Genomic DNA, 57671 nt, shown 5'->3' with positions numbered 1-57671 from the left:
CAAAAAATAAACTTGATCGTTTGAGGTGGGGGCGATCGCCTCCAACAAATTCATTAGCCCTTCGTAGTGCCCATGCACATCCCCAATGACAATTCGACGGAGGCTAGTTTCGCTCATTGTTTCGTAGCTTATAATAACTTTGACTAATACTTTTGCTACACCTTAAACCATTTGATTTCCGCAAAGCAAAAAGCAGAAATATCGGAGAGATTTTATTTTAATTTAAGTATATTTTTATATCTTAACAAGAAATTTTTAGTTAGCAAATGTTCATTAATTTTGTACTGTGTATCAAAAAGTGCAAGTAAGTTAATTTGGGAAATTATGCTCGTTTGACTTGTTTAGGAATTAGTAATAGGCTTAAAATTTAGTCAATTACTGTATTATTTAAAGTCAGTATCGTCATGTATGAAATTTTCTCTGCTGAAATTAGCTCACGTATTTGCAAACATATGAATGAAGATCATGCTGATGCTGTGGTTTTATATGCTAAAGCTTTTGGTGGTATGGCAGATGCGATCGCAGCTCAAATGGAATCAATTGATGCTGAAGGGATGAATTTAACAGCACAGTTAAATAGCGAAACTGTGCCGATTCGCATTCCATTTGATCATGTTTTAGCAGATGCCGAAGATGCTCACCAAACTCTAATTGCAATGGTGAAGCAAGCACGGGTTAAATAAATAGGCGTTGCAGAACAGTAGGATAAATGTTGCAAGGTTGTATCCGAAAGTTGGCTACCCAACCATTTGGTAAAGATTGAGTTATTTTACTTTCAATGTAGTTTTTAATTTCTTGCTCAGTTGCAAATTGCATCAAGCATTCTCCGTTTACTTTTGCCTTATTTGGTCAAATATTACTTTCTTAATCTTCTGCTTGCAACAACCAAAAGCCGCTGTAAGTCATACCAGAATCATCGGGTTGCACTAACAAAAAGTGTAATCCTTGACTTAGTTGTTTACGCTGTTGATAAACTTGAGCTGCGGCTGCAACTTCTGGATCTGCAAATGTGGCTACAATCCATCTATCTACCAAACCAGCTGCTAAAATCAAGCCATCTGGTGTGCCAGCGATATAATTTAACGCTACAGGATTAACTCGCTGTAACCATCGTGCTAATTGCATCGATTGTTTGCCACCATAGATAACTACGCCAGGGACAGATACTGTTGAAGCCAAACCCAGATTAATTGGTTTGAGGAACTCTGGGATGTGCAAAATAGGAATAGGGCGATCGCTAAATGCTGTTTCCACATCACCAGCAGTTAAAGTTGCAAATCGCCATTGTTCTCCCCATAAATTTTCTGGCAATGGTACAGGCGGTGGCTGATCTAAAATTAGAGGATATTGCTTTTCCTGCAACCACTGCTTTAATGCCAAAGTGCGGCGAGTGGGTTCGACATTAATTCCCAAACTGCGACAAGCTAAATCAATCAAACTCAATGATTGAGGACGAAATACCTGAATCACATCTGGTAACTTTTCCCCAGCAGCTAACTCAAATTGAGCAGCAACCCAACTCGAATTCGCTGCCGACTGAGGACAAGTAGCTACATATTTAAAACTGCGAGTTGCGTCACAAATCAACAACTCCCAGACAACTTGCTCATTAATATTTGCTTGGGGACGCTTGTAAAAATCAGCCTGCCATACCAGACTCATATTTTTCCTCGTCCTTCGCATCTTTGCGGTTATAGTAACCAACTCTTATCACAATATCATCACCAGGGAATGAAAATATTTCTTCCCCACTCCCCACTCCCTACTCCCTACTCCCTACTCCCTACTCCCCATTTTCATCAAGGCGGGTGCGGGAATTGAACCCGCTAGTCCCCAGAGATGGTGGAGACGTTAACCGATAATCCTAAATTCTTCGTCCCTAAAAGGCAAGTTGCGAATCAGGATAACCCGCCAAAAAGTTTTTAATTCACATTAGGCGTAATTCGTAATTTAGAGACGCACCATAGTGCGTCTCTAAATAGCGTGTTTACAAATCACCTGTAGCCAGCATCTGAATAACGCGAGGTATTCCAGGATCAAACCCAGCCAAATCCCAAGACAGCAGATCTTGAGGATCTACCAAGGTAATTTGATAAGGTGTCAAGGTGACATACACAGCTTTCGCATTGGGATTCACCTTTTTGCGATACTCCGCTAGTGCTTGAGCAGGATGTTTATATCCAGCCCAACTCTCAGAGTCAGTCCAAAAGCAAACCACATCTGCCTTAAACTTGTTCTTGATCATCCAGTCATAAGCTACAGATGCATCCGTGCCACCGAAGTTTTGGTTACTAGCTTTGCGAACCGCAGAACTGAAACTATCTTTGGCAGTAATATTTAACTCCCGGAATTCGCTAGCAAAACCGCGAATCATATAGTTTTTCTCTGCCTTGGCTGTGACTAATGCCATCGTGGTGGCAATTTCACAGCAACTCAGTTCCATATCTGCAACCAGGCTGCCCATAGAACCAGAAACATCGACGGCGTGCATGAACACCTTACCTGTGGGTTCCACCACATCAAAAGACAATTCAACCGCCTTTTCTAAGATGTCTACAATTCGAGGAACTGGGTTCCAAGTCTTCTTACTACGTCCTAATCTACCTCCAGATTGATAAGTTTTGAGTGCTTTCAAAACATCAATCGGATGGATACGACCTTTACGCAGATGTTCCTTGTTGTTGAGAACCGCTTCAACTCGCATCAGGTTAGCAAGTTCGTCAGCACGCAACACACCCAATTCGGTTAGTGACCCCAGGTTACGCAGCATTGCCCCTATCGGCATTTCACCAAATAGCAACTGCCAAGCTTGCTTGTCCATCTTGCCTACAGGGGCAGCCATTTCGTGAGTTAGGCGTGCTTGAGCAATGGCTTGATGGGTTTGGGTGGGATTTCGCTTCAGCCATTCATACCACCAAATCTGTGTCAACGCTTCTGAGGGGATTTGTGTTGGTAGTTCTTCCCAACCTTTTACTACCCACTCATACAGTTGACGATGATTTTCTGTAGGTGGTTTGACGTGAAATAATCGCAAAGCATCTCTGTGAGAGAAACCTTGACGTTGTTGATATTTCAACAGTTGATAAGCCAAACCCTTGACATCTTCCCGCGATAGCCAACTTTTGCCAGCTTCCCGCACTACTTTGCCAAATCCTCGCAAGGATTTAGTATAGTTAAGCCATTCGTAGAAGTGGCTACCAGTGCGGATAACTTGCGGAAAGATTTCGCCAAAAGCTGTTTTGGCTGCTTTTGCTTCACCCATTGATAGCAGCACCAAAGCGAGAATCGGCGCACTGTTGTTGATGGCGCGTCCATCGCTAGCATAGAGAATTTCTTCAGCAACACGGCTCGGATCTTCAGCAATAGCTTGTCTAACAACTGCTACAAAATCCTCTGTTAATTCCTGTTTGCCAGCATAGTAAGTACTTTTGGCTGTGCCAACCAATAGGCAACGGCGCAGCATTTTCCAAATACCAGCATCAAACATCCAACCACCGGAACGCCCTTTGATCATTTCTGCTTCTCGTCCGGGGATGGGTTGAGTTTGTGGTGTAGTTGTTTTGTTTTTAGTAAAAAAATTATAATTCATGACTTCATCTCCCGGCCCTTTCGGGCAAAAATGGAAGGTGGCAGGGCAGGATTTGAACCTGCGACAACCCGCTTAAGAGGCGATAACCCTAATTCTGCGGCCTTTTCAGGCAAGGGGTGAACAAGGATGTTTTAGGCGTTCTACCACTGAACTACCTGCCACATGAAAAAATTTCAAATTGAGATTTCGTTGGACTAATTTTGGTGTAGCGGGGCGGGACTTGAACCCGCGACCTCTCGAACCCTATTCGATAACCCTTATTCTTCGGCCTTTGCAGGCAAGGAGCGAACAAGGATATAAGCGCTCTACCACTGAGCTACCCGCCACATGTATAATTTTGGACTTTGTATTTAAGTTTTGCCTCAAGTATTTTTACTGAATATCTGCATTCAGTCTTAACTAAGCTAACCGCGATAACCCTTAATTCCTCGGCCTTTTCAGGCAAAAGATGAACAAAGGATACTTTAAACTTAAAACTTAGTAATTTTATTGGGAGTAGCGAAGCAGGATTTGCACCTGCATCTCCAGAAGTTAATCAAGGATGGTTGATTTGCATTCGATAACCCTCGATATGTCGGCCCTTACAGGCAAAGTGGGCACTCTGTTATTTGAGCTATCCGCTACTAGTGAAAGGTGACTCCTGGGGGGAAATCAGCTTGTATTATTAATGTAGTATCTGTATTATCTAATGTCAAGTGGGTAATGAAAAGTTCTTGCTTGAGTTTTAAACTCTTCGATGATTAAGCCAAGTAGTTAGGTCGCAGACTCTTGGCAATAAGCTAAAACATATCTAAAGGGCAATCTAGTTTTCCCTATTCGCTTTCATGGTGAGGCAAAAGTATTTTTTGTATTTTTAAATACATTATGTTTTTAAGGCTACTAGTGGCTTAGGATTAAAAACCCTATTTTTACTGGTAAAAAATCTGATAGCAAATTTTTAAATACTATCACTTAGATAAAATATGTAATATAAATAACTTAAAAAATAATCATTGTTTCCAGATATTTTGCCGCAACTTTGCCAAAAGATACAAAAAATGTCACAATTTTTGCCAAGATGATATTATCATTTTCCTAAAATTCACTTGGCAAAAATCAGCATGAGTGAAAAACAACTAGAAGGTAACGGCAAAGCTTTTCTCGTTCTGCTTTTGCCTATATCGTTTTTGATTATTTTCCTAATTTCCACCTGGAGATTTTTGTTAGCACTAGTTCTGTTGCTTATTGCCTTCAATGTTTGGCAGGTGTATCAGTGGCAGAAATGGTGTCAGCAGGTTAACCCGATTTTTAATCAGTTAGTGCAGCAAAATCAGGGCAGACTAACGCCAATGGACTTGGCAATTCAGGGCAATTTTCCTGGAGCAAAGGCAAAACGCTACTTAGATAGTAAAGCTGCGGAATTTGGAGCTAGTGTACTCAACTCAGAAGATGGGAATCAGTCTTACTACTTCATAACTGCTAGTATTCTGGGCAATATTCTAGACAGTAGCGAGCCTGTTAGAGAACTTCCTGCTCAGCGAGTTACTAAAACGGCGCGATCGCTTTTAGCTCCACCACCAGTCTTACAGGAGGAACAACCAGAAACCGAATCATCACCAATAACTCACGTAGAAGCAAAACATCCACTACTGGAAAAACAACTCATTTTTGGCTCTCTGATTCAATCAGAACTTGCTAAACGGCTGAATGTTTATTCCAGTACAGTTTATAAACGGCGAAATGATCCAGAATTTCCTGAGTGGAGTCGTAGCCGTGACCCCGATGGTATTGCTTGGTCATATTCGGAAAAAACTAGGGAATTTTTTCCCATAGAAGAAAAACAAGGCTAATGGAGAATTTTCGCTTGTAAGCCCACAGCTTCAGAGATGGTAGTTAATCCGCTTTGTTCTAGGTGAGAAAGTAAACCAGCCAGAATCCGGCGTACCATTAGTGGGCCTTCATAAATCCAGCCTGTGTAGACCTGGATGAGACTAGCACCAGCGGTAATTTTTTCCCAAGCATCTTCAGGGGAAAAGATGCCACCAACGCCAATGATTGGCATTTGTCCCTGAGTTTGCTGCCAAATAAACCGAATGATTTCTGTGGAACGATCGCGCAATGGCGCACCGCTAATTCCACCAGCTTCTAATTCAGGTGATTTACCAGTTTGGTTGATCACCTGTGTTTTCAATCCTTGCCTGCTAATAGTAGTGTTAGTAGCGATGATTCCTGCTAGTTGGTAGGTTTGAGCTAATGCAATAATGTCGGCGATCGCTTCCCATGTTAAATCTGGTGCTATCTTGACAAAAACAGGCTTTTGTGTAGTGTTTTCTTGCTGTAATACATTCAAGATGCCGCTGAGCATAGTAGCATCTTGGAGCGATCGCAATCCAGGTGTATTGGGAGAGGAGACATTGACGACAAAATAGTCTCCCAAATCCTTGAGTAAGCGAAAACTATCAAGATAATCCTGTGCGGCTGCTTCTAGAGGAGTTACCTTAGATTTACCCAAATTTATCCCTATGGGTATTGATAAGGTCAACTCTTGCTTAGTTTTGGCTAAACCTGATGCCATTGCTGCTGCACCACAATTATTAAAACCCATGCGATTGAGTGCAGCTTGATCCATGGGTAGGCGAAACAATCGGGGGCGGGGATTTCCTGGCTGGGCGTGAAAAGTTACAGTCCCTAATTCCGCAAAGCCAAAACCCAGACTAGACCAAATGCTAGCAGCAATTCCATCTTTATCAAAACCGGCTGCTAACCCTACAGGATTAGAAAAGTTTAACCCAAACAAAGTTTGTGTCAAACGTTGGTCATCAAAACATAGAGATTCCTTGAGGCGTTGGTTTACCAAACTACCAGGGGGGCGGTTGCTTGTTTGGGATAACCAGCTAAAACTACGAATCGTCTGTTGTTGTAACCACTCTGGATCTACTTTTACTAGATTGAATAACAGTGGACGAATGGCAAATTGATAAATATCCATTTGTTAGTTGTCAGTTGTTAGTTGTCATTATGCCCTGAGTCCTACAAAGGACTGCTACTATGAAACTAGCGAACTTGGTGGTGCTTATGACACTAGCAATTGTGACTGAGCCTACTCCTCTGAAGCTGAATGAAGATGGCGTGGTTCTTGTCGGAAAAACTCGCGTTACATTGGATACTGTGGTTGCTGCCTTCTCGGAAGGTGCCACAGCAGAAGAGATTGTCGAGCAATATCCATCTCTTCAACTTGCGGATGTGTACTCGGTGATTGGTTACTACCTTCGGCGAAAGACCGAAGTTGATACTTATCTAAAAATTCGACAAGAGCGTGCCGCTCAAGTTCGTCAAGAAAATGAGCATCGTTTCAACCCAATTGGGATACGCGAACGGCTGATGGCGAGACTTAACCATCAAAGACAGAGTTGAAATGCTGCGTCTTTTAGCGGACGAGAACTTTAACAACCAAATTGTTCGGGGTATTCTTCGACGAAGACCTGGGATTGATATGTCAAAGTTCAAGATGTAGGTCTGTCCAGAACTGATGATAGAGTCATTCTGGAATGGGCAGCACAACAGGGTCGGGTTCTGTTGACTCATGATGTAGAAACAATGACCCGTTATGCTTATGAGCGTGTACAGGCAGGGTTAGAAATGCCAGGAGTATTTGAGATTAGTCGCAGCGTTCCAGTTGGGGTAGCTAGCGAAGAGATCTTGTTGCTCACGGAGGGAAGCTTTGAGGGCGAATGGGAAGGACAAGTGCAATATCTTCCTCTTCGTTAAGGCCCCAGCGCGGTCTAACAATTCAAATGCAGCGTACGGTTGAGGTTTCTCAATTCGTCGTGCTGATGGCAGAATCTTTACGCAAGATGCGATCGCTTATTAGTCAGGATGCTTTTCTGGGCATCTTAGATATTACAAGTTATGTTACCAATAATCAGATGAGGCAGCCGCAAAAACTCATAGCCGCCGACGAACAGCAGATCATTTCCTTGGGGCGCGTCCTTCAGAGTCTCAGGGAAGAGGATAATGTTGAGGTTCTGATTGAGACTACTATTGCTTATATTAAAGAGCAGTTTAACTATAAATTAATTTGGATTTCTTTATACGATCGCCTAGATCACATCTTGTTTGGTAAAGGAGGCGTTACACCTGATAGTGACAAGAATTTTTTAAGAAAACGCTTTGTTCTCAATCCTGGGGATTTATTAGAACAGGTAGTAGTCGAACAGCGTCCCTTGGGTGTTGCCGACTTGCGAGTGGAAATGCGTGCTGCCCAATGGCAAAAAGTTGCTGAAAAAAACCAAATTCAAGGGGCAATTATCTTACCAATTCGGCATCGAGACCGCTTGTTAGGTTTACTGTTGCTGGGTTCAGAACGTTGGGGCTACTTGCTGCCAGCGGATACTAGAGCTTGTCTGATGATGGTTTTGGGTGAATTGGCAGCAGTGCTTTACCAGCAGGAAATTGATTTGCAACACAAGCAAATCAAACGATCCGATGGGCCATTGCTGGGATTATTGGAAAATTTACGCACCCTCAATAATTTAGAACAAAAACTCAAAGCAGTTGTAGAAGCAACTCATCAATTTATCTCTCCCAATCGCACAAATATCTACTGGTTTGAGCGGGAAGGGCGCTACTTTTGGTGTCGGATGAGCAATCAACTGATCAAAATGGGTCGTGACTATAGCACTGAACCAGCAGCTGCGGGAATGACTGTACAGGATTTGAGTGAGTTTTACTATGCTTTGTCAGTCAACCAAATTGTGGTGATTGGTGAGGCACGTAGTTCCTTAAAAAGCCATTTTACAGCCAAATTACTGCAACGCTTGCGAGTGCGATCGCTCTTAGCTGCTCCGATTATCTGTCAAAAGAATCTGCTGGGATTTTTGGCGGTGGAAAGTAATGAACCTCGAATTTGGGCTGAGGTAGAAAAAAGTTTTGTTCAAGGTGCTGCTGGCTTAGTTTCTTTAGTAGCCCCCATCGAAAGCACAGAAAATACTATCAAACAGATTCAAGAAGATGCTCAATTAACTAGCCAAATTGCTCAAGGTATCTATAGTGAGCATGACTTGAACCAAGCCTTATATAACTGTGCGAAAAAAGTTTTAGCTCGACTAGGAGCAACTCGCTTTTTGCTATTGCAATATGACCCTGAGCAAAACAATTATCAATTTACTTACCAAAGTCAACCTCAAAATCGTCGGTCTTTAACATTTACCCTCAATCCTCTACGAGAAATGGATCAGCAGTTGTTACAGTCTGCAACAATTGCAGTAGAGGTAGAGAACTTAGACGAAGATTTGCGCTTTTTTAATTGGCGTCCTTTCTTATTAGAAAATGGAGTGCGATCGCTATTAATTTGTAAATGCGCTCAAGGTCAAACAACAGCAGCATTGTTGATTATTACTCACGAAACCCATCGTTCTTGGACAACTTTAGAAAAAGAATTACTTTGGGTTGTTAGTCAACAGGTTGGTGTGATTGTTCGTCAATGGCAACTGCACAATCTTACCCAGCAGCAGCAAACAATTTCTCAAACATTCGAGCAATGTCTACACATGTTGGTCAAAGCTCAAAATAGCAAATCCAAGACAGAAGAAGAATATCTAGAACACACTGCGCTAGAACAAATATCAACTGTTTTGGGCTGTCCTTTAGCAGTTATGTTATCTTGGTCGCCTGGTGAGCGTTGGGCAAAAATTATTCCAGGGGTAATTGCCAATAGTCAGTTTGAGATTGTTGTAGAAGCATCTGTTCCCATCCAGGCTGAGGCTTTAATTCAGTGGGCGTTGGCTACAGAGGGTTATTTAATTTTGAAGGCAGAGGATTTACCTCTAGAAACAAGAAAATGGTTGAAGGGTTCTGCAACTGGTCAAATTTTGGTGATGGCTTTACATGCTGCTACTGATTATCAACCTACGGGTATAGTTGTGTTGGCAGACTCTCGGGAACATCGTTGGTTAGAAGCAAACCTCAATGCTACAGCAACTCTGATTTCTCAATTAGCCTGGTGGCGTCGTCAAAAGCAAATCACTCAACTTTTAGATTCTACAACAGAAGAACTACGCCAACTCAACTGGTACAAAAATCGCCGCTTAGAGGAAATTCAAAGAATCATGGCGTTGTCACTTAGCCAAATACATGATTTGGGTATTCCTGCTAATGAACTTACGCAGATGCGCTACCAGCTATTACTACGACAGTTAGATCAAATAACTACTTCCATGAGTGGGTTGTTAAAACTTGAGCAGTGGCAATTACATATGAGCTGGGAAACGATGCCCATAGCTAGTTTGCTGAAGCGATCGCTCGAAAGAGTGGAAAATTTACTTAAACAGCATAAATTGTGGATTGGTGTGCATGGCTTAGGGCAAGGGATTGATGAGCAAGAATCCCCAAAGGGCGCTGCTTTGCTCAAAGGAGTTGCTAATGCCAGTTCTCAATCCGCAATGGCGATCGCGGGTGATATAGTCAAAATTGAATTAGTTCTCCACGAATTGTTGGTTGCTGCGTGTCAACGCTCTCAAGATGGGGGTAGAATCGACGTCTGGTGTCGCCGCTTGGATGAGCGATCGCTGGAACTATCGATCACAGACAGTGGTCAAATTGAATCACAGCTATTAGCACAGTTGCACCATGATGCACCCAAGGATGTGCTTGCTCCCTCTATACTTGACCATCCCCCAGCTTCACATATGGTGATTTGCCAAAATCTGATGCAGGAATTAGGCGGAGAGCTGGATTTTTATCAGTTACCTGACAATCGGGTAGTTAGCCGCCTGTTGTTACCTTTAGCTGGCGGTAATTAATAGCTGTGTGTATGAGTAGCAACTAAATTTACAACTTCGCTATGATCAAGCGGCATACGTATGTAAGTTTGACAACCCATTTCTAAAAATCTTATAGGATTAGCACTTCTGCTCGTATCCACTAAAGCAACCGTCAAAATTTCTTTTCCTGTTGCGAAAGCTTGATGTTTTACTTTTGCTAAGAGTTGAGAGTCTTCTAGCATATTAGTGCTAGCAAGTATAGTATCTGGAGGTTGAAGTGATAAAGCCTCCATGGCTTCTTCAATAGAATTGACCAGAATCACAAAAGCACCGTCTGCTTCTAGGATAAAAGTAAGTAACTCTTGATGATTTAGGTCGTTTTCTGCAACAAGTATCTGCAAACCTTGCAATAGCAGTCCTTCTCTAAGTTGTTTTTCTACATACATAGATCTGAGCTAGCCTTTTTCAAATAGAAACTGTTTTATTCCTTTTCTTATTAGATACTTAAGGCTAGTCAACAACAGATCTACCGCAAGATAGAAACTGTTTTGACTCTAATAATTTAAATCTATCAAAGATTAATTACTGCTACTGTTACCAAATCATTTGACGAAAAGTGTTCAATTTTTAAATAAAGTTTAATTTTGTATATTTACTCACATTTGTATTGTATTTTACAGTATTAACAAAGTTTCTAGTGTAACCGATTTTCCTTATAAAATTGCCTTGGAAGTAGCGATCGCATCTTCAGCATTCTCTACAACATAAACATTTTCTGGTGATAGCTTTTTAAAGAAAACTTTGCTTTGAGCATCATCATTAAGCAGGATTACTTTCTTATTTCCTTTCAAAGCTAGGGCAATTTCTGAAGCAGTTCCTGCACCCATACCACAGGCAATGACTAAATCGCTGGTAAGAATATTAATATTATTCCGAGCATTGCCCATATCTGTGAAAATGGCGATATCGATTGCCTCAGAAATATCGTTGATATTTTGTTTAGGGAGAATACCAATCGTGAGACCATTACTAGATTTTGCACCTTTACTCGCTGCATCCATTACCCCCACATTCCTACCACCAGTGAGCAACATCCAGCCTTGTGCAGCGATGAGTTTTCCTAAATTGTAGGCATGTTGCAAATCTGCTACTGTCGCTTTTTCTCCAGGCCCCATCACACCAATAATAATCTTTCTCATTCTGAATCAGAATTTTTATCTACTTTATAAGCTTGTAATAAATACTCACCATTAAAATGGATGAGGTGAGTAACATCTTCAGCAATCCAAACATCTGTTTCCCAGGATACTTCATGTAAAAACTCAACCATAGCTTTACGGCTTAGAAACGCAGTTACCATCACAAGAGGAATTTTAGTACCAGTAAAGAGGATTTCAAGTTCTTTCTTGTGTTTAGGATTAATTGGCCCATGAGAAGTTACAGCTTCAATCAAAACTAGCCAATCCTTTTTTAGATGGTGGATAATTACATCAGGCATTTTACCGTGAAAATTAATGATAACACCTAGATCTCTCAATGCACTTTCATTAAAATAAGCAAATTTTTCATCAGTATCACCAACATAAATTAGTTTCCCTCTCGGAGTAAATCTTTCTGCAAATTCCTTAATAATTTTTTCAATTAAAATATTCTGTCCGCCTGGTGATAAAGTGATTACTTCTCCCTCAAATATTATAAGTATACGTAACAATTCTCTCTCCTGAGCATATTGTTTTTTCAAAGTTTCAATTGAGGAAAGGTAAGTACGAAGGGTTTTCTCCCATTCAGTAGTTCCATAGGTACGCAATAATTCAAGGGCACTTTCTTCAATTTGATATACTGTTTTTGGACTATTAATAGGTCGCTCAGGAGCATCTGGATTTGAAACAATTAAGGCTGCATCTAAGAACTGATGAACTGTTTGGCGACGCACAGTTTCGCGCGTATTAGGTTTATATTTTTTACCGTAATGCTGCGCTATAAATTCCATTATCGGGGTAATACCCATTAATGGAGATGAAGCTGATTCCCAAGAATCATTTGGCTTTAGTCCAATTAAAGAAAGAAGAGTTAAAGCTGAACGTTCATTAAGTTGTAATCGTGGGAATCCTAAGAGACTTAATATTTGTAGTGCTTCATCAATACGATTTTTAATTGTGATAACGCTATTCTCGGATTGACTATTCATACTTATTAATTCTTCTATAAACCGATCAATTTCTCTTTGTGAAGGAAAATTTTCTTCAATTCGTTCTCCTAAAGATATAAGCTGTTCTATTTTAGGAAATTTTAAATTTCGTAAATCAGTTGCATTAACCTGAGTATGTCCATTAAACAATCGAAAAAATGTGTCTATAATTGTAGAGTTTAGATAGACTGCAAGACCACGTGCTAAGTTAATATGAAGTCCTTTTCCATTATTATGAAAATAGTTTAAGTGATTTTCAAAACCTACCCATGAATAGCAAATTTTGTCAGCATCATATACAGCAGCAACCACTCGTTTTTTTTCTTCTTTTGTAGAGAAGCGTTTAACTAAAACATAATGTTCATTCGGTACTAGCAGTGATGCTGTTTGCTCTGTATGTACTAAAGCTTGGTGTTTTCTAGTTATTGTGGGATATCTAATATATCCCTCAGATAAATTGGCTGGATAAATTAAGGGAACACAATTTTTATCTGGTATTAAACGTAGAAAATCCCTTGCACGGAAATCCACAATGCGTCCTGTTGAAACCGTTAATTTCAGGTCTTCTAACGTACAATTAAAATTTGCTATTTGTTGAATTATCTGCTGACTGAATGTATCTGGAACAATATGAATAAATTGCTGCGGATCATCTGGGTGAACTACCTCTTTATAATTTAAAGAATTAGACATAATAAAGTCATCATCAGCGGTTATGCTTGTAGTAATTAGTACATTATCAAATTTTTGTTTCTGTTTTATAGCATGAATAATAATTGTTTCTTGCAAAACTTCATCGTTAAAAGCTTCTTGTCTGGATTCAAAAAGATGTATCTGGTCTAAAGCCATCATTTGTAAAAACATTCTTCGGAAATCTTTAAAGTATGGCCCATTACAAAAACTGCGAGGTGAAATAGCTACAAGTTCTCCTCCTGATTGAAGAAGTAGAGATGTAGCAGCTATAAAACCAGTATAAAGATTGCTAGTTTCTAAACCCAAGGAACGTAACAATATACGAACCTGAGAGTGAGCGTTAATTTTTAAATATGGGGGATTAATAATAGCGTGAGTAAATCTTAAATTCTGAGAACTATCAAATAAACTAGGCCGAAGAAGTTTAACAGCATCTTCAACAAAGTCTTTTTCTCTGATTTCATAGTTTAAATTAATCCCTGCTATTTGACATCTTTTCGCACATAGTTTTAATGTATGTTGCAAATATTCGACTAGAAAAGGATCAATTTCATAAGCAATAATATCTAAATTTTCTGGAGGATACTGCTTATTGCAGAGTTTAGCTACAAAAGCTGTTAGTAATGAACCAGTTCCTGCTCCTGCATCAAGTAGAGATATTTGAGAAAGATTAACTTCATTAAACATTCCAGCCATTAATTCTGCTACAGGAGCGGGAGTCAAAAACTGTCCTAATGTTGTTTTCCGTTTTTGCTCCTGCTTCAAGCTTGCAGCAATTCTTAAAAAATCAACTTCATTTAGTAAGTCTATGGCAGAGCATTTCGCTAAACTTTCTAATTCCACCGACTTTTTAGTATTGTTTGTAAACTTTCCACTGCTTGATTTAGTCATTACGATTTGTATTATCGAACAAAAGTTAACTGTATCAGGTTTTTCATTTAGTTCATAATACAGACTAATTACTAAACTTTTTATTTTCAATGTCCATAATTTGTAGACATTTTACCGACAGTACAGGGGCAGATTCGATAGATATGAAACTTTCTTTATTCACCATTTCCTGCTTTATTTACCATTGTTCAGCCCAGTAGACAATTTCTGAGGCTGAACTATCAATTGCTACACCATAACTATTTCCATGATTCCATTTAAAACCAGATCTACCTCTATCTTGGGCATTTAATACTAAGATTTCATAGGTAGAGGGAAAAGATTCTTCATCAGAATCGCTGGTATAAAAGAAAGTTGTTGGTACACCATGAGGTTGGTTAATGTGGTCATTTGTATCACCACCTCTATATTTATGCTTGGCAATATTTTTATATTGTTTTAGTAACTTTTGGATTTTTTCTGGTGTTTGTTTGACTCTCACTTGAAAATAGCCAGGAGAATAAGCAATGCTTGCACTTTTATTATCAGTAGAAATATCACTAGGAAAATGTTTTAACTGTTCATTGTTAGACCACAATTGATTGCGTATTTCCCGATAGCGGGAAATATCAGTGATTACCTCAGACTCACTAGTGCTACTAAAGGCTTTTCTCAATAAAAAACTGCCCCCAACAACACCAAGGCTGCCGAGAGAGAATAGAAATATTATGGCGATTTTGACAAGATGCGATCGCTTCATCAAGTTGGGCATGTGTAAATTACATAGTCATATACCCAACTAGTAAACTAAATTGGTAGGATTGCGGAGAAGTTATCAGAAAAATTGATGAAAACTTTGTGTAAACAGTAAAAATACTGGAGAATCGTGAAATTATTATGAATTAGGACTAGGCAATTATCATGTTTTCATAGGATAAGCCCAACAAATAGAAGCGGTAATATGCAAATTAAACAGACAGAGGTAATGATTCCTACACCTGATGGACAGATGCCCGCTTTTTTATTTACACCTGGTGAGAGTATCCACAAGCCAGCCGTTATCCTCTTGATGGAGGCTTTTGGATTAACATCGCACATCCGAGATGTAGCAGATAGAATTGCCAATAAGGGTTATGTGGTACTTGCACCAGATTTGTACTACCGCGAGTTACCAAATAATAAGTTTGGCTATGATGAAGTTGAGCAAGCAATGGCGATGATGTATCGCCTGGAAATGGAATCTGTAGAGAAAGATATTGACGCGGTGTTGACTTATGTAAAGTCACAGCCAGATGTATCACCTGATAAAGTCGGCGTGACTGGGTTTTGCTTAGGCGGTGGACTAACCTTTCTTACCGCTTGCAAGTTTTCAAATGCGATCGCCGTCGCTGCTCCTTTCTACGGTATGGTTTGGGATGAGTGGATCGATGCGGTGACAAACATCACAGTCCCTGTACACTTGTTCTTTGGTGGTGTCGATCCTTTCATTCCTCTCGAACGGGTTAAACAAATCGAGTCTCGATTTCAACAACTGGGCAAAGAATACACATTGCAAGTTTACCCCGATGCCGACCATGGCTTTTTCTGCAATGAGCGTTCTTCTTATAATCGCCTAGCAGCAGAAGACGCCTGGCACAAACTCACGCAGTTCTTCCATAAGCATTTGCAAGGGAATAGGGAGTAGGGAGTAGAGGGTAGAAAGAGAATAAATACTTACGAATTACGCTTAACAACTGGTTTATTTCCTATCAACTATCCAGGACTTTCTCAAGCAGCTGATTTTGGTATGGGTATAGCAACGCGAAATCTAAAAAACCTAGCCATAAGAGGTAGGAAGTAGGGGGGATAAGAGAGAACAAACATCCATTCCCAATTCCCAATATCTATTTAAAGAAATCTTTAGGAAAAAATTTACCCTTATTGGGTGAATACTCAGAGCAATTCATTGCCTCTTCTGTAAGAACGATAGAAGGTTGTACCGCACATTTAAGATAATGATTCTTTGAATAAAATCTACAGTTTTTACAGGGAAGTTTGTGTAAACCTTTAACTGAAAAAACCATCTTATTATCTAAATATATCCTAATTTTCCGCAATATTAGGAAAAACAATACCCAACTAAAGACAAAGCCAACAGGAGACAAAGATATTGCTAAATCGGATATATTTAACTCTTTTGATTGTAGTTGCTCTTGTTTAACTTCACTCCGGGTTAGCTGATGAAATTTTCTATGAGCTATTAAATTTATTGGCACTAATTGACCCAAATACATATTATTTACCTTTTTTTATCTATTTTCAGACTGATTTTTGATCTCAAGGTAAATGGCATCTTCCGCGCTTTATCTAAACTCGATTATTTACAAGGTTTTAATTACAGGTTTAGCAAAATAAAACTTAGGGTATATCTGTCGGTAGTTTTGCTTATCTTTTACAGACATACACCAAAGGGAATAGACTATAAGATAGTTTTATAAGCAGCTAATTTGTGTTAATATATAATAATTACCAAATTAAACTTACTTAATATCAAAAATTACATCTATATTCAGTTTAATTATTGATAAAAATTATTTATGCTTGATATTATTCTTACTTGGTTGATTACAAATTGAAGCTTTTTGATTATTTCTAGATTGCCTTTAAATATTGAAGTAGATAGCTTTATAAAAGCAGCAGTCTTTGGTGCTTTTTTGGAATTTTGAATGCACTTTTATTGCCAATAAGGAGGAAATAGGGAACGCTTAACAAGGAACAAATAAAGAAGGAAGTTAAAGGTGTACTGAATTTTTTTCAAAAATCAAATATGAGTCCTATATGGGGGTACGCTCAATACTTCCATCAAGCTGTATTTGAGGGGGTATAATGCCATCACCTCGTTGTACTTAACAACATAGGTTGGTACTAATATAATTTAATGTTAATAACAATACATATATCTCAAAGCATTCGTGAAGTACTTTGCAAGCCTTCCACTTCTGAACCAACACTTGTTCATGGGTTAGTGTGACCTAGTCCGTATTCAACACTTTACGAAACACAATCTTATCAGCGCCCGCTGTGTAGAAGTCTCGGATACGAGCCTCCTCATCGTAGCCGCACTTTGCGTAAAACGCCCGTGTGCGCTCGAAGCTCGCTAACGTTTCCACCAGTAGCATTCGCCCACCCCGCGCCTTCAAAGTTTCTTCAACGTAGCGCAGCAGTTTTCCACCGCGTCCTTGTCCCTGGCGATCGGGGCGAATGGCGATCAATTGTAGGTTCCACGTCTGATCGGTCATCCGTTCAGGCTCACAGTAGGCGACCCCCACCGGCCCGTCTTCGTCATCGTCGTCGGTGATCCAAAAGGGATCGCTGTCGCTGTTGCCACCGAGGTATTTAGCCAGCATTTTGCCAAGATCCTCGAGTTCGTTCGGCTCGAAACCGATTGTGTTGGCTACAGCAATCAGCGCTGCTGCATCTTCGGGTTTTGTAGGTCGGATCATGGAGAACTTCAGTATATGCTTGAAGCATATAATAACCATCAGATTTACTTAATGTCAATATGCATGACGCATATAATTGAGGTATGGAAAACACTAACCTTGCGAATGTAGTGGGGGCTTTGGCTCTTGCTTTGACAGATTCGGTTGCCCAGTCGGTGGAGCAAATGATCGATGATGCAGGGCCGGCTGCTGAGGCTCTTTGCTTGGTAAGACATGCACCTGGGATACCGATTGAACAGTTACGTCGCGCCCTTAGGATGTCGCATCCAGGTGCAGTAAGGCTTGTAGAGCGGCTGGAGAAACAAGGATTAATTCTCCGTGAGCGCGGCTCTATTGATCGCAGAACTGTGGAACTAAAATTGACCCAAGAAGGTGAAGCTCTGGTGAGCAAGATGCATCAAGCGCGGCTCTTGGCACTTGAGGAAGCTATTGTTTCCCTATCCTCAAAAGACCGCTTGCATTTGTGCCGCATCAGTAACCAAATCTTGTTGTCCCTGACAAAAACGAAGGACAGTGCCTTGACTATCTGCCGTTTATGTGATGAAACAAACTGTCTGAATTGTCCAGTGGGTAAACGTTACAGCGAATTTACTTAACGGGGATGAATGCAGATTTACCCATCATAATCAATGCACGAAACAAAAATAATCCCACTGTTTTGCAATACAAAACAGCGGGACGAATGAGAACAAACAGGGAAAGCAAAGGAAGAATTTTTATTAGTTGCTAAATCATTCTGCAAGTATGCAACACCAGAAAAGATTCTTCCGTATTCCTTATTTTCTATTTGCTAAAAGCATCCTTGATGTTATCTACAGTACGTTCAACAGCATTTTTTGTGTTGTCTACTGCTTTTTGTGTCCGAGCAGAATCTTCCTCTGCTCTTCTTTCAATTCGAGCTGCATCTTTTTTGGCTTTGCGCTCAACAAAACTACCATTGTCATCGGTTGCTTGTTCAACTTTACTGGCGTTTTTCTTTGCAGTTCGCTCAACTTTATCTGCTGTATCTCGAATGAAATTCTTGGCTCGTCCAGCATCTTCATTAGCTTTATTTTGGACTTTATCGCCTGCGTTTGCTAATATGGTCAGGTTTGCAGTAGTATCAGCCATAGCTGAGGTATTCGAGAAAAACGCACCCTGCCAAACAAAAGCGATCGCTGATACACAAAATAGAGTAGTAGCTATCCAACGTCCTACAACTGAGAGATTTTTCATCAAATCATTGAGTTTCATAGAACACAATTTCCATGTGGTTTAGCATAATATTTTTACTCCATTTGGTTTATCGACTAAATCGTTCCCCAGATAGAGGTTATTTTGTCATAAGTTATTAAATAAATTCACTCTTTTAATAGATTGAACATATATTATGTAATCTGCATTGTTGAAACTTGATATTTTAGAGATTATTTGTATAAAAAATGTTAGTAGTTATGCTACCGTCTGGGAGTCTCTGCGAACATTAATCACACAATGAGAGGTAAAATTCTTGCTTTAATAAACTAATTTTAAACTTGCCATCATTAACAGAGAGTAAATAATAAATCTTAATGGTTTTTGCGGTGTAATTTGGCAAATTTTAGCACCTAGTAATACTCCTGGGATTGAGCCAATCCATATTGGTAATACTAAACTCCAATCAACAGTTCCTAATGTAAGATGTCCAATAGAGGTAAATAGTAATAAAATTGCTGCTTGGGAAATATCTGTACCAACTAACTTACGTGCATCTAAACGGAAAAATGCAATCAATATTAAGGCAAACATTGAGCCAGACGAAACACTTGTTAGACCTACAATACAGCCTAAAAATGCTCCTATACATATACTTTGCAAGCGTCCTAGTTTAGTATTTAAGTCAAATTTGGGAAGTTCAGGTAATTTAAATTTGGGGAAGATAGTTAACAGCAACATTTGCACCAATGCCAAAACTGTGACTAACAGAATTGTCATACCCAACAAGCGAAGAATAATGTTGTTCAGGTCATAATCTCCATTCTGTTTAATCAAGTGCAGCATTCCTACCCCAAGCAAAGAACCTGGAACACTCCCCCAAGCTAGCCACTTTACCACCTGTATATCGAGGGTTTGTTGCTGCCAATGTTTGATACTGCCAACGAGTTTCATGGGAGTAGCCGCTACAACGTCAGAACTTACTGCTACTACCGGAGGCACTTGAAAAATAAATATCAACATTGGCGTAATCAGTGAAGCGCCGCCAATACCTGTCAAACCAACAGTAATACCAACTAAAAAGCTGAAGATAGGTAACAATAAAAAGTCCATACTCCTGTCCTTGACCGGGGTTTTGTAAATACGGCCTAGCTGAAATCAAAAGGCTGACTGTAACGCTGTTGTGCAGACTGTCTCCTGCAACTCCAACTTTTGACCGATTTATTTAAAATTCTCTACAAAATCCTAAAATCTGATCGGCTTACCGTATTTTAATCTTAAAAATCCTAAAAGTCCATAGATATATGCGAGAATAAAAATATTTGGTTACAATATATACTTTTTGTCTAGCCTATTTACTTCTACAAGCCTGATTTAAGCTATATTTATACTTCAGTGAGAGAATATATCGCGGTGTTTTGAAAAACTACATTAAAACAAGCGTAATACCGTATTCAATATGGCAGAGTTAGAAAAAATCAACAACGACAATCAAAAGCTACAAAAACCAGTAGGATTTGTGCAAAAATTGCTCACAACCCATTGGTCTTCTTTGTTAGTGCTGTTTGTGGGGATATACTTACCGCTACAAATTTTTGGGTTGCTGGCGCTAGAAGTCAGACACAATGAGGGTGGTTTTCCTTGGGATTTACCGATTTTGGTAACGATTCATTCTGTAACACAGCCACAGTTGAGTGTATTCGCAGCGATACTCACAAAATTTGGTTCGTTTTGGACTGTGTTACCCATCCTAAGCGCGATCGCAATCATTTTACTATTACAACGTCGCTGGCGATCGTTCACCTATCTCATCGTTACTGCTGCTGGCAGTGCAGTTATTAACCGCACCGCAAAAGAATTTTGGCACAGAGTACGCCCTCATCTGTGGGACTCAGTTGCACCGGAATCGAGTTATGCATTTCCCAGTGGTCATGCGATGACGAGTATGACATTGATGGCAATTTTGCTAGTTTTGACTTGGGGGAGTGTCTGGCGCTGGTTGGTGGTGATTTTAGGTGGCGTTTATATATTAGCTATTGCTTGGACGCGACTATATTTAGGAGTTCATTTTCCTAGTGATATTATCGCAGGTTGGATGGTAGCGATCGCTTGGGCAATTGGCGTGAGTTTAATTATCAGGCCCCATCTAAAACCAGCAAATATTGTCAGCGACCAGCAAGCGAGTGAAACAAAGTTGCTTCCTGAAGAACAGCAATAGGGGTTAGAGTGTATCTCATATGAATTAAGATTAGATACTTTTCTTTTCATTAGAAACGTGCCATCTGCTATGAATAAAACAAACACTTTCTTCGCCCCACTCCCCACTCCCCCATCATCATTGCGGCACGAGGTCTGAAAATTGAACATCCTAGAATTGTCTTTACTTGTCTGGCTTGGGTCGTTCACTGCTGGTTTTATTGGGGCATTGACTGGGCTAGGTGGTGGAGTTATTGTTGTTCCTCTATTAACTTCAGTTTTTGGCGTTGATATTCGCTATGCTGTTGGAGCTTCCTTAGTTTCGGTAATTGCTACCAGTGCAGGTTCTGCCTCCACATATATTAAAAAAGGCTTAGCAAATTTACGCTTAGGAATGTTTTTAGAAGTTGCAACCACTATTGGTGCTATATTGGGTGCTTTAATTGCAATGTTTGTTACTGTTAAAGTATTGACCATTGTGTTAGCAATTGTCTTACTTTATTCTGCATACCTTTCTCAACAACCAAAGCAACAAAATCCAGAGAACGATATAGCTGATCCTCTGGCTGACTACCTGCAAATTAATGGCTCTTACCCTATGGCAGAAGGTATAATAAACTACCAAGCTTATACAGTTTTAGGTGGATTTTCTGTAATGTTTATCGCTGGTATTATTTCCGGTTTGCTAGGTATTGGTTCAGGCGCATTTAAAGTTTTAGCGATGGATCAAGTTATGCGAATTCCATTCAAAGTATCTACTACTACTAGCAATTTTATGATTGGTGTGACTGCTGCGGCTTCAGCAGGAGTTTATCTCAACCGTGGTTATATCGACCCAGGATTATCCATGCCAGTGATGTTAGGAATATTACCAGGTGCTTTTTTAGGGGCAAGAGTTCTCATTGATACGAAAACACAGTTATTAAGAATTGTCTTTAGCCTAGTGTTAGTATTGATGGCATTGAAAATGGTTTATCAGGCTATCGTTGGAGGGCTTTAAGAGAGGACAGGAAATCAGAAAACCTGTTCCCTTATTCATTGTATAGCTACAGTTTTCTATTGAAATTTAAAAGAGTTTAATAAATGAAACTACTATCTAACTCTCATAGTCAAGCTCACTTCCCACAAAATTTAATTATTATTGGAACTTTTTTAAGCTTGATATCTTTATTTGGACAACCATTAAATGTTCAAGCTTTAGCTACTAATTATCAAATTTCTCAGAATACTACACAATCAAAAACAATACCTGCCAATCGTCTAGTAATAGGTGGTATAAATCTCTCAATGTCTGAGCAGCAAGTCAGAAAAATTTTAGGTAAGCCGCTTAGTATCAAAAATGGCTATGAAGAAATAGCTGGTAAAACTAGAACTCTTCAATATAGAGGTTTAACAGTTAAGTTACTTGAAGATGTTAAACCCACAAATAAATTTTTTGTGTATGAAATAGAAGCTAATAGTTCTAAATATATTACTATCGATGGCGTCAAAGTAGGCGATAGTGTTGCAAAAGTAATAAAAATATATGGAAACCCTCAATCAACCGATACTAATATTTTTAATTATGAAGTTGATAGTACTAGCCCTATATACTTTAATTTCACCATTGATAATGGTAAGGTAAAAAAAATTCTTTTTGGTGATTTTTTGGGTTAGTACAAAACTATTCACCCCAGGGCGAACAATCGTTCAATAAAAACCAGGAATTTGAGAACGTGTTCACAAATCACTCAGGATTTAATTGGTGTTTATGAACCAAAATTTAGATGAAAAAAATGCGCTGATAGCAACTTTACCATTACAGTCAGTAAATGTTGGCTCTAACATAGACACATTAACTCAGCCTTGTCTAGAAACTTCAGACACTAAAAACAAAAAATCGCAGTTATTGCAAAACCCACATCTACTCGATATTTTATTAAGTTATTTACTGAAATATAGTGTTTTGCTAGTCAGTGCTGTTGTGTTATTAGGCGGTATACTTTATCTGTTACGTCACGGAGCAGAACCTACTCAATACCAGTTTTTTCATGGTGAACCACCCGAGTTTCGCTCTTTTGGTGGTGTCATAACAACAGCCTTATCTGGTAATGATCTGGGAATAATTCAGTTAGGACTTTTACTACTCATCGCCACACCGATTTTACGTGTAGTGGTGTCTTTAGTAGTGTTTGTCAAACAACAAAACTGGATTTACGTAACCATTACTGCGTTAGTCTTGACGGCTTTGATTTACAGCTTGCTAGGAGCATACCTGTGAAAGGGAACAGGGAACGCTTAACAGGGAACAGTGATGAATCAATTCAAAATTCAAACTAACGCTTCTGTCTGACCGAGGAACGAGGCGCAAGCCCCTGGCTTCAGACATGGGAATAAGCCGATAGGGGGCTTTAGCCGCAGTGAAAAAAGCAGTACATCGAAAATCAGAAGAATGTCTAATTACACCGTCCGAAAACTCAAAATTGGCAATACAGAGCAGATGCAAAATCTGAGCCGTGCTGCTGGCGAGTTGTACTCAAGGACGGTGGTTAGCTTTTGGCGCACAGTCCGCAAGCAGGACTTGTGGCTCAAGCCTTCATCGCTTATGCGCTGGCTACCCAATGATTCAGAGAATCGTCTTCATGCTCACTCTGCCGACGCAGTGGTGCAGAACTTCTTTGCCTCGCTTAAATCATGGCGGGAACGTCGCAAGAGTGATCAAGACGCTCGCCCGCCACGCCGCCGCAAATGGTTCTACAAAGTGCAGTGGAAATCTTCAGCCATCAAGGTCAAAGACGGCAAGCTACGCCTATCTAACGGACAGGGCAATGAGCCTGTGATCATTGATTGGGCTTTCTATGTGCCCAAATTAGTAGAGATGGGCTGGGATGGCAAGCAATACGAGATCCGCGCTTGCTATGCCACCGTTGAACCTGTCGCTGTTTTTGATGGCATTGTGGCGGCTGTAGACATGGGAGAAATACATCTAGCGGTTGCTCACGATGGGGAGCAAACCTATATCCTCAATGGGCGGGCGCTGAGAGCCAAGCGGCAGTATCAGAACCGTCTCAAGGCAAAGCTTTCAAGCCGCATCGATCAGATGAAGCGCGGCTCCAATCGTCGCAAGCGGTTAGTCCGCTCCAAACAGCGGCAATTGGCAAAGCTGAACAATCAGATCAAAGATATTCAGCACAAGCAGACTACCAGACTTGTCTCAACGTTCAAATCTAGAAACGTTCAGACCGTTGTAATTGGCGACATTCGAGACATACGTTCGTCTGTCGATTACGGCAACAGAGCGAATCAGAAGATTCATCAAATGTTGCACGGGCAGACTCGGCAGATGCTTACCTACAAGGCTGAAAAGCTGGGGATGCGGGTCGAGTTGATTGATGAGCGGTATACCACTCAGACGTGTCCATCGTGCGGCAAACGCCACAAACCTAAAAACCGCCTCTACAAATGTCGCTGCGGCTTCAGGTTTCATCGTGATGGCGTGGGAGCAATCAACATTCGCAAAAAGTATCTGGGATGCATGGACATCCCCGTAGTTGGCGTTATGGCTGCGCCCATTGGGTTGAGATTCAGACCTCATACTCAGTGTAGCTCCGTCCGCTCGCTCTTCGCCGGACAGTGAAACAATCCCCTTGCTTTAGCAATGGGGAGACAGTCAAACTAGACTTTTGTGAGCTTTTATTTTAAAGTACGGTAAGTTGATAGAATTTATGTGTTTATGATTGGTACTGAAAAAAAAGGTCAAGAGTCATTGTTGCAAGCTACAGATAGCTTACCTACAACTCTGTTGCAGAAGCTTAGAGGCGGATTTTTTTTGGTTATTGGATATTTATTGTCACCGTTGTGTTGGTGGAATGACTTAATATTCAATTTACCTATAGCTTATTTTTTCGGTTATATTTGTAGCCTTTTTGCTTCTAAGTTACTTATGCCCGGTGTCATTGTTGGTTACTGGCTATCTAATATTATTGGTATTCTCTTGATGCAAGCAGGTGCAATTGATGTTTTCCAGAAACAGTCCCAAGAACACGATCTCAAAAAAGAATTATTGACAGGATTGATTTCTTCAACTGCGTATACCTTTTTTATCTTAATATTAATTCAGTGCAAAATTCTTGAAACTCCTAACTTCTTTTCGGGTAGTTAGAGGTTATTTATGTAGTCCACTAGTGGCGTGGCAAGGCTAAAATAGTGTAATAGCTGTAGGTTAGGTTGAGCGAAGCGAAACCCAACATTGATCTCGGTGTTGGGTTTACCCTGCAGGAAGCCGCCCTCCGGGCGTCTACGTTCCTCAAATGCCATTGATACCAAGCTTAACGCGCTTCTGTTGACCTAAAATATTGACTGCTATCTGACGCAATACTGCAAAATTTTGTGAGGCATTATCTTTTCTAATCAGACAGTCATCCTCGTTTAATGCTACATCAAGTACCCTAAATTAGTTAATTTTGCTCGCTTTCAACGCATCAGCAACAAGTTTACATGTTGCTGCCTTGGGATCGGGTGACTGAAGAAAAGATTCTAAGCAGGCAACATTAGTTTTGACTAATTGTCTTTGCTCATTTGACAAAGGTTTATTAGCCCGCTGACTGAATTCAATCGCAACCTGATAAATCTTAATTGCCTCTTGAAAGTTACGAAGCTTTGTACTCAATGATTCTTTTGGATCGACTGTATGCACATTTGTCATGCTCCGAGACATAGCATAGCCTAAAAGAGCCTCGTTAGTAGGCATGAATGCTATTGATTCGCCAAAACCTTTAGCTGCTGCACCCCAATCATTATTTGCTTGTGCATCTAAAGCTACTTTGAGAAGCCTTTTTGATTGCAGTTCCAAATTGGCATCAGTTTTCTTCAATTGACTCAAAAGACCATCTACATCTAGTAAGTTTCCTTGATAAGGTAGGCTTTTTGAATTACTAGTTTTTTCTCCACTAGAGGAACTTTGCGTTACCTTTTGATCATTGTTCTGAGCCGATTGTGTCGGGAGCTTAGTTGAAGTACATGCACTTAAAAGCAGGATGACATGGCAACCCATGAGCAGAACTAAGCTGTAACATTTATTTGAATTTTTAATCATAATACCTATTGAATATGATAGTTCCAACACTTAACCCATCACCTTTACGATGATTGAATAGATAATTATAAATTTTTGTCCAGTATGGAACATCCTTAACAGTCACGCATCCATCTGAAACGCTGCCAGTATGAAGGAAGCGAGTATCCAAAGTATTTGCTCCTCCTTTACGAATACGAAACCAACATCTTGCATACGGAGTTTGAGCGAGGTATGCGTCTCCAAATTCAACATGCGGGTAATCTGGAATTTCCAAATCATAGGTGCCATCCGGCAAGTCTGGATTTGGAGTAAAGACAGCCCAAATCGGCCCAACTTGATATGATCCAGTTCCATACCAAAGGTGAGTTGTTTTCGGATTAAAAATTACTGTTGCAGATGGAAGGTGTTGTCCATCCACTAAATAAGACGATCCATCAGACTTACGAGTCACGCTAAACTCGGTATCTTTATGGTCAAGACTTTCATAAGGAATAAAGTAATCTCTATTATTCTCCATTCTCAAGTAATTCACCTTCAAATAGTGGGGTAACTGTACTTGCTGATTATCCCTGCTTCGTTTGACAAGAGTCCATCCTTTTCCATCTGCTTGAGTCAAAAACTTAACTGCCATAATATAAACCTCATTCTTGTTAAGAGTTTAACTATTTATTAGACGGAAACTTTCTGCTTAATTACCCGATTTAGGATATTTATGCAAATTTTTCCACTTAATACCCAGATTTAGATATTATATAGAAAGTTTCCGTCTAATTACCCGATTTATAGCGATCGCACGCAAATTATCAAGAGCGATAAGAAAAGATAAAACCTTGCTAGGGCCAATTGAAAGCTTCACTTATCTCGCCTACCGTAAGGCACATTCAGCAAATCAATCGCCCGTTTCTTCCGCGTGGGCGGATACAAGCGTCACTACACAAGTATTCATTTGGTAATGTGCGTTATGGAAATTAGGCCTAGCACACCAAATATATTGGATAGTGGGGCGCTTGGCGATAACACACCCTACTAAGCTAATCTGCCTTTAACTTGCATAATCCTTTGCCTCAGAAAGACGCAAAGAGAAGTTGCGTGCGGGGGTTCCCCCCGTTGAGCAAACTTCGGAGGACGCGCTTAAGGGGAGACGCGGGGATGCAATTTGAATGATTATTAGCTTACTGTGTTCTCTGTTCCCTTTGTTAGTAACGCAATACCAATTTGAGCAGATTGCAAATGGCGTTATAGATTAATAATATATCTGCAATACCGGACTTGTTCTGGCTCGGTTTCAATAGCGAAGGTTTGGATATGTCTACTTTATCAGAAACTTCTATCGTTGCAGCCATCGTGCTAGTGGCTTTCAGCATTTTGGGTTGGGGCTTTTATCGCGCCAGACCTTTTGGTAAACTGGGAATCCTGGCTTGGTTACAGTCGGTAGTGTTAATGACTCCCTGGTTGCTGTTTTTCGGATTATTTGCCGCCGGGATTTACATCAATATAGTAGGGATACTATTTCTGTTGGTGGCTTCGGCTGGATTGTATATATATTTGGGCAGACAGTTACGCGCAGCTGGGCAAGATGCCATACTCAGGCAACGGGCAACAGAAAAGCTCAACGCTAACGCCTCACTGGAAACAAATCCCCCACAACCAGCAGTAATTACAGAACTCAAACCTAACGTACTGCCAATACCAGAAGATGATTTAAACACCATTAAAGGTATTTTCGGTATTGATACATTTTTTGCCACAGAAACCATCGCCTATCAAGAAGGAGCAATTTTTAAAGGCAATCTGCGAGGAGAACCACAGGAGGTTTATAGCCGTCTTAGCACGAGTTTGCAAGAACGCTTAGGGGAGCAATATCGCCTATTCTTAGTGGAAAACGTAGATGGTAAACCTGTGGTAATAGTCCTACCCAGCCGTAATTATCCACCGCAAATGCAGTTACCGCAAAAAGTCTTTGCGGGTATCCTGTTGATAGCAACCATTGCCACAAGCCTAGAAGCTGGGGGATTACTGCTGAATTTTGATTTCTTTGCTAATCCAGCACGGTTTGTAGAGGCTTTGCCTATCAGTGGTGGAATGTTAACGATTTTAATAGCTCACGAAGTTGGTCATTGGATACTGGCGCGGCGTCACCAAATCCGTTTGAGCTGGCCGTTCTTTTTACCTGCGGTGCAAATTGGCTCCTTTGGTGCTATTACCCGTTTTGAATCAGTTTTACCCAATCGGAAAGTTTTATTTGATATCGCTTTAGCAGGGCCAGCCGCAGGGGGAATCGTTTCTTTGCTGATGCTGGTGACTGGCTTGTTGCTTTCCCATCCAGGTAGTTTATTTCAATTGCCTAATCAATTTTTTCAAGGCTCGATTTTGGTAGGCAGCTTAGCACGAGTTGTTCTTGGTTCTGCTTTGCAGTCGCCCCTAGTTAGCGTCCATCCCCTTGTAATCATCGGTTGGCTGGGATTAGTAATCACCGCTTTAAACTTGATGCCTGCGGGACAATTAGATGGAGGGCGCATTGTACAAGCGATTTATGGACGTAAAACTGCCAGTCGGGCGACATTAGCAACTTTAATTTTACTGGCGTTGGTGTCTCTTGGTAATGTGCTTGCCATGTATTGGGCGATCGTAATTTTCTTATTACAAAGGGATCAAGAACGCCCTAGCTTGAATGAAATTAGCGAACCCGATGATGCAAGAGCTGCTTTAGGTCTTTTGGCTTTGTTTTTGATGATTGCAACTCTTCTACCTCTAACTCCTGCTTTAGCCGGGCGTTTGGGGATTGGGAGTTAATAGAGCAATTAATTTATCACGGTTGGCTTCATCGTGAAAGCTTACTGAGGGATAACCGCTCCCATGCTCGCATTGAAGTAAGTCCTGTAAATGTCTAGACTTGTTTAGGGTTTATATAGCAGTTCCATAAATGTACACACAATAGAGAATTGGTATTAGTTATCCTTATTCTCTATTTCCTGTTCTTCCGTCACTTTGGAACTCTCTTGTAATGGCTTTACTACTCGCGCGATCGCTTCTTGGATAAAAGCCTTAATAAATTCATCGCGGCGATTCATCTGAAACTGTCGCTGTACTACCTCCGTCATCCCACCATCACCCCAATCTTGGTCATGACGAAAATATTCGATAAAACTTTTTCCAGCAATCCTGGTTAAATAAGCCGCTGTCACACCTTGAATTGCTTTACCAATTACCAAAGTAGCGATATTGAGTTGTAAAGCAGTGGTTAATAATTGAATTGCTCCTTTGACAATACCCAAACTAGCGATCGTTTTTGCCAAGGAAAGGGCTAACTCTCGTCCTCGTTCCATGTTCAATTCACAGCCGTAGACTCTACCAATTTCTACAACCATTTGCGCGTTGACAGCGGCTGTTGCCAGTAAATCTACTACTGGTATGGGTGTAACTGATACTACGCCAGCCCCAATCCATTGAAACCGTTCAACGATTTTATCAGCTTGACGGCGACGCTGAGCATCAATGAGTTTACGCGCCTCGTCTCCGAGTCGTAGAGATTGTAAGAGGATGTTATCTGCAACCAAATCCTCACCCTCAGCGCGTAAAACACCTGCCATCCGGCGTAACAAGGGGACAATATCTGGTTCAGGTTGGAAAAGTTCGCCTGTTTCTAATTGTGCAGCTTGGGGATTAGCAGCGATCGCGACTACATCGTCAGTCGCAATAAATCCCCGTACTCGCTGACGTAACTTAGCGAGAATGGTTTCTTTATCTGCATCTGTATATAAGTCAGTCTTATTGAGAACTAAAAGCGATCGCTTACCAATTTCTGCTAACCCCTGTAACGGCTCATATTCTGAACGCCGTAAATCATTATCCACCACAAATAACAGTAAATCGGCTGCCGTTGCTAATTCTCTGGCTAGTTGTTCCCTTTCGGTTCCCGCTACCCCCGCCTCCAAAATTCCTGGTGTATCCGTAATTAAAATCTTGCGTTCTAATCCCTTCAATCGCAAACAATAGGTTTCTCCTACTTGAGTTGTACCCATTGGTGCATCTACTTGACCTACTATCCGCCCCATAATCGCATTGACTAGAGAAGTTTTGCCAGCGCTCCCCGTGCCAAACACCACTACTTGCAGCTCGCCGCGTGCTAAATTAGCCTCAATCTCGCGCGATTTACTTAATAAAGCCTGCCGTGCAACTTCATCTTGAATTTGTGCTACTTGTTGCCGTACAGCTTGCAGCGTCGAAGAAGCAGCATCAGATTTAGCGGCGGGAATTTGGGCAGCAGTTACACGTTTGCGATTTTGGCGAGAACGTTTTTCTCCAGCCTGAATCACAAACACATAATAGACGAAGGCCGCAACTAAGGCTCCTATGAGTACAATCAACAGCAGCAGCAGTAAATTGCCCAACAGCGGAGAATAAGACAATTGCCAATAAAGCCGAGACAGGGAATCAATCAGCCACAGGCTTAGCCCCAAAATCAGGATTAGACCAACAATCAGCGTTACTATGCGCGATAGAGGCATGGTTCACAAAGACTAGTAGATATTTAGAGGCCGATGCTTTTGATCTTAATAGTTTCAGTGTTTTTCATCAGAGTGGAAACATTACATTTTAATAGTTCAAAATGCCTGATTTTTGTATAAACTGAGATTCTACACCAGTTGCATTACTGTTTGGGAATTTATTCCTAGTAGTCTGTTTCATTAAATTTTCGGGGCTCAAGAACCCAAACTTCTTGAAAAAGTCGGGGTTCTGACCACCTTCAAAAGTGAACAGCTAAGCGCATGGTGTGGTGTTTCACTCCTGCTGGAAAACTGATAACTCTGATACTTCGACTTCGCTCAGTAGTAACTGATAACTGTTAAAAATACTGCAAAATATCAGTATGAAAATCTGGTTTTATCTGTTTGTGATCAGTGCAATTATTTTTTCTGCTTTATCGTTTAGGTCAATCAGCCGACATGATAAGCTCCAACAACGCGGCTTAGACCGTTTAGCAAATTGTGGCTTAACCGGCTATGAAGTTGCCAGAGTCATCTTAAGCGAGAATAACTTAGATGAGGTATCTGTGCAAAAAGCTCAAGCATCCCAAAAAGCTACTTTCAAACCAAAACAAGGAAAACGAGGAGCTATATACTTACCCGCAAACATTTTTGAAGGTGGTTCTTTGTCTGCGATCGCAATTACTGCCCATCAGTGCGGTCATGCTTTAAAGTACTCTGTTGGTCGCTCTTATTTAGCAATTTCTCGGCTGGCATTTGCTCTATTTTGGATATTAACAGGCACGGGATTATTCCTACTGAATTTTAGTTTTATTTTTTTAGTTTTCATCGGGAACGGGTTTTTTTTGCTCCCTTTCTGGTTTGTAATTTTAGGAGCGATTCCTGGAGTTTTTCACGTAGTTAGTATGCTTCGAGATCAGTCTGATGCAACTCGTCATGGTTTGCTGATGTTAGAAGCAAAAAGACTCATAGAACACAACGAAGCAAGTTTTGTCAAGCAGTGCTTAGAAGCCTCTTTGTTAAAATATGTATCTAATTTCTGGCTATTTGCTGCTGTTTGGAGCTTCGCAATGGCTGGGACAATCTTACTATATTCGTCTAGTCTTTAAGTGGGGAGTGGGGAATTAGACAAATGACAATTAGGCTAAATTTGTTCCTGTAGAGCGAAAATTCCTTTCTTTAGATAGAACTAAAAAGGCGATCGCTACGTATATGCTGTTAGCGGTTTTGTTTGAGATATCCTGTTAAACTGAGGTGTACATAAAATCTCATCAAATTTAGCTAACACTTAGTTTTATTAAATACACAAGGTATTGAATTTGCTAATAGAAAGCCCAATTATTGCCTTTACAATTCTCCTGACAGTAATATTTACTGTACCTCCGATTTTTGAAAAGCTACGATTACCTGGATTGGTTGGTTTGCTGCTTGCAGGTGTAGTACTGGGTCAAAATGGGCTAAAATTGCTAAATTCTGAATCTGAAACTATCAAATTACTTTCAGATATCGGGAAAATTTATTTAATGTTTGTGGCAGGTCTAGAAATTGATCTAGAGCAGTTTCGCAAAACTAAAAATCGCTCAATTGGTTTTGGCTTTCTGACATTTTTAGTACCTCTAATTGCTGGTATCGCTGCCGGACGTTTATTTAATTTTAGTTGGAATGCTTCTTTCTTAATTGGTTCTTTACTTGCTTCCCATACTCTATTGGCGTATCCCATTATTAGCCGATTGGGAGTTGTCACAAATGAAGCTGTGACAGTGACAATTGGTGCTACAATTTTTACTGATACGGGTGCATTACTGGTATTAGCCATTTGTGTTGGTATCCATAGGGGAGAATTTTCAGCGCTCAGCTTGGCTACTTTGTTACTGGGATTAGCGATTTATTCTGCTGTTGTCTTGTTTGGGTTTGATTGGGCAGGGAAGGAATTTTTTCGTCGCTCTGGTGATGAACAAAGTAACCAATTCTTATTTATATTATTGGCATTATTTTTAGCATCTATAGGAGCAGAGGTAATTGGTGTTGAAAAAATTGTTGGTGCGTTTTTAGCAGGATTAGCTGTTAATGACGTTCTGGGACGTAGCCCAGTTAAAGAAAAAGTTGAGTTTATCGGTAGTGTATTATTTATCCCATGTTTCTTTGTAGATATGGGATTATTAATCAATATTCCAGCATTTCTTAAAACCCTCAGTTCAATTTGGCTAACGCTGGTAATTATTGTGGCTTTGATTGGTAGCAAATTTATAGCCGCATTTTTAGCCAAACTGCTTTACCGTTACAACACAGCGGAACTGCTGACGATGTGGTCATTATCACTACCACAGGTGGCAGCAACACTAGCAGCCACATTAGTAGCCTATCAAACGATGAATCCCGCTGGTGATCGGTTGATTGATGAGGGTGTTTTAAACAGTGTAATTGTTTTGATGTTGGTAACTGCGATCGCAGGGCCAATTATCACAGCGCGGTCTGCGACTTCGTTACAGCTTACCCAACCAGACTTGCAAACAGATAGTCTCGCAACTTGGTGGGAAGGTTATGAAAGTCAACCAACAGAGCAACAATCCTATCCCTTTACTGTAATAGTACCAATATACAATCCTCAAACCCAGCGCTTTCTCATAGAAATGGCAGCATTGCTGGCTAGTCATGAATCTGGGCGGATTGTACCATTAGCTATCACTAGAGCGCACATTCATATGGATGATCCGCAACTAGTAACAGCACTCGAACAAAGTAAACAAAGACTCAAGCTAGCTGGAGAAATTAGCCAAACATTTGATGTAGAAGTTGCACCCGCAATTCGCATTGATGATGATGTAGCTTTAGGAATTAGTCGCGCTAGCCGAGAACAAAACGCTGGTTTAGTCGTGATGGGTTGGTCGCGGACTACGGGTTTACGCGCTCGCTTATTTGGTAATGTCATTGATAGCGTTTTTTGGTCTTCTCATTGTCCAGTAGCTGTAACGCGCTTGTTGAGTAGTCCCACAACAATTCAAAGAATTCTTGTACCAGTAGGGGATTTAACCCGTCAAACCATAGGTGCTGTGCGCTTCGCGCAAATTTTGGCGAATACCAATCAAGCAGAAGTGGTACTGTTACATGTAGGCGATCGCAAAACACCCCCACCCCTAGTACAACAATTTGCCTCTCAATTGTCCGAAATCGCTGCTAAAAGTCAATTACAAGTGAACACAAATATTCAAACAATTAGAGGCGATGATGTTGCTAGAACTATCATTCGTGAAGCTCAACAATTTGATTTAGTCGTGCTTCGTTCAGTTCGTTACCGTACAGCAGGCGGACTAGCCGTAAGCCAAGTAACAACACAACTAATTAAAGAATTGAAATGCTCAATTGTCTTACTGGGAGAGCCTTATAGTAATTCGTAGAAAATAGAAAGTAGAAAGTGTATAAGTTCATCTACTTAAAATTCAGACAGATAAGACAGTTAAGACAGTTAATATTTGTTGTCACTAAAAACTAGCTTGCTGTGTAAGAGTTTAATGTATACTATCTCTGTGAACTCAAGTAAATATTTAGATAAATATTAGGACTCCTATTTGATCTTTGATAAATTCAGTACCAATCGAAAAGGTTTTTTCCCGACTCTCAGCTGATCGCGCTTGCGCTGCGCGCACCACGCAAGTAATTTCAAAAATCAAAGCGAATTACGGCGTTGCTGAATCATAGGATGAAATATGATGAATTGAAATCTCAAACTCTTTATTCTCTCTGCGCCTCTGTCTTGAAAAGTTTCCTACGGAGGGAAACCCTCCTTCTCCTGACGGAGACGCTACGCGAACAGAACTTTTCGCTGCGCCTCTGCGTGTTAGCGTAGCGGGGCGTAGCCCGATAAATCATCCCGCAATTATGCAACGCCCGAATTACTATATATTGACTACAAAAGCTAATTTAAAGTGAAGCGATATAATCCCTAGTCTTTAAATCCTATTTCAACGAGAGAAATGCCATCAGGTCATGCTAACTAAACAGCAAAGACAACTAATTAATTACGAATCTATTAAGATTTACGAACAAACTTATCAACTACCCGTTCTCAAAGATGCGGGAGTAAAAACATTTCAAAAAAAAATTAGAGAACGTCAAAGATTAATTAAAGAAGGAGTTAAATATTATAAATTTGTAGGAATAATTAAACGAGAAGAAACAATGAATCAAGGAGAAATTCTTGAGGAAATCCAATTGTTTATTAGGGATTATACTTATATTATTGATTTTTTGGAAAATTATAAAAATAATTATCAACATTTTTTGCTTCAACTAACAGATAACTTAAAAAACCTATTTAAACGTAAGTATTTTGAGATCAAGAATTTAGAAGATGAGAGGAAAAAGCTAGAAATAAAGAATAGTGAAAATCAGAAAATTGTTGATGAGCTAGCCTGGGAGAGGCAAGAAAATTTTAAGGCAGTTTTAGTTTTGGGCAACGCCTATTTTCTCATGATCGAAAAAATCAAACTGCTCAATAAAGGAATTGAAAGTATTACGGAAGATACAAAAACTCAAAAAAAAATTGTTCAGCAAATAACTAAAGATTTAGAAGTTTATCAAGAAATTTACGAATATCAAGTAAGAGCTAAAAAAATTCGTCAGGAAATAGCAAAAATAGCTCATACTTCAATCAATTTTGAACATTCTTTACAAGATTATTTTAGTCCATTTCAATCTCTAATAGATGAGGTAGTAAAAGTAGATGAGCATTTTTATGCAACTGTCAGCGATATTAAAAATATAGCAGATAATATTTTGAAGTATCAGTCCAATTTACCAAGCTTTATAGAAAATGAGAGATTTTCTGAAACTTTTCTCGATTTTATGGTAATAAGTTATCAGAAAAAAACAAGATTAAAAGATGCTTTTATTGAATCTCAGTTATTAGATTGGCAAATCCATAAGTTTGATTTAAATGATCATAGTATTTCTTTAGATCAGGGAATTGATTTAATATCAAACTATATATCACAGCAACTCGTTGATCAAAGAAGACTACTAGGAATAGCAGATGTAAATCTCGGTTCGATAACACCTCTTGTTTTTGTTGAAGAAACGGGTTTAATGGAACTAACTCATGATGAATTGATAGTTACAAAAGAATTTCCCAACAATAAAAATATTGATTGTACTCAACTGCGGGATCTTCTGGCGCAGCATAAGTGGAAAGAAGCAGATATAGAAACTACGAAACTCATGCTAAAAGTCATAGGTAAGAATTATTGGAATGAAGTTTATCAGGAAGATATTGATAACTTTTCTTGCCAAGATCTCCAAACCATTGATCAACTTTGGGAGCAATACAGTTATGGTTATTTTGGCTTTAGTATTCAACAAAGTATGTGGAGTGAAATGGGTGGTAAGGTAGATTATGAAACAGAAAAAAGACTTGGCGATCGCCTTGGTTGGCGAAAAGAGGGAAACTGGTTAGACTACGAGCAGCTAACTTTTCAACTGTCCCCGATCACACCAATGGGACACCTACCGGCTAAATGGTTACACTATGACCAACATGCTTTTGAATCGTCTTCATCATCTACAGAACACCTTTCAATGGCAGCATGGCGAGTGGGGCCTTGGCTAGTTTGGCAGATGCACTTATTTTTTTCTCGGACAAAAACTTGTAACGGAATCACAAAATAAATTTAAATATATTATGAATGATAATCTTTCTGATACAGAAATCGAGATTTTACTTTTTGGAAAATGGCGTTTTGAAACGGCTTGGGAAAAAATTTCGATGATATTTAAAGATGATATGACCTATGAGCAAACCAAAATTCAAACATTTAGCTTATATAAACCTAAAGAACTGATAACAGGTAATAAATTTAATGGTACTTGGTATGTTAATGATAGGATACTCTATTTAAATCTTCAAACTATACCCAAATCTTTTCTGAATATAGAAATACCACTATTACCCAAGGTCTATCTTGCAGATATCATAGCTAGTTTAAGTTCTTTGTTTCAATCAGAAAAATATGCAGTTGTCGAAATAAACAGCACTAAATTTACCATCAAGAATATAAATGAATCAATTATTGGGATAAAAATCAAATAATACTTATAAAGTTGAGCGATCGCAGAAATATAAAAATATTACTGATTCATAGTTTGAGATTAATGAAGCCAGCAGCAATAAACCAATTCCAAATACTAACAGAAAAGCTAACAGTTGGTTAAGAACAAAAGCAAGCATAGTCCTGCGAATTGATTGAGAAGTTGTAGTATGCGATCGCCAAATTTTATTAACTGAACCACTCAGAACAAAGAAGACTGTACTAGCTGAAAACAAGAGCAAGCCAAACCCAATGATCCCGGCTCCAGTACTACTTTGTCTGCCCAAGAGTGCTTGATAACTGCCTTGGTGCAGTCCGATACAAATTCAAATTGGCATACGCTAGCAATTCTTCTGTCCATTGTGTAAACCAAGTAAATACCAAATTGACTTTTTCAATAGCCTCGGCACGTAGTTCTTCATCCATTTCTATCTGTGCCATGATCAGATGGTCTTTTGTCATAGCATGACCAGATTCTTTACTAAAATGAAATTCTCCACAATAGCGCAACTCAATACCCGTTTCTTCTTCAATTTGTTGGGCCAGTTTTCCAATTAGTTCAAACAAGACGTTGCCCGTTTCTTCAATAGCTTCGATAATAGCTAGACGCACGATACTTGATGAGGCATAAATCAAATGAGCTAGCTTGTGTGATAACAAGCGATTCACTGCTGTACAATCGCTATAGAAAAACTCTAAATACTCAGTCGGCGAAATTTTTTCGCAATCAAAGCCCAATTTGATAAAGTCTTCCAAATACCATGGCCAGTGATGATCGTCCTCTATTGAGTGTTCGTTCACCATAGCTTGATACTGATCTGAGGTTGGCTGTTGGCGCATAACGTAGCGATTTAGATCGCCAAAGCTCATGATAAAAGGAGCCATGCAAGGGTAAAATTCTAGGCGCTGACGAGCAGATAATGTTTCATCCCGTAAAAAATCAAAAAATGGCAGGTTGCCGTATTCTTTCTTTAAATTTAAAATGTGACGTAATGTAGCCTTCATCTTTTCCTTTCTAAAATTAAAATTAATGTGAGCTTTCGACAAATAGTATTTGTTTTCTCTTTAGATAAACAATCTAATTTACTAGTAGTTCAATAGATTTAGTTTGACCCATGTTCAAACATAAATTTGTATCCTTACAAATAATTTGAAGGAAAATACATTCATTGTAATTAGTAAATTCAGAGTCAAGAAATTGAAGTTAAGTCTTCTGTAGATATATCAGAGTTGATCAGAGAATTTATGCAATTCGCTCAGTTCAAGATTTTCTGTTTTCTGATAACACTAAATTAAGCTGTTGCTGAATTTGAATATAAATTTGGTATGATACATAGCAATTCTATGTAATTTGTGAAAATTCGCGGTGTCCAGATACCCGACTTCTCAAAGAAGGCGGATATCTTAGTTCTCACTGTTTAAGCATGTGTAACTTATAGCGTTAATGGAAATACTGTTGACAAAGAATTGACTACCTGAGTGATTTCTTGAAGTTTAGCAGCTACCATACCACTAGTTAATAATTCTTCTGCCTTGGCTATACCCGATCGCATATCTGAACAAATACCACTTTGCCACAGGTAAAATCCACCATTCCACAAGGCTGTCTGCATTAGTTCGTTGGATTTGCCAGCTAAGACATCGTGCATATCCGCGATCAGTTCTTCAGGGCTGCCAAGGGGTACATTCTTAGTAGTAAATCCATATTCACGCGGTACAAGATGCAACCGTTCTAGCTCCCCTGATGCTGTTGGCGAAGATATACCAATAATTGCAGTGCGATCGCGTGGTAAATCACAACTACCTTCTAGTCCTTTTATAAAAGTATATTTCGATATCCCTTTTAGCGCTAAAGCTTCCTGAAACATCCCTTCTGTGGGAGGATGGACAAATCCGGCGATGATGCGAGTATCACCGGCGTAAGGACACCAAATTAGTTCCATTGTCGCCAAGGGTGGACGTTTGCCGATTTGATCGCGGTAATCCCAAATACCCTTAGTTAAGGGGAAATGCTGGGGTGTGTAAATAAAACCGATGCCTGTTTGCTCAAATACTCGTTGAGTTTTTGGTAATGGTAAGACAGTCCAATTGACCCCTAATCCTTGCCAAATATCTATTAATGGTAAACCGTACTTGGTGGGTAAGCGATCGCCACCATGCATAATCACAGGTTGCCCAGCTGCGGCCAGTAGTAAAGCTGTGATGGGGCTAATTGGTGTAGTACGTGTTCTCCCATCATAGGGTATACCCAAAACAATCACAGTTCTTGCAGAGGCGATCGGTTGCAGTTTTGGCCCTAGTTCATCGTAGGCATCTAACATCCCTGCCAACTCTTCCCCAGTTGGGCGCTTAATGCGATGAGCAATCAAAAACGCCCCTGTTTGGGCTGGCGTTGCTTCTTTTCGCAACATCATTTTAATAGCAGTAGCTGCTTCATCACGAGTTAAATTTTTGGCTGTGTGGCTTCCACTTCCTACCTTTTGCAGAAATTCCCTAAATAAATTGCTCATTTGTTCTTTGTCCTGTGTCAGTTGTCCTCTCTTACAAAGTTCTGTTCGCCGGAAGCCGGCGCTCAGACTTTGCGCTTTGTCAGTTGTTCTCTCTTACAAAGTTCTGTTCGCCGGAAGCCGGCGCTCAGACTTTGCGCTTTGTCAGTTAATGACCAATGACTACTGACTAATGACCAATAAACAATAGGAAATACGAAAAACCGTTCCCTGTTCCCCCCTCCTTTGACTGTCTCCCCCCTGCTATGTCTGAAGCCGGGCTTGCGCCTCGTTCCTCGGTCAAAGACGCTGCGCGAACGGGTGACGCTCCTACGTCGCTCTCAGCGAAGCTATGCCGTAGGCTTGACGCTGCGAAGATCGCCAGTCGCCCACGGGAGTGGCTCTCCTGTTCCCTGTTCCCTATTTTTAATTACGAATTACGCGCTTCGCAGCGGTAGCGAGTCATCGATAGCGTTAGCGTTAGCGAAGCGGTAGCGAGGTACGAGCGTCAGCGTTAGCGACGCAGGAGCGTCGCGTCATTACGAATTACGAATTACGAATTATTTAACTAGCCGATCGCTGTTGGTCAAATTGTAAGGGTATATTTTCCCTTACCAGTTGCCAAAAATGCTGGATAGGGGGAATTTGGAGACGGTCTTGAGTTGTTACCATTACTACCCGACGAGTCAAACTAGAATTATCTGGCAAAGCCCCATTATTATTGCTGGCTAAGGGACGAACTGCTAGGGTAAGGTCTTGACGTGCTTCAACTAATGCTGATTGAGGTAGCAAAGCTATCAATTCCCCTTGGCGTACCACTCCCCGGAAAGCATCTAAAGTATTAACTTCTAAAGCTGCTTGCAGTCTGGCTTCCAGTCTCTCAAATCTATCTTGGATTAAGCGTTGCATTCCGTAACCGTCTTTGAAAACCACTTGCGGATAACGAATTAGTTCCGACCAAGGGATATATTCATATTGAGCTAGTGGATGATTGGCTCCAATTAGAACTTCTATAGGCTCATCATAAAGTACTTCTACTACCATTTCTCTAGCAGTTGTCAAAAAGCGATTATTCATTACAATTGCTAGATCTACCAATCCATCTTTAAGGACTTTGAGGGCGCGATCGCTACCCAAGGATGTCACCCGCAATTGCACATCTGGATAATCGTGACAAAATTTTTGCAAAATTGGTGGTAAGTAAAAGGCACACAGCGAGTGAATCGCCGCAATACATAGTTCTGGTTGTTTTCCCGCAATTAAATCTGATATTTCCTGGGTGGCAGTTTCCCACTCTTGGCAAATTTTGCGGGCGCGGGGTAGTAAACGTTCGCCTCCCAGAGTCAACTTAGCATGACTCGTTCGGTGAAACAGTTCCATTTTTAAATTTGCTTCCAATGCTTGAATTTGCCGACTAATCGTAGATTGAGTGACACCACATTTTCGTGCTGCTTGCTGAAAGCTGCCGGTGTCCGCGATCGCTAAAAAGGCTTGCAACTGCTCTAGTCGCATTTTTATGTAGCCTGAATTACATTTATGGCTTTCATTAAGTTAACGGATTTTGAATTGTAATTTAGTAGAGTTTGTTACAGGTCTGTTACTTTAATTTGAATTTATCAGGGAAAACTAGGTAGCCCACAATCCTCCGTGGTTTCAACTACTAGTGGACTGTTTGAGCTATTCTAGTGTGTTAGGTTTAATGCAACATTTAAGGCTAGACACGCCACTAGTACCTTACTAGCTATTCCCCATAGCGTTACCAGCTAGGTATGCCGTTGTCCACGCACTTTGAAAGTTAAAGCCGCCTGTGATGCCATCTATATCTAATATTTCTCCGGCAAAATAGAGACCAGGTACTAATGTACTTTCCATCGTCTTAAAGTTGACTTCTTTTAAGTTGATACCGCCACAGGTAACAAATTCTTCCTTAAATACGCCTTTACCACTGATTAAATGTTTGCTTTGAGTTAATTCTTGTACAAGCTGGTTTAATGTTTTATGAGATAGTCCTGACCAGCGTTCCTCTGTTGTAATACCGACACGAGCGATCGCATACTGCCAAAGACGATGGGGTAAATCAACACCACGATGTAATGCGATCGCTCGCTTGGCCCATTGTTGTTTAACTGTTAAAATTTTTTCTCGCACTTGTTCTTGGTGCAAGTGAGGTAACCAATTAATCAATAATGTGGCTTGATAATGACTCTGGTGTAGGATTCTCGCACCCCAAGCAGAAAGTTTCAAGATGGCTGGCCCGCTTAAACCCCAGTGGGTAATTAATAATGGCCCGGTTTGTTGTAATTGAGGTTTGCCATCAACAGACAATCGCAACTGCACAGGATTTATACTCACTCCAGCTAACGCCCGCAGCTTTTGATCGACAATGTTAAAGGTAAACAAAGAGGGAACAGGTGCTTCAACTTGATGTCCTAATTCTCTGGCTATTTTGTAACCGAAAGGGCTACTACCAGTAGCTAGAAGCAAGCGATCGCATTTTATCGTTTCTCCTGACTTGAGCAGAATCTCAAACCCCTCACAAGAGGTTCGCTTGACTGAGGTTACAGCTGTCCTAGTGCGAAGTTCCACCCCAGATAGTTTTGCAGTGTTCATCAAACAGTTCACAACCGTTTCAGAACTATCTGTAATCGGAAACATGCGCCCATCAGCCTCAGTTTTTAGCGGTACTCCGTGGAGAGCAAACCAACTTATTGTATCTCTTGCTTGGAAACGGGTAAAAGCACCCCGCAAAGGTTTACCGCCTCTGGGGTAATTTTGCACCAATGCTTCAGGTTCAAAGCAAGCATGAGTGACATTACAGCGTCCTCCACCAGATATGCGAACTTTCGCCAGTGGTTGCTGACCGGCTTCGAGTAAAATGACTTGGGCTTGCGGATTAACATTAGCACATGCGATCGCACCAAAAAATCCTGCTGCCCCACCCCCAATAATTACAATTTTTAACGGCTGCAATTTCAAAAATATAATCTTATTGACTGTTGACCTTTATAGGCATTCATAATTCCGGTTGTTCAAATTCCTCTTTTTCTGCACCACATACTGGACATACCCAATCATCTGGTAATTCTTCAAAAGGGGTTCCTGCTTCTACACCGCTATCTGGGTCGCCTACATCTGGATCATACTCATAACCACAGACGCTACATACGTACTTTTCCATTTTTTTATCCTGAGAAATTTGCAGACTCTTTGAAAGCTTGTCTCGACATTGGTTTATTTTTACGTATAATCAAAAACGCCACCATGTTCTTTGGGCATAACTAATCATCCCTATAGCGATCGCCCCTAGTAATAATAACCAGATAATTCCACCTGGTACAAAAGTCAGTATTCCCAAGCCCCTTAATACCCACACAGCTATACTAATGCCTAAAAGCACGCCAAAAAGCTGAGTTAACCTCCGATTTAAAGAAGACTGACTCATTTAATTTTCCTCTCAACACTCACTGCACTTTCATCTTGGCAGAAAGTTGGGGGATGTGGTTCGACTTCTGGTGTCAAAGACGGTACGCGGTAGTTGAATCTCGACTTCGCTCGATTACCGCGTAGCCGAAACGGTAGTTGAATCTCGACTTCGCTCGATTACCGCGTAGCCGAAACTCACCAACCACGGGATGAGTGAGAAATTTTCTCCGCGTCCCCACGTCCCCACGTCCCCGCGTCCCCACGTCCCCACGTCCCCGCGTCCCCACGTCCCCACTCCCCACTCCCCACTCCCCATTCCCGTGATGTTAAACTAAATATCAATAAATCTTTTGTTTATCCATAGTTTTGCTAATATAAAATTTCCCTAAGTATTTATTGTAATAGGGGATACAATAGATAAATTTATTTGGTAGTAAAATTACCGGATAGATACTGAAAAGTATCCATAATTCCGGAAAATATATTTATTGGACTGGAACTAAAATTTAATGGGTTGGAGTTGATCAAGTAATATTGGCTTGCAGTTTTAACCCTATGAGGTGGATGAGTTGAGGAGTGACTGAAACCGAAATGTCTGCTTATCATATTTCAGACTCAATCATTATAGGTTCGGATATGGCTTGGACTCAAGACAAGCAAAAATTACTAGTGCAGGGTGAAATTTTGGTACAAACGCGATCGCACACTACATGGGGTGGTGCTGTGACAGCTTGGATGTATTTGCCACTAGTGCGATCGCAAGTATGGCAGCAACTTACTGATTACCCACGTTGGGTACAGTACTTTCCCGATATTACCACCAGTGAGGTAATACATAGAGGAGAAGTTAAGCGTCTGTATCAAGCAGCACAAAAAGCCTTTTTCTTTTTCACTGCTCAAGTTGAAATATATCTCAACGTTGTAGAAGTGCTTGGGCAGCAAATCCAATTTCGCATGGAAAAAGGGACTTTTGAAGATTTCAAAGCCAATATAGAACTTCAAGATTGTGGTAATGGCACAGTGCTGGCTTATACTGTGCAAGCCACACCCAATGTTCCTATACCTTCAATTTTCATTCAGCAAGCAATGAACTTTGAGTTGCCTGCAAATATGCGTAAAATGCGACAAGTGCTTTGTAAGGGACAATAGGCTGATTTTTTGTTAAGACAGTCATGAGTCATTGAAGAAGGGAACGCTTAACGCTTAACAGGGGGTAGTCTTCCCTGTTTGATGCGATGCACTAAGCGTAGCTGAAACGAGTTTCCTTTTCGGAAGTAAGAAATTCCACTTCAGCAAGTGGAATATTTTGGGTAAGTATCTATACCCGAACTTAAATCCCTTCCCTCTTTAATTGACTAATGACTAACTACTGGCGTGGCAAGACTAAATTTGTGCATTAGCAAATTTTTGTGGGATGGACATATCATCCTTCCGTGGTAGGCTTTTTGTCCTGCTGCACAAGAAAGCTTATTGCAACATTTAAGACTTGCCACGCCACTACAAAGAATAAACTTAAAAAAGCACAACGGTTGAAGAGCAATGTCACAGGTAAAATCTATTTTGGAGTTTTGGTTTGGTCAACCTGATGAGCCTGGTTACAGCAAACCTCGACAATTTTGGTTTAACCCACAGCCAAATTTTGATGAAGAATTGCGAACCCGGTTTCTCCAAGACTACCAGAAAGCGGCGTCAGGATATTTAGACGAGTGGATAGATTTACCCGAAACCTGTCTAGCGTTGATTTTGCTGCTAGACCAGTTTCCCCGAAATATGTTTCGCGGAACCCCGGAAGCTTTTGCTACTGATTGGGAGGCGCTCTCTGCAGCACAACACGCAGTTAAAAAAGGCTATGATCAAGAACTACTACCTGTACAACGTTGGTTTGTTTACTTGCCTTTTGAACATAGTGAAAATCTAGATCATCAACGTCAATCTGTGAAATTGTTTCAGCAACTCAATGATGATCCCGATAGTGCTGACGCAATTGAATATGCGTTTCGTCATATGGAAATAATTGAGCGTTTTAAACGTTTTCCTCATCGCAATAGCATTTTGGGGCGTGTTTCAACTTTAGAGGAAAAGGAATTTCTTAAGCAATCAGATTCATCGTTTTAATACAGTTTTTAATTGGCAAATCCAGCTATCTGATTCTTATCAGAAGTCATTTGTCCTTTGTCGTTTCTCATTTGTGATGACCAAGGACAAATGATAATTTTAACAACAAAATATTTTACTTATAGCAATTCTAAATCATTCGTGTAATATCATGTCCGTTTAAAGACTTATGATTGGGCTGACGCGGAGATAGGGAGACGTGGTGAGACAGCGAGTAAAGGAGGGTTTCCCTCCGCAGGCGACTGCGTTAGCGCAGCGTAAAGCCTGCGGCATAGCTTCGCTTAGAGCGAGCTTGCGAGCGTCACCCGAAGGGGGATGTGGAGAAATTTTTATGATAAGTAGACCTCTTGCAAAAGTCGGATACTTGCCAGAAAATAAATTTTCTGGCTGATAACTCAAGTCGGTTTCAACCGACTAATAACAGTATTTTTAGTCCGTTTCAACGGACTTTTGCTATTAGGCAGAGACTTGAGTCTCTGACGGTTCAAGTATTTTTGCAAGAAGTCTAGTGATTAGCCGGACATGATATAAGATCCCCGACTTCTTTGAGAAGTCGGGGATCTGAACACCGCGAATTTTCAGAAGTAAATTAGTTTAACTAATTATAAATTAGCATTAATCCAACTATTGTTAAAAATCAATTCATAAATCCGATTATGGGGTTTTAAATAACCTTGTTGCTTAATTATTAACCCTGACAAGAGTAATTGTTTTTCTTCTAAACTATCAACTGAAACAATTTTTTCTTGATGTAAGATTTGGCGATATAGTTTGAGTAAGTAAAGAGGTTTTAAAGTATTCTTGAGAATGCGATCGCGAATCGATTTTAAATGCTCTGGTTCATCCTGAGATTCCCAGTTGTCAATTATATGCGATCGCACTAAATTACCAATCCATTCTGCTTCACAATTTATAGGAATAGTAAATGATGAATTATGGATGATTTGACAAAGCTTTTGAGTTAAAAAAGGCTGTCCATTTGTCCAAGATAGTATTTCATTGAGTACTATCTGAGGATTAGTAACTTTCTTCGTCAATCCTTTTAACAAAGGTTGGGCTTCATGTACTTGAAAGCCACTAAGGTGAATTGCCTGACCAATATTAAAAGGTGTTCTTTGATAGTCAGTAATCAAATCTGAGGGTGTAGCAACACCAAAAAATGCAAAAGTTAAACGACGATATTCTGGATTAATTCTACGCTGGTTGTAGCAAAAGCGAATTAAAGCAAAAAAGTCATTAACAGAAAAATTTAAAGATAAAATACTATCAATTTCATCAATAAAAATAAAAATTTCTTTACTCTTTATTTCTACTAATAGAATATCTTCAATAAAGCGACTTAAGCATTGGATAGGTGATAAATCTTGCTGTTCATTCCACCAAGCTTTGAGATTCACTTTTTTTAGTAAATCAAAACTCTGCCACAACTCTACTATCAAACCTTTATACCATTGGATGGGAGTAATATTTTCGCTACCAAGGCGAGTAATATCAATTGCCGCACAACTATACCCTTCTTGCTGTAAATGGTGTATCATACGTACCATTAAGCTAGATTTACCCATTTGGCGAGTATTGAGGATATAACAAAATTCTCCTCGCTTCAATGCTTTGTAAAAATGACGATCTGCGGAGCGTACTACATAAGTAGAAGCATCCATTGGTAAACTACCGCCTACTTGATAATCATAGGTTGAAGTTTGTTCGGCACTTTTGAGCAAAGCGTTTTCAAATACTAATTCAGCTTGGGTTGCTTTGAGAATTTCTAAGGTTTTAGAAAGTTCTTGAGTACGTTCTTTAACTTTTTGTTCTAAAGTTAGGTTGGATTTAGCTAACGCATCTTTTGCTTCTTGTAAGGCAAAATTTTTAACTCCCAATTCTAGAATTAATCGAATTCGCTCGGCTTCCGAACGCTTACGTTGTGTGATATCTTGAAAAGCTGCTATGGCGTAAATAATGCTACCCTGGTCATTAAAAATTGGGATAGCTGAGACCTCAAGAGGAATAATTTTATCCCCTTGACGAATCTCCATGTTATCGATGGTGACACTTTTACCTTTTAATGCTTGTAAAATAGGTTGCTGTTCTATGGGATATAATTCGTCCCTTCCAGCCAAATACACTTGATAAATCTCACTCAATTGTGCAGCTGTTGCTTCAGTTACAATACCCTTGCCAAGGATTCGTTGAGCAGTTTGATTAGCATAATAAGGCTTACCTTTACCATCAATTACAAATATCCCTACTGGCAAAGCTTCTAAAAATTGTGCTAGCCTGGCTTCGCTTTCGCGCAATGCTGCCTCTACATGCTGACGAACAGTAACTTCTTGTTGCAGACGAGTTAATAGTTCTGTTTGGGCTTGTTGTGCTAAAAATTCTTTTTTCTTAGATGCTTTCATCCGCTGCACATGTTGCAGAGTTTTATCAGTAGTGATTTCTAAATCTTGGAAATTTATTGGCTTAGTCAGAAAATCAAAAGCACCGCGATTCATCGCTGTTCTAATATTTTCAATATCACCGTAAGCAGAGATAATTACTGCTTTAATGATGGGATGTAACTCGCTAAGTTTAGCAATTAAAGTTAACCCATCCATTTCTGGCATATAAATATCGGTTAATACTATATCGATATCCGGTTCTATTTGCAGTTTTTCTAATGCTTCTACACCATTACGAGCAAAAATTAACTGATATTGCTTCTCTCGAATTTTTTTTCTAAATTTCTGACGCAGCAATATTTCTAAGTCAGGCTCATCATCCACAACCAGTATTTTAGCTGGCATAGTTTTTTACGAAAAATGAAACTCAGGTTAATTATGCAAAAATCAGGTTAAAATTAGCCAAGTAATTTACATATAACAAAATTCCTAACCTTGTAATGTTGAGTTTCGTTCCTCAAACGCCACTTCACAAGGGCGGGGGGAACCCTCGCATGTGAGTGGCTCCCCAGCCTACGGCTATTGCATCATTTTAGTTGTATCACGCCAGTAGTCCCTAACTACTTATCTGCGACTCAACTACACCTACAGGACAAGCAACATTTGTGCCTCCTAAGCCGCAATAACCATTGGGGTTTTTAGCCAAGTATTGTTGATGGTATGCTTCTGCATAGTAAAATTCTGGCGCTTCCAAGATTTCTGTAGTAATCTGACTGTAACCTGCGCTGTTGAGGGCTTGTTGATAAACATCCCGCGAGGTTTCTGCTAGCTGCTTTTGATGATCAGAATATACGTAAATACCAGAACGATACTGCGTACCAGCGTCGTTACCCTGACGCATTCCTTGCGTGGGGTTGTGGCTTTCCCAAAAGACTTTGAGTAGTCGAGAGTAAGTAATCACTTTGGGATCAAATACTACTAATACTACTTCATTGTGACCAGTTTTGCCGCTACACACCTCTTCATAGGTAGGGTTGGGTGTGAAACCAGCTGCGTAACCAACTGCGGTGGTGTAAACTCCATCAAGTTGCCAAAACTTGCGTTCTGCACCCCAAAAACAGCCTAAACCAAACAATGCCTTTTCTAACCCGTCGGGAAAGGGAGGTTTGAGAGGATTATGGTTGACATAGTGATGAGCAGGTACTGACAGAGAATTTGCTCTTCCTGGCAAAGCTTCCTCTGGAGTAGGCATTACCTGCTTTTTACCAAACCCGAATAGTACCATTGTTTTTGATTCTGATTTCCGTAAACATTTTTACTTTACTTAACATTGTAAACAAAGATTTTGCCGATCGCTTGTCAGTAAAACCCTACCTCCTATATCATGTCTGCTTGAAGACTTATCGTTAGGGCTAACGCAAAGACGCGGAGAAATTTTAATAATCAGCGATTATCCGAACTTGATATTACACCAATTCGCAATTAAGCAATTCAATCAGAAAAGGTGCATCAGATCAAATCACTGATACACCTAGAAAATCTATAGAATCAAGCTATTTTAACGATGACGATTTCAGGTTATATCATTTGTTTAACATTTTGGGAGAGTAGTTTGTACAATATTTAGAAGTTTAAAGCCAAGATTAGTTTAATTTTAAACTTCTACATATTAAGTGCGATCGCTGTTAAACAAATGCTGTTTCCTGCTTAACCATCACAAATCAGCTCTTTAAGCATCAGCTTTTGCTTGTGCTGCTTGCATTTGCTTACGTTTTCTCATCAAACCTGTACCAAACAAACCTGCTGTCAGCGAACCCAATATTGTCATAGGTTCAGGAACAACTGTAATATTGTCTTTTTCAACAACACCTGCTAAACCTTTAACTCCTGTCTCAAAGCTATAAACTCCAGGAGTCTTACCAGTAATGCTGAGAGTCAAAGAACGACTTTCGCCAGGCCCGACATCTTCACAACCAAGTGGGTCAGTACAAGCAAAACTGACATCGACACCCGAAGTATTACCTGTGACAAACAATTCCAAATCAGTTGTGGCAACAGCGCTTCCCACAGCAGCTAAAATCGCATCCACAACTCCTGAGGTATCTACATCATTTGTGAGAGTACCACCAGTTGCAGCTGCAATGTCAGTAGCCTGGTCAGAAGTGTCAATACCATTACCAGCGTTTTGAGTATTAATAGCAGCAACTTTTACATCATTATCAACCAAGGCGTTTGTTGCCTCCTCCAAGTTTACTGTCTCTTCATGAGATGATGCATCCCCAAACCAGACAAGAACTCTGGCTGCACCCTCACGCCAGCCTGTATTCTGACCTGTGCCAACGCCAGTGTCACTTTCGCCTATTCCATCTGTAGCACCGCCAGAAGTTGCTACTTGGTGCAATGCAAAGAAGTTAGCTTCAGGTAAATCGCCACCACCACTAGCAAACCAGCTATCAATCGCAGTTTGTGTGGTTGTTTTGTTCTTGGAGATTGACGAAAGCAGGCTGTAAGCAGTAGTGGTCGATACTCCTTCAACCGGGTCTCCAAGGTAACTACCTACGCCAAAGCCGACATCAATACCGCTAAAGCGAGAATCTCCGCCAGAAATCGAATTTAATATGGAAGATGCGCTAGTTTTTACTTCATTAATAATACTGCCCATGCTGCCAGTGTTGTCAGCTAGGAAGAAAACGTCAACCAAGCTAGAAGCTGGGCCAGATTTGTCGAGGGTGACAGTCTTTTTAACCGTGACTGTCTCACCAATGCCGATTGTAGCTTCATAGGAACTAGGAGTGATTGAGGCAGCAGATGCAACTGTGGGTAATCCCAAAAGACCCATCGAGCAAGCAGCGCCTAGTGTGATCTTCGATATCAATTTCATCGTGTTTAAGTATAATAACCGAGAATATTCTCGCTTTATTAGAAACACTAATGTATTTTTTTTGTTTAAAAAATAGGCGATAACACGTAAAGTTTAGATGAAGCTACCCAGATATAGTGCCACAACTACGGAAATTTCCGTACCAAATGAGAGGGAATAGGGGACACTCATACCAATTGACGAAAATCCTGATACAAATACAGACGGTGTAGAGACACGCTTTTAAAGCGTCTTTACAAGATTTATGTGTATCGCCATTAATGTGAAATGGTATTAGAGGACTGAAGCTGAGTTTCGTTAACAAATTTAGTTGGGGCGGGTTTGCAAATATCCTCAGTCCCTCAAGTGAATATATTCATCAACCCGCCCCTAATATCATTTTGCTTTAATTAATGATACAAATTTACGCGGGTTTAGCGTTTATCAATGCTAAACGCTAAACCCCTCCGAAAGATACACGTGTATCGGGATTTTTGCGAATTGGTATAAACTCTATACCTAGCGCTTCGACGCAAATATGCACATTTTTTAATTTCACTATGTATATTTTGATTCTTTAAAACAAGTAAAATAACTGAACTAAAAGAATTAAATAATACTTAAAATAAATTGCGCTCAATCCATGGTATGTAAAGCACCATTTCAAACCATCAAGGAACAGTGTGATGAACCATCACCAACGAATAACACGCAGAAATTTTCTCATAACCAGTGCTGGGCTGGGAGGGATGAGTCTTGTGACTGCGCTAGGGGAATTGCCATGTCTGTCAGATAACAATTCTTTGACGCCAGTGACTATTACTATCAATTCTACTCAACCTGGCATTTATATTCCAAATAACTTTACAGGATTGAGTTACGAACCAGCTGCATTACCTCAATCTTGGATGTTTAGACCTGACAATATCCTGCTGCAAAATTTTATAAAGCAACTAGGTGATAGGGGCGTTTTGCGAATTGGTGGTAATTATGTAGAAAAGACATATTGGATTGAGGGTAAGCCTAAATCAGCAACACAAAGACAAATCATCACACAAAATGACATTAATAATCTGTTTAATTTTGTGCGGATGATTGGCTGGAAAGTCATACTAGGACTGAATCTTGGAGACTCCAAACCTGAAATTGCTGCCTTGCAAGCAGAATATGTAGCTCATGTTGCAGGAGATAGACTCTTATCCTTTGAAATTGGTAATGAACCAGACTTGTATAGTCTGAATGGACTGCGCCCAGAAACGTACAACTACAACGATTTCAACAAAGAATTTACCGCCTATTTCACAGCAATTCGTAATCGTGTTGCTAATGCACCAATTTCTGGCCCAGGTACAGCGCAGGTCTATAAAACATGGGCGGTGCCATTTGCCAGCGATGCAGCGGCCCAAATTTATTTGCTGACGCAGCATTACTATCGGATGGGGCCTCCAACAAATGCCTCTGTGACAATCAGCAATCTATTGAGTCGTGATGAACGTCTGGAAAAAGTTGCTCAAAATCTTCGCGAAGTTACACAGCACAGGGGTAAACGATATCGAATTACTGAGTGTAACTCTGTTTTTCATGGCGGAAAATCAGGTGTTAGTAATGTGTTTGCCGCAGCCTTATGGGGATTAGATTTTATGTTCACTCTGGCACAAAACGGTGCAGCAGGAGTGAATTTTCATGGTGGTGGAGAAGGGCTTTATTCACCGTTTGCAATTCATTGGGATGGAAAATGCTCGGCTAGACCACTTTATTATGGAATGCTGCTGTTCAAACTTGCCAGCCAGGGACGTTTACTACCTGTAACCATAAGTGAAACTAATATTAACTTAAAAGTATATGCTGTGTTGACAAACAACAATAAAGTGCTGTTGACTTTAATTAATAAAGATCAGACGCACAACGCTCAAGTTTTAGTTAACTGCGATCGCCAACTTCATGGAGCATCAGCATTACGTTTAACAGCTCCATCACTTCATAGTACTTCGGATATCACATTAGGTGGTAGTAGTGTCGAGTCGGATGGTTCGTGGAAACCTCGCCTATCTGAAACAATTCAAATATCTGGTAATCATTGCTCGATTTCGGTTCCTGCAAGCAATGCGATACTTATTACTCTGATCTAAATAATTTGATACATATTCTCTACAGCGTTACTCATGTAACTGTAGAGGTAATTTTCTCTATTTAATATCATTACTCCCTTCCCGGCAGAAGATTACCTAAAAAAGAGGGACATATACTAAGCTGGTAGTACAGGGGTGATATATAGGGAAATCTATGCGAAACAGAACTTTGCAATTAAGCGCTCGCCAATTAGATTTAGATTTGTGGCAGAAACTATACTACAAACATCAAAAGCAATACACACGGCAACGATTGTTAGCGATTAAATATTTATTTTCAACTATTAAGGATACTTAAATAGTGTTAAAAATACTATTTGTTAGTTCCAATATTATGTTATATCAAACGCATGGATTTTTAAAATCATAAAAACCTTCAAATATATATTAACTTTTTTGTATTTTTCCAAATGTTAAACTTAGAAATTAATTACTTAGCAGGAATTAATGTTTGTTTTTTTAGTAGTTTATTATTGACATTGATAGTTTTTGCAACTATTTTATTTCAAAGATTTTATTTAGATAGATATAATCCACCTGTAGTAGATTTTTTTACAAAAGATTTACTTTTAATTTTTATCTACTTTCTTGGATGTGTGATTTCATTCTTACTTGTTTTATATCCATTCATTAACTTATTTAATCAATCTCAACCTTTTTTTACCTTATATCAAGGAGAAATAACTAGAGGAACTTTAGCGTTGAGAATCACCAGTGTTTTATTAGGTTTCAAGTTTTTAAAAGGATTTTATAACTTTTATCAAGATAAATATTTAGAAGTACAAAATCAATTGATTGCTGAATATCATGATTTAAATAAGCTTAGCTATAAAATGAATGAGAATACTATTAATTTTCTAATATCTACGCAAAATATAATTTACGGTGCGGTTACTTTTATTATTTGGATTTTTGTAATCTTTTATAAAGATAGAACTTCTTTAGCAAGTTTAATGTCGTGGGGATTATTTTTTATCATAGATGATTGGGGAATTGTTTGTGACAATTTAATTGCATTAAAGGGAAGAACACTAAAATTTCATAAATATAGAATATTAGGATTTAATATTTTTTTGTATATATTATCTTTGATTGTTTGCTTTGGTAATATGAGTTTAGCGATCGCAATCTTGATCTCTCTTATTTTAGGCTATGTAGTGATTAAAAATACGGTAATCTGGCTAAGAGGTGTATCTGCTGATTAATCAAAGATTATTTTTGAGATATTCCTGTAATTGTTGAGTTCGTTGTTTTGTCATCTTTTCCAGGCAATTAAGATAAATGGTAGGAGCAATACTTCCTCCCTCATACGCGCTTCTTTCAAACTCGCAGCTAGTATTTCTAAACTTGATCCACGTCTGCTGTGCGATAATTAACTTTTGTCGCCTAGATGCTTGTAGTTTTGGTAAAACTTGTTGATAAACTTGGTTCAATTTTTTATCTGCATTCTGATAAGAAAATTGAGCGCATTGATTGATTTCTAGTTGAGTTTGAGCATTGTTACAGTTGAGCTTTTGAGCTAACTGCATTTTGGTAATAGCTGTTACGGTAAGATTATTCAGACTGCCGAAAGTTAATATACTGAATAAAATTGGTAATAATTGACGCATAAGATAATTGTGTATAAGCAAACAATAACAGATTCAGTATTTCAGAGGAAACAAGGAATTTGTCAGAAAAAACCTTGCCTGCTTACACGATAAAATAATTTGATATTTTAGAGATCTAAGCTTAGATATAATATCTTATGAATCGTTCCGCCTGCCTTATCTTTAATCCAGTAGCGGGTCAGGGAGACCCAGAGGAAGAACTGGCACAGATTCGGGCAATGTTAGAGCCAACAATTAATTTAGATATTCATTTGACGACGGTCGAAATAGATGCTGATGAACTAGCACGTGCAGCGGTGGCGCGGGGAGTGGAGTCGGTCATAGCTTCGGGTGGCGATGGTACTCTCTCAGCAGCAGCGACGGCTGTAGTGGGTACTGATATTCCATTTGGCATCATTTCTAGAGGCACAGCGAACGCTTTTGCCACAGCTTTGGGAATTCCTGACACGATCGCAGGTGCATGTCAAACCATTTTGCAGGGAACAACTCAGGCAGTAGACGTAGCCTATTGCAACGGTAAGCCGATGGTGTTATTGGCAGGGATTGGTTTTGAGGCTGAAACCGTCGAACGGGCAGACCGCGAAGCCAAGAATCGCTTTGGGATATTAGCTTACGTTTTGGCAGGAATCCAGGAGTTACGGAATTTAGAAAGATTTGAAGTTGAAATCGAAACCGAAGATCGGATAATTAAGACTGTTGCCTCAGCAGTAACAGTAGCAAATGCTGCACCGCCAACCTCAGTTTTAGCTCAAGGCCCAGCAGGTATTATCTATAATGATGGGCTACTAGATTTGACAATCTTAGCTCCAGTTAGCAAAACAGGAGCGATCGCGGCTACATTCCATCTATTTCAAACAGCCTCCACAGGCAACGCCGCTGAGCGAGATGACATTGGCTATCTGCGAGCCAAGCAATTTAAGATTACCACCAACCCACCGCAAAAAGTCGTCTTAGATGGTGAACTAATCGGTACAACTCCGATAGAAGTCCAGTGTGTTCCATCAGGGTTGAATATTTTTGTGCCAACCACAGAAGAAATTGAACCCACCGAAAAGCTAAATGGACTCCCCAACTTGACTGTTGAGTTTAAAAATGGGGAGTAGGGAAGGGGACGCGGGGACGCGGGGACGCGGGGACGCAAAGAAAATTTCTCCCTCATCTCCCTCATCTCCCTCATCTCTCTCATCTCTCTCATCTCTCTCATCTAAAGAAACTGGAGTAATTAACGTTGAAATTCGTTTCTGATCCGGCGATCGCGAAAAAAATTCGCAAGATGAAACAGCGGGTGCGCTGGCAAGATCCGTTAATTGTGGAACGAAACATTGACCAAACGCGGTTAATGCTGGATGAGGATCGAGCAAATGATTCTGAGTTCTCGTTTTTGGTTGTGGGTGATAGTGGTTCTGGCAAACATCGAGGACAGAACCCACAGCGACGAGTTGCTGAACTTATGCTACCTCATCACTCGGAATGCAAATTTATGCTGCATACGGGTGACGTAATTTATTTAGTGGGGTCGCGCGAATACTATCAGCAGAACTTTATTCAGCCTTACCGAGAGTTTCTTGTAGGTGGGGAACATCCTCAACAAATTGCCTACGACGAAATGGTTTTTAAACTGCCAATTTTACCTGTACCAGGAAACCACGATTATTACGACTTGCCAATTGTCTTGAGTTTGGTGTCGCTGACAACATTACCCATCCGTCGTTTGTTACAATCGCGTCTAGATATGGATATTGGTTTATATGGTTCAAGAGTTGGTGACGCTTACGCACAAGCATTTCTAGATTATCTCAAAGCATTTCAGTCGCCAGGGGAATTAGCTCGTCATTTAGATAAATACTACACTGGCAAAACAGAGACAGGTCGCTGTTTGTCTTATCAACCAGGGCACTTTACCCGCCTCCCCAACCGCTACTACACCTTTCGCTACGGCGGTATTGACTTTTTCGCTTTAGACTCTAATACATTTAACGATCCGCCGCGACTGCCGACAACCAAAGCAGGCGAAGCTGATCGTAAAATTTTGGAAAAGCGACGTCAAGATTTAGAACGGGAAAAGATGCAAATCATCGAAAATTCAGCCAAACTAAATCCTGACAATCCTAGCGAAGACGATCAATTAGATGATATGCACGCTAAGGTGTCACAAATTGAGGAGATTATTGTTGATATCGACAAACAGCTAGCGAATAATCAGCCAACGCAGACTGATAGCGAACAATTGAACTGGTTAAAACACAAACTTATTGAATCTTGGAACACCGCTGAAGTTCGGGGAAGGGTAATTTTTTTCCACCATCCACCCTATGTCACCGAAGCAAGTAAATGGCAACAAGCACAGACTTTAGTGATTCGTAGCCGTTTACGTGGTGTACTAAATGCAGTAGCTGAAGTTATAGGTTCTTTGAGGCAAGGGTGTCCATTAGTAGATTTAGTATTAAATGGCCATGCTCACTGCTTAGAACATTTGGAAACAATGGATACAGGAGCAGCTGATTCTCATATCCACTGGCTTGTTTGTGGTGGTAGTGGGTATAGTTTACGACGCCAACGGACTGAAGGTGCTGATTTAATTGAGACCTTGGGGAATGTAGGCAAACAAGAGAAGAAATTGGTAGCGCGATCGCATTTATTTGTTGGTAGAAACGGTCAGGGTTCCCAGAAGCGCCGACCATATTCATGTCTACGCATAGATGTTACAGGCGATCGTCAGCCTCAGTTCATTGTCCGTCCTTTGATTGCCGAATGGCATCAGCGGCAGTGGCATAATTATGAATTAAAGCCATTTATCATTTGAGTGCTTGGGGATTGGGGATTGGGGACTGGGGACTGGGGATTGGGGATTGGGGACTGGGGACTGGGGACTGGGGATTGGGGATTGGGGATTGGGGATTGGGGATTGGAGACTGGGGATTGGGTAAGAGTAAAGGAAAAATTTGCACCCAGATAAAAGTACAGACGCGATTTATCGCGTCTGCATAGTTTTCGCCATTAGCCTTTTTACGTGTAATTACACCCAGGAAAAAGTGACAAATGTTATAGCTGTTGCTAGATATTTGGAAACATCAACCGAACAAAAAAACCAGATATCAAGATAGTTTTAAGCCTGTTCCCTGTTCCCTCTAAATAACTCCGGGCCCTCTGCCTCGTTTGTCATCTTTATCTGTCAACTTACCCTCTTCATCCTGATTGATTTCTGTAAGTTCTTCAACCCGTTCTGCGGTATCTTCTGCTGCTTCTTTACGCGCATCACCAGGTTCCTCATAGTACATTTCTGGTTCAACTGCGTAATTATTTAACAAACCTTCTTTGTCTGTAGTGTAACCGTCAGTGGTACGTATACTATCAGATCTGGTTTGATCATTGGTAGATGCGCTTGCTTCTCTTTCTTCTGTAGGAAGTGTTTTGTACTTATCTCCTTCTCTTTCCTTACGAGCAGCAGTTTCAGCTGGAATAATTCCGCGATCGTAGCTATCGGCTTGAGCTCGTTCAGATGAGTCTACTGCTTGATTAATTTTTTCATTAGTCATAAATTATGTCCTCGTTAAAGAATGTATTGAATAACTACAAAAACTAGATTAGGCCGTTGAATATAATCTCTCTACTATCTTGAGAAGTGATTTAAATGTTAAATATCACTATTCAGACTCTATCTCTAGATGTATTTGATCTACTTATTTAAAAATATTTGTAGTTGCGGTGTCCTCCGATAACGCTCCGCAACCAGCATTAAATAAACTTTAAAATTTATCGCACAATTTTAGTTTTGTCACTTCATTATTGGCATGGCAAAACTAAATATTTTAATTACGAATTATTTTTATTGATTACCTAAAAACTGTTCTTTCAGCAAACGGATTTTTGTAATCAATTCTTGCCGAGTCGAAGCTTTCAGAAGATAACGAAAAGTAGCCCAAGTAGCGTAAGCAATTCCAATCAATTCAAAACTAGGTAATAGCAGCGGGATATCATCCATGACATCTAATACTGCCAATACTATCTTCAGTGAAATAATTGCTGCCAAAATTAAAGCAATAGTAATTAGAGGCTTCTGATATAGGAATCCTATTTGATTTTTGAAAAAACTCCGTACATTTCAAGAGTGGCAAA

Annotated in this window: 56 protein-coding genes and 2 tRNA genes (1 of these 58 running past the window's edge); 26 read left to right on the top strand and 32 right to left on the bottom strand. The window is 40.0% G+C overall.

Annotation, left to right across the window (positions count from 1 at the left end; translation table 11 throughout):
- Positions 1 to 117: the beginning of a metallophosphoesterase family protein gene (locus tag AC5JMF_RS33215; protein WP_495799958.1), read on the bottom strand. It extends 645 nt beyond the left edge of the window; 117 of the gene's 762 nt are visible here — the first part of the coding sequence; its start codon is at positions 115 to 117; the stop codon falls past the left edge of the window.
- 287 nt (positions 118 to 404) lie between these two features.
- On the opposite strand from AC5JMF_RS33215, the gene AC5JMF_RS33210 reads away from it, so the two are divergent.
- The gene (locus AC5JMF_RS33210; protein ID WP_495799957.1) at positions 405 to 683 is read left to right on the top strand and encodes a DUF2470 domain-containing protein; all 279 of its coding nucleotides are present in this window, start codon (positions 405 to 407) and stop codon (positions 681 to 683) included.
- Here the strand turns inward: AC5JMF_RS33210 and AC5JMF_RS33205 are convergent.
- The 5 genes from AC5JMF_RS33205 to AC5JMF_RS33185 all read right to left on the bottom strand — a co-directional run bounded on the left by AC5JMF_RS33205 (position 676) and on the right by AC5JMF_RS33185 (position 3916).
- Positions 676 to 816: a hypothetical protein gene (locus tag AC5JMF_RS33205; protein WP_495799956.1), complete on the bottom strand. Its 141-nt coding sequence runs from the start codon at positions 814 to 816 to the stop codon at positions 676 to 678. The two genes, AC5JMF_RS33210 and AC5JMF_RS33205, sit on opposite strands and share 8 nt — an antisense overlap.
- Before the next feature lie 48 nt (positions 817 to 864).
- A complete protein-coding gene (locus AC5JMF_RS33200; protein WP_495799955.1) occupies positions 865 to 1662 on the bottom strand; it encodes a Tab2/Atab2 family RNA-binding protein in 798 nt (265 codons plus the stop codon).
- A gap of 325 nt (positions 1663 to 1987) precedes the next feature.
- Positions 1988 to 3589: a TROVE domain-containing protein gene (locus AC5JMF_RS33195; protein ID WP_495799954.1), complete on the bottom strand. Its 1602-nt coding sequence runs from the start codon at positions 3587 to 3589 to the stop codon at positions 1988 to 1990.
- Positions 3590 to 3626: 37 nt separating this feature from the next.
- Positions 3627 to 3750 (bottom strand) — tRNA-OTHER (locus AC5JMF_RS33190).
- A gap of 40 nt (positions 3751 to 3790) precedes the next feature.
- Positions 3791 to 3916, bottom strand: a tRNA-OTHER gene (locus tag AC5JMF_RS33185).
- A gap of 773 nt (positions 3917 to 4689) precedes the next feature.
- Between AC5JMF_RS33185 and AC5JMF_RS33180 the strand changes: the two genes are divergently transcribed.
- Positions 4690 to 5418, top strand: a complete 729-nt coding sequence (locus AC5JMF_RS33180; RefSeq protein WP_495799953.1) for a hypothetical protein — start codon at positions 4690 to 4692, stop codon at positions 5416 to 5418.
- Here the strand turns inward: AC5JMF_RS33180 and AC5JMF_RS33175 are convergent.
- Positions 5415 to 6557, bottom strand: a complete 1143-nt coding sequence (locus AC5JMF_RS33175; protein WP_495799952.1) for a quinone-dependent dihydroorotate dehydrogenase — start codon at positions 6555 to 6557, stop codon at positions 5415 to 5417. The genes AC5JMF_RS33180 and AC5JMF_RS33175 overlap by 4 nt on opposite strands.
- A 101-nt stretch (positions 6558 to 6658) precedes the next feature.
- Between AC5JMF_RS33175 and AC5JMF_RS33170 the strand changes: the two genes are divergently transcribed.
- The 3 genes from AC5JMF_RS33170 to AC5JMF_RS33160 all read left to right on the top strand — a co-directional run bounded on the left by AC5JMF_RS33170 (position 6659) and on the right by AC5JMF_RS33160 (position 10368).
- Positions 6659 to 6982, top strand: a complete 324-nt coding sequence (locus tag AC5JMF_RS33170) for a DUF433 domain-containing protein (protein ID WP_495799951.1) — start codon at positions 6659 to 6661, stop codon at positions 6980 to 6982.
- 183 nt (positions 6983 to 7165) lie between these two features.
- Positions 7166 to 7336, top strand: a complete 171-nt coding sequence (locus AC5JMF_RS33165) for a hypothetical protein (protein ID WP_495799950.1) — start codon at positions 7166 to 7168, stop codon at positions 7334 to 7336.
- A gap of 158 nt (positions 7337 to 7494) precedes the next feature.
- A complete protein-coding gene (locus AC5JMF_RS33160) occupies positions 7495 to 10368 on the top strand; it encodes a GAF domain-containing protein (RefSeq protein WP_495799973.1) in 2874 nt (957 codons plus the stop codon).
- Here the strand turns inward: AC5JMF_RS33160 and AC5JMF_RS33155 are convergent.
- From AC5JMF_RS33155 to AC5JMF_RS33140, 4 genes are all read right to left on the bottom strand, one after another.
- Positions 10365 to 10775 (bottom strand): response regulator, encoded by a 411-nt coding sequence (locus tag AC5JMF_RS33155; protein WP_495799949.1) that lies wholly within the window; start codon positions 10773 to 10775, stop codon positions 10365 to 10367. The two genes, AC5JMF_RS33160 and AC5JMF_RS33155, sit on opposite strands and share 4 nt — an antisense overlap.
- 267 nt (positions 10776 to 11042) lie before the next feature.
- Complete coding sequence (locus AC5JMF_RS33150; protein WP_495799948.1) at positions 11043 to 11528, bottom strand: TIGR00725 family protein; 486 nt, start codon at positions 11526 to 11528, stop codon at positions 11043 to 11045.
- Positions 11525 to 14101 (bottom strand): BsuBI/PstI family type II restriction endonuclease, encoded by a 2577-nt coding sequence (locus AC5JMF_RS33145; RefSeq protein WP_495799947.1) that lies wholly within the window; start codon positions 14099 to 14101, stop codon positions 11525 to 11527. The genes AC5JMF_RS33150 and AC5JMF_RS33145 overlap by 4 nt, the downstream gene beginning before the upstream one ends.
- Positions 14102 to 14279: 178 nt before the next feature.
- Positions 14280 to 14840, bottom strand: coding sequence for a hypothetical protein (locus AC5JMF_RS33140; protein ID WP_495799972.1), 561 nt, complete (start codon positions 14838 to 14840; stop codon positions 14280 to 14282).
- Positions 14841 to 15041: 201 nt separating this feature from the next.
- Between AC5JMF_RS33140 and AC5JMF_RS33135 the strand changes: the two genes are divergently transcribed.
- On the top strand, positions 15042 to 15764 hold the full coding sequence (locus AC5JMF_RS33135) for a dienelactone hydrolase family protein (RefSeq protein ID WP_495799946.1): 723 nt from the start codon (positions 15042 to 15044) through the stop codon (positions 15762 to 15764).
- 199 nt (positions 15765 to 15963) lie between these two features.
- Here the strand turns inward: AC5JMF_RS33135 and AC5JMF_RS33130 are convergent, their stop codons facing one another.
- Positions 15964 to 16353, bottom strand: coding sequence for a hypothetical protein (locus AC5JMF_RS33130; protein WP_495799945.1), 390 nt, complete (start codon positions 16351 to 16353; stop codon positions 15964 to 15966).
- Between the two features lie 738 nt (positions 16354 to 17091).
- Complete coding sequence (locus AC5JMF_RS33125; RefSeq protein ID WP_495799944.1) at positions 17092 to 17562, bottom strand: GNAT family N-acetyltransferase; 471 nt, start codon at positions 17560 to 17562, stop codon at positions 17092 to 17094.
- Positions 17563 to 17645: 83 nt separating this feature from the next.
- Here AC5JMF_RS33125 and AC5JMF_RS33120 point away from each other — a divergent pair, with 83 nt between their 5' ends.
- A complete protein-coding gene (locus tag AC5JMF_RS33120) occupies positions 17646 to 18158 on the top strand; it encodes a MarR family winged helix-turn-helix transcriptional regulator (RefSeq protein WP_495799943.1) in 513 nt (170 codons plus the stop codon).
- 187 nt (positions 18159 to 18345) lie between these two features.
- On the opposite strand, the gene AC5JMF_RS33115 is transcribed toward AC5JMF_RS33120, so the two are convergent.
- Together AC5JMF_RS33115 and AC5JMF_RS33110 are read right to left on the bottom strand one after the other, a co-directional pair.
- Complete coding sequence (locus AC5JMF_RS33115) at positions 18346 to 18795, bottom strand: hypothetical protein (protein ID WP_495799942.1); 450 nt, start codon at positions 18793 to 18795, stop codon at positions 18346 to 18348.
- Positions 18796 to 19056: 261 nt separating this feature from the next.
- Positions 19057 to 19848, bottom strand: a complete 792-nt coding sequence (locus AC5JMF_RS33110) for a sulfite exporter TauE/SafE family protein (RefSeq protein WP_495799941.1) — start codon at positions 19846 to 19848, stop codon at positions 19057 to 19059.
- Positions 19849 to 20194: 346 nt separating this feature from the next.
- Here AC5JMF_RS33110 and AC5JMF_RS33105 point away from each other — a divergent pair, with 346 nt between their 5' ends.
- The 6 genes from AC5JMF_RS33105 to AC5JMF_RS33080 all read left to right on the top strand — a co-directional run bounded on the left by AC5JMF_RS33105 (position 20195) and on the right by AC5JMF_RS33080 (position 25072).
- On the top strand, positions 20195 to 20953 hold the full coding sequence (locus AC5JMF_RS33105; RefSeq protein ID WP_495799940.1) for a phosphatase PAP2 family protein: 759 nt from the start codon (positions 20195 to 20197) through the stop codon (positions 20951 to 20953).
- A gap of 141 nt (positions 20954 to 21094) precedes the next feature.
- Positions 21095 to 21931 carry a sulfite exporter TauE/SafE family protein gene (locus tag AC5JMF_RS33100; protein ID WP_495799939.1) on the top strand — a complete coding sequence of 279 codons (837 nt, stop codon included), beginning with the start codon at positions 21095 to 21097 and terminating at the stop codon, positions 21929 to 21931.
- An 83-nt stretch (positions 21932 to 22014) separates the two neighbouring features.
- Complete coding sequence (locus tag AC5JMF_RS33095; RefSeq protein WP_495799938.1) at positions 22015 to 22587, top strand: hypothetical protein; 573 nt, start codon at positions 22015 to 22017, stop codon at positions 22585 to 22587.
- A gap of 94 nt (positions 22588 to 22681) precedes the next feature.
- Positions 22682 to 23191, top strand: a complete 510-nt coding sequence (locus AC5JMF_RS33090) for a DUF1634 domain-containing protein (RefSeq protein WP_495799937.1) — start codon at positions 22682 to 22684, stop codon at positions 23189 to 23191.
- A 171-nt stretch (positions 23192 to 23362) separates the two neighbouring features.
- Positions 23363 to 24547, top strand: a complete 1185-nt coding sequence (locus AC5JMF_RS33085) for an RNA-guided endonuclease InsQ/TnpB family protein (protein ID WP_495799936.1) — start codon at positions 23363 to 23365, stop codon at positions 24545 to 24547.
- A gap of 96 nt (positions 24548 to 24643) precedes the next feature.
- Positions 24644 to 25072 (top strand): DUF7980 family protein, encoded by a 429-nt coding sequence (locus tag AC5JMF_RS33080; RefSeq protein ID WP_495799935.1) that lies wholly within the window; start codon positions 24644 to 24646, stop codon positions 25070 to 25072.
- 291 nt (positions 25073 to 25363) lie between these two features.
- On the opposite strand, the gene AC5JMF_RS33075 is transcribed toward AC5JMF_RS33080, so the two are convergent.
- Positions 25364 to 26005 carry a hypothetical protein gene (locus AC5JMF_RS33075; protein ID WP_495799934.1) on the bottom strand — a complete coding sequence of 214 codons (642 nt, stop codon included), beginning with the start codon at positions 26003 to 26005 and terminating at the stop codon, positions 25364 to 25366.
- Entirely contained in the window at positions 25998 to 26618 is a 621-nt protein-coding gene (locus AC5JMF_RS33070) for a hypothetical protein (RefSeq protein WP_495799933.1), read from the bottom strand. Before AC5JMF_RS33070 ends, AC5JMF_RS33075 begins: the two co-directional genes overlap by 8 nt.
- 674 nt (positions 26619 to 27292) lie before the next feature.
- Here AC5JMF_RS33070 and AC5JMF_RS33065 point away from each other — a divergent pair.
- Complete coding sequence (locus tag AC5JMF_RS33065) at positions 27293 to 28780, top strand: site-2 protease family protein (protein WP_495799932.1); 1488 nt, start codon at positions 27293 to 27295, stop codon at positions 28778 to 28780.
- A 155-nt stretch (positions 28781 to 28935) separates the two neighbouring features.
- Here AC5JMF_RS33065 and AC5JMF_RS33060 read toward each other — a convergent pair whose 3' ends face one another.
- The gene (locus AC5JMF_RS33060; RefSeq protein WP_495799931.1) at positions 28936 to 30495 is read right to left on the bottom strand and encodes a YcjF family protein; all 1560 of its coding nucleotides are present in this window, start codon (positions 30493 to 30495) and stop codon (positions 28936 to 28938) included.
- 362 nt (positions 30496 to 30857) lie between these two features.
- Here AC5JMF_RS33060 and AC5JMF_RS33055 point away from each other — a divergent pair, with 362 nt between their 5' ends.
- The 4 genes from AC5JMF_RS33055 to AC5JMF_RS33040 all read left to right on the top strand — a co-directional run bounded on the left by AC5JMF_RS33055 (position 30858) and on the right by AC5JMF_RS33040 (position 36556).
- Positions 30858 to 31583 (top strand): zinc metallopeptidase, encoded by a 726-nt coding sequence (locus tag AC5JMF_RS33055; protein ID WP_495799930.1) that lies wholly within the window; start codon positions 30858 to 30860, stop codon positions 31581 to 31583.
- Between the two features lie 210 nt (positions 31584 to 31793).
- Positions 31794 to 33869: a cation:proton antiporter domain-containing protein gene (locus AC5JMF_RS33050; protein ID WP_495799929.1), complete on the top strand. Its 2076-nt coding sequence runs from the start codon at positions 31794 to 31796 to the stop codon at positions 33867 to 33869.
- Between the two features lie 589 nt (positions 33870 to 34458).
- Positions 34459 to 36135 (top strand): GUN4 domain-containing protein, encoded by a 1677-nt coding sequence (locus AC5JMF_RS33045; protein WP_495799928.1) that lies wholly within the window; start codon positions 34459 to 34461, stop codon positions 36133 to 36135.
- 13 nt (positions 36136 to 36148) lie between these two features.
- A complete protein-coding gene (locus AC5JMF_RS33040) occupies positions 36149 to 36556 on the top strand; it encodes a hypothetical protein (RefSeq protein WP_495799927.1) in 408 nt (135 codons plus the stop codon).
- A 3-nt stretch (positions 36557 to 36559) separates the two neighbouring features.
- Here AC5JMF_RS33040 and AC5JMF_RS33035 read toward each other — a convergent pair whose 3' ends face one another.
- The 8 genes from AC5JMF_RS33035 to AC5JMF_RS33000 all read right to left on the bottom strand — a co-directional run bounded on the left by AC5JMF_RS33035 (position 36560) and on the right by AC5JMF_RS33000 (position 42765).
- Positions 36560 to 36841: a hypothetical protein gene (locus AC5JMF_RS33035; protein ID WP_495799926.1), complete on the bottom strand. Its 282-nt coding sequence runs from the start codon at positions 36839 to 36841 to the stop codon at positions 36560 to 36562.
- Positions 36825 to 37559: a hypothetical protein gene (locus tag AC5JMF_RS33030; protein WP_495799925.1), complete on the bottom strand. Its 735-nt coding sequence runs from the start codon at positions 37557 to 37559 to the stop codon at positions 36825 to 36827. The genes AC5JMF_RS33035 and AC5JMF_RS33030 overlap by 17 nt, the downstream gene beginning before the upstream one ends.
- Positions 37560 to 37987: 428 nt before the next feature.
- Entirely contained in the window at positions 37988 to 39064 is a 1077-nt protein-coding gene (locus AC5JMF_RS33025; protein ID WP_495799924.1) for an anthranilate phosphoribosyltransferase family protein, read from the bottom strand.
- A 540-nt stretch (positions 39065 to 39604) separates the two neighbouring features.
- A complete protein-coding gene (locus tag AC5JMF_RS33020; protein ID WP_495799923.1) occupies positions 39605 to 40552 on the bottom strand; it encodes a LysR family transcriptional regulator in 948 nt (315 codons plus the stop codon).
- A 225-nt stretch (positions 40553 to 40777) separates the two neighbouring features.
- Positions 40778 to 42010, bottom strand: coding sequence for a BaiN/RdsA family NAD(P)/FAD-dependent oxidoreductase (locus AC5JMF_RS33015; protein WP_495799971.1), 1233 nt, complete (start codon positions 42008 to 42010; stop codon positions 40778 to 40780).
- Positions 42011 to 42053: 43 nt separating this feature from the next.
- Positions 42054 to 42218, bottom strand: a complete 165-nt coding sequence (gene rd, locus AC5JMF_RS33010) for a rubredoxin (protein ID WP_495799922.1) — start codon at positions 42216 to 42218, stop codon at positions 42054 to 42056.
- Positions 42219 to 42287: 69 nt separating this feature from the next.
- Positions 42288 to 42482 (bottom strand): hypothetical protein, encoded by a 195-nt coding sequence (locus AC5JMF_RS33005; RefSeq protein ID WP_495799921.1) that lies wholly within the window; start codon positions 42480 to 42482, stop codon positions 42288 to 42290.
- Positions 42483 to 42555: 73 nt separating this feature from the next.
- Positions 42556 to 42765: a hypothetical protein gene (locus AC5JMF_RS33000; protein WP_495799920.1), complete on the bottom strand. Its 210-nt coding sequence runs from the start codon at positions 42763 to 42765 to the stop codon at positions 42556 to 42558.
- Positions 42766 to 43054: 289 nt separating this feature from the next.
- Here AC5JMF_RS33000 and AC5JMF_RS32995 point away from each other — a divergent pair, with 289 nt between their 5' ends.
- From AC5JMF_RS32995 to AC5JMF_RS32985, 3 genes are all read left to right on the top strand, one after another.
- Positions 43055 to 43612 carry an SRPBCC family protein gene (locus AC5JMF_RS32995; RefSeq protein ID WP_495799970.1) on the top strand — a complete coding sequence of 186 codons (558 nt, stop codon included), beginning with the start codon at positions 43055 to 43057 and terminating at the stop codon, positions 43610 to 43612.
- A 390-nt stretch (positions 43613 to 44002) separates the two neighbouring features.
- Positions 44003 to 44578 carry a DUF924 family protein gene (locus AC5JMF_RS32990; RefSeq protein ID WP_495799919.1) on the top strand — a complete coding sequence of 192 codons (576 nt, stop codon included), beginning with the start codon at positions 44003 to 44005 and terminating at the stop codon, positions 44576 to 44578.
- Between the two features lie 347 nt (positions 44579 to 44925).
- Positions 44926 to 45087, top strand: coding sequence for a hypothetical protein (locus tag AC5JMF_RS32985; RefSeq protein WP_495799918.1), 162 nt, complete (start codon positions 44926 to 44928; stop codon positions 45085 to 45087).
- Between the two features lie 93 nt (positions 45088 to 45180).
- Here AC5JMF_RS32985 and AC5JMF_RS32980 read toward each other — a convergent pair whose 3' ends face one another.
- The 3 genes from AC5JMF_RS32980 to AC5JMF_RS32970 all read right to left on the bottom strand — a co-directional run bounded on the left by AC5JMF_RS32980 (position 45181) and on the right by AC5JMF_RS32970 (position 49837).
- Entirely contained in the window at positions 45181 to 47361 is a 2181-nt protein-coding gene (locus tag AC5JMF_RS32980) for an AAA-like domain-containing protein (RefSeq protein WP_495799917.1), read from the bottom strand.
- A 211-nt stretch (positions 47362 to 47572) separates the two neighbouring features.
- Complete coding sequence (msrA, locus tag AC5JMF_RS32975) at positions 47573 to 48241, bottom strand: peptide-methionine (S)-S-oxide reductase MsrA (RefSeq protein WP_495799916.1); 669 nt, start codon at positions 48239 to 48241, stop codon at positions 47573 to 47575.
- 444 nt (positions 48242 to 48685) lie between these two features.
- Positions 48686 to 49837, bottom strand: coding sequence for a PEP-CTERM sorting domain-containing protein (locus AC5JMF_RS32970; protein ID WP_495799915.1), 1152 nt, complete (start codon positions 49835 to 49837; stop codon positions 48686 to 48688).
- Between the two features lie 665 nt (positions 49838 to 50502).
- Between AC5JMF_RS32970 and AC5JMF_RS32965 the strand changes: the two genes are divergently transcribed.
- The 3 genes from AC5JMF_RS32965 (at position 50503) to AC5JMF_RS32955 (ending at position 53150) form a co-directional block, all read left to right on the top strand.
- The gene (locus AC5JMF_RS32965; RefSeq protein ID WP_495799914.1) at positions 50503 to 51945 is read left to right on the top strand and encodes a glycosyl hydrolase family 79 C-terminal domain-containing protein; all 1443 of its coding nucleotides are present in this window, start codon (positions 50503 to 50505) and stop codon (positions 51943 to 51945) included.
- A gap of 154 nt (positions 51946 to 52099) precedes the next feature.
- Complete coding sequence (locus AC5JMF_RS32960) at positions 52100 to 52243, top strand: hypothetical protein (RefSeq protein WP_495799913.1); 144 nt, start codon at positions 52100 to 52102, stop codon at positions 52241 to 52243.
- A 112-nt stretch (positions 52244 to 52355) separates the two neighbouring features.
- Entirely contained in the window at positions 52356 to 53150 is a 795-nt protein-coding gene (locus AC5JMF_RS32955; protein WP_495799912.1) for a hypothetical protein, read from the top strand.
- Here AC5JMF_RS32955 and AC5JMF_RS32950 read toward each other — a convergent pair whose 3' ends face one another.
- Positions 53151 to 53555, bottom strand: coding sequence for a lysozyme inhibitor LprI family protein (locus AC5JMF_RS32950; protein ID WP_495799911.1), 405 nt, complete (start codon positions 53553 to 53555; stop codon positions 53151 to 53153). It lies immediately after the preceding gene.
- Positions 53556 to 53692: 137 nt separating this feature from the next.
- Here AC5JMF_RS32950 and AC5JMF_RS32945 point away from each other — a divergent pair, with 137 nt between their 5' ends.
- Both AC5JMF_RS32945 and AC5JMF_RS32940 read left to right on the top strand, forming a co-directional pair.
- On the top strand, positions 53693 to 54658 hold the full coding sequence (locus AC5JMF_RS32945; RefSeq protein ID WP_495799910.1) for a YegS/Rv2252/BmrU family lipid kinase: 966 nt from the start codon (positions 53693 to 53695) through the stop codon (positions 54656 to 54658).
- Positions 54659 to 54783: 125 nt separating this feature from the next.
- Positions 54784 to 56358, top strand: a complete 1575-nt coding sequence (locus AC5JMF_RS32940; protein ID WP_495799909.1) for a metallophosphoesterase family protein — start codon at positions 54784 to 54786, stop codon at positions 56356 to 56358.
- A gap of 325 nt (positions 56359 to 56683) precedes the next feature.
- Here the strand turns inward: AC5JMF_RS32940 and AC5JMF_RS32935 are convergent, their stop codons facing one another.
- A complete protein-coding gene (locus AC5JMF_RS32935) occupies positions 56684 to 57091 on the bottom strand; it encodes a hypothetical protein (RefSeq protein ID WP_495799908.1) in 408 nt (135 codons plus the stop codon).
- Positions 57092 to 57381: 290 nt separating this feature from the next.
- Entirely contained in the window at positions 57382 to 57630 is a 249-nt protein-coding gene (locus AC5JMF_RS32930) for a CAAD domain-containing protein (RefSeq protein WP_495799969.1), read from the bottom strand.
- Positions 57631 to 57671 lie beyond the last annotated feature (41 nt).

Source organism: Desmonostoc vinosum (assembly GCF_059505385.1).
This window is presented reverse-complemented; position numbering and strand designations above follow the sequence as displayed.

Coding starts and splice junctions, on each gene's coding strand:
- AC5JMF_RS33175 (WP_495799952.1), bottom strand. CDS start 6,557: ATGGATATTTATCAATTTGCCATTCGTCCACTGTTATTCAATCTAGTA.
- AC5JMF_RS32950 (WP_495799911.1), bottom strand. CDS start 53,555: ATGCGTCAATTATTACCAATTTTATTCAGTATATTAACTTTCGGCAGT.
- AC5JMF_RS33120 (WP_495799943.1), top strand. CDS start 17,646: ATGGAAAACACTAACCTTGCGAATGTAGTGGGGGCTTTGGCTCTTGCT.
- AC5JMF_RS32955 (WP_495799912.1), top strand. CDS start 52,356: ATGTTAAACTTAGAAATTAATTACTTAGCAGGAATTAATGTTTGTTTT.
- AC5JMF_RS33005 (WP_495799921.1), bottom strand. CDS start 42,482: ATGAGTCAGTCTTCTTTAAATCGGAGGTTAACTCAGCTTTTTGGCGTG.
- AC5JMF_RS33150 (WP_495799948.1), bottom strand. CDS start 11,528: ATGAGAAAGATTATTATTGGTGTGATGGGGCCTGGAGAAAAAGCGACA.
- AC5JMF_RS33080 (WP_495799935.1), top strand. CDS start 24,644: ATGATTGGTACTGAAAAAAAAGGTCAAGAGTCATTGTTGCAAGCTACA.
- AC5JMF_RS32970 (WP_495799915.1), bottom strand. CDS start 49,837: ATGAAATTGATATCGAAGATCACACTAGGCGCTGCTTGCTCGATGGGT.
- AC5JMF_RS33110 (WP_495799941.1), bottom strand. CDS start 19,848: ATGGACTTTTTATTGTTACCTATCTTCAGCTTTTTAGTTGGTATTACT.
- AC5JMF_RS33020 (WP_495799923.1), bottom strand. CDS start 40,552: ATGCGACTAGAGCAGTTGCAAGCCTTTTTAGCGATCGCGGACACCGGC.
- AC5JMF_RS33195 (WP_495799954.1), bottom strand. CDS start 3,589: ATGAATTATAATTTTTTTACTAAAAACAAAACAACTACACCACAAACT.
- AC5JMF_RS33180 (WP_495799953.1), top strand. CDS start 4,690: ATGAGTGAAAAACAACTAGAAGGTAACGGCAAAGCTTTTCTCGTTCTG.
- AC5JMF_RS33105 (WP_495799940.1), top strand. CDS start 20,195: ATGGCAGAGTTAGAAAAAATCAACAACGACAATCAAAAGCTACAAAAA.
- AC5JMF_RS33160 (WP_495799973.1), top strand. CDS start 7,495: ATGAGGCAGCCGCAAAAACTCATAGCCGCCGACGAACAGCAGATCATT.
- AC5JMF_RS32965 (WP_495799914.1), top strand. CDS start 50,503: ATGAACCATCACCAACGAATAACACGCAGAAATTTTCTCATAACCAGT.
- AC5JMF_RS32995 (WP_495799970.1), top strand. CDS start 43,055: ATGTCTGCTTATCATATTTCAGACTCAATCATTATAGGTTCGGATATG.
- AC5JMF_RS33055 (WP_495799930.1), top strand. CDS start 30,858: ATGAAAATCTGGTTTTATCTGTTTGTGATCAGTGCAATTATTTTTTCT.
- AC5JMF_RS33140 (WP_495799972.1), bottom strand. CDS start 14,840: ATGAAGCGATCGCATCTTGTCAAAATCGCCATAATATTTCTATTCTCT.
- AC5JMF_RS33025 (WP_495799924.1), bottom strand. CDS start 39,064: ATGAGCAATTTATTTAGGGAATTTCTGCAAAAGGTAGGAAGTGGAAGC.
- AC5JMF_RS33045 (WP_495799928.1), top strand. CDS start 34,459: ATGCTAACTAAACAGCAAAGACAACTAATTAATTACGAATCTATTAAG.
- AC5JMF_RS33090 (WP_495799937.1), top strand. CDS start 22,682: ATGAACCAAAATTTAGATGAAAAAAATGCGCTGATAGCAACTTTACCA.
- AC5JMF_RS33200 (WP_495799955.1), bottom strand. CDS start 1,662: ATGAGTCTGGTATGGCAGGCTGATTTTTACAAGCGTCCCCAAGCAAAT.
- AC5JMF_RS33030 (WP_495799925.1), bottom strand. CDS start 37,559: ATGAAGGCTACATTACGTCACATTTTAAATTTAAAGAAAGAATACGGC.
- AC5JMF_RS33085 (WP_495799936.1), top strand. CDS start 23,363: ATGTCTAATTACACCGTCCGAAAACTCAAAATTGGCAATACAGAGCAG.
- AC5JMF_RS33060 (WP_495799931.1), bottom strand. CDS start 30,495: ATGCCTCTATCGCGCATAGTAACGCTGATTGTTGGTCTAATCCTGATT.
- AC5JMF_RS32945 (WP_495799910.1), top strand. CDS start 53,693: ATGAATCGTTCCGCCTGCCTTATCTTTAATCCAGTAGCGGGTCAGGGA.
- AC5JMF_RS33155 (WP_495799949.1), bottom strand. CDS start 10,775: ATGTATGTAGAAAAACAACTTAGAGAAGGACTGCTATTGCAAGGTTTG.
- AC5JMF_RS33125 (WP_495799944.1), bottom strand. CDS start 17,562: ATGATCCGACCTACAAAACCCGAAGATGCAGCAGCGCTGATTGCTGTA.
- AC5JMF_RS32980 (WP_495799917.1), bottom strand. CDS start 47,361: ATGCCAGCTAAAATACTGGTTGTGGATGATGAGCCTGACTTAGAAATA.
- AC5JMF_RS33130 (WP_495799945.1), bottom strand. CDS start 16,353: ATGTATTTGGGTCAATTAGTGCCAATAAATTTAATAGCTCATAGAAAA.
- AC5JMF_RS33040 (WP_495799927.1), top strand. CDS start 36,149: ATGAATGATAATCTTTCTGATACAGAAATCGAGATTTTACTTTTTGGA.
- AC5JMF_RS32935 (WP_495799908.1), bottom strand. CDS start 57,091: ATGACTAATGAAAAAATTAATCAAGCAGTAGACTCATCTGAACGAGCT.
- AC5JMF_RS33065 (WP_495799932.1), top strand. CDS start 27,293: ATGTCTACTTTATCAGAAACTTCTATCGTTGCAGCCATCGTGCTAGTG.
- AC5JMF_RS33070 (WP_495799933.1), bottom strand. CDS start 26,618: ATGGCAGTTAAGTTTTTGACTCAAGCAGATGGAAAAGGATGGACTCTT.
- rd (WP_495799922.1), bottom strand. CDS start 42,218: ATGGAAAAGTACGTATGTAGCGTCTGTGGTTATGAGTATGATCCAGAT.
- AC5JMF_RS33075 (WP_495799934.1), bottom strand. CDS start 26,005: ATGATTAAAAATTCAAATAAATGTTACAGCTTAGTTCTGCTCATGGGT.
- AC5JMF_RS33165 (WP_495799950.1), top strand. CDS start 7,166: ATGACCCGTTATGCTTATGAGCGTGTACAGGCAGGGTTAGAAATGCCA.
- AC5JMF_RS33115 (WP_495799942.1), bottom strand. CDS start 18,795: ATGAAACTCAATGATTTGATGAAAAATCTCTCAGTTGTAGGACGTTGG.
- msrA (WP_495799916.1), bottom strand. CDS start 48,241: ATGGTACTATTCGGGTTTGGTAAAAAGCAGGTAATGCCTACTCCAGAG.
- AC5JMF_RS33095 (WP_495799938.1), top strand. CDS start 22,015: ATGAAACTACTATCTAACTCTCATAGTCAAGCTCACTTCCCACAAAAT.
- AC5JMF_RS32990 (WP_495799919.1), top strand. CDS start 44,003: ATGTCACAGGTAAAATCTATTTTGGAGTTTTGGTTTGGTCAACCTGAT.
- AC5JMF_RS33205 (WP_495799956.1), bottom strand. CDS start 816: ATGCAATTTGCAACTGAGCAAGAAATTAAAAACTACATTGAAAGTAAA.
- AC5JMF_RS32960 (WP_495799913.1), top strand. CDS start 52,100: ATGCGAAACAGAACTTTGCAATTAAGCGCTCGCCAATTAGATTTAGAT.
- AC5JMF_RS33210 (WP_495799957.1), top strand. CDS start 405: ATGTATGAAATTTTCTCTGCTGAAATTAGCTCACGTATTTGCAAACAT.
- AC5JMF_RS33145 (WP_495799947.1), bottom strand. CDS start 14,101: ATGACTAAATCAAGCAGTGGAAAGTTTACAAACAATACTAAAAAGTCG.
- AC5JMF_RS33135 (WP_495799946.1), top strand. CDS start 15,042: ATGCAAATTAAACAGACAGAGGTAATGATTCCTACACCTGATGGACAG.